General features: G+C 71.5%; 58 protein-coding genes and 1 tRNA gene (2 of these 59 cut by a window edge). 38 read left to right on the forward strand and 21 right to left on the reverse strand.

Annotated elements, in window-relative coordinates; all coding sequences use genetic code 11:
• Window positions 1-44: the start of a response regulator gene (locus tag MON03_RS01915; protein ID WP_022903756.1), read on the reverse strand. The gene continues 589 nt to the left of window position 1, outside the view; the window shows 44 of its 633 coding nt (coding positions 1-44); it begins with the start codon at window positions 42-44; its stop codon lies beyond the left edge, outside the window.
• Between the two features lie 56 nt (window positions 45-100).
• On the opposite strand from MON03_RS01915, the gene MON03_RS01920 reads away from it, so the two are divergent.
• Window positions 101-895, forward strand: coding sequence for a GntR family transcriptional regulator (locus tag MON03_RS01920; protein ID WP_229727995.1), 795 nt, complete (start codon window positions 101-103; stop codon window positions 893-895).
• A gap of 133 nt (window positions 896-1,028) precedes the next feature.
• Here MON03_RS01920 and MON03_RS01925 read toward each other — a convergent pair whose 3' ends face one another.
• A complete protein-coding gene (locus MON03_RS01925) occupies window positions 1,029-1,481 on the reverse strand; it encodes a PTS sugar transporter subunit IIA (protein WP_242090185.1) in 453 nt (150 codons plus the stop codon).
• Window positions 1,478-1,714, reverse strand: a complete 237-nt coding sequence (locus tag MON03_RS01930; protein ID WP_058741885.1) for a PTS sugar transporter subunit IIB — start codon at window positions 1,712-1,714, stop codon at window positions 1,478-1,480. The genes MON03_RS01925 and MON03_RS01930 overlap by 4 nt, the downstream gene beginning before the upstream one ends.
• A gap of 181 nt (window positions 1,715-1,895) precedes the next feature.
• Between MON03_RS01930 and MON03_RS01935 the strand changes: the two genes are divergently transcribed.
• The 12 genes from MON03_RS01935 to MON03_RS01990 all read left to right on the forward strand — a co-directional run bounded on the left by MON03_RS01935 (window position 1,896) and on the right by MON03_RS01990 (window position 12,549).
• Entirely contained in the window at window positions 1,896-3,164 is a 1,269-nt protein-coding gene (locus MON03_RS01935) for a PTS transporter subunit EIIC (protein ID WP_242090187.1), read from the forward strand.
• A 125-nt stretch (window positions 3,165-3,289) separates the two neighbouring features.
• Window positions 3,290-4,201: a metal ABC transporter solute-binding protein, Zn/Mn family gene (locus tag MON03_RS01940; RefSeq protein ID WP_242090189.1), complete on the forward strand. Its 912-nt coding sequence runs from the start codon at window positions 3,290-3,292 to the stop codon at window positions 4,199-4,201.
• The gene (locus tag MON03_RS01945) at window positions 4,198-5,073 is read left to right on the forward strand and encodes a metal ABC transporter ATP-binding protein (RefSeq protein ID WP_242090191.1); all 876 of its coding nucleotides are present in this window, start codon (window positions 4,198-4,200) and stop codon (window positions 5,071-5,073) included. The genes MON03_RS01940 and MON03_RS01945 overlap by 4 nt, the downstream gene beginning before the upstream one ends.
• Window positions 5,073-6,005, forward strand: a complete 933-nt coding sequence (locus tag MON03_RS01950) for a metal ABC transporter permease (protein ID WP_242090193.1) — start codon at window positions 5,073-5,075, stop codon at window positions 6,003-6,005. The genes MON03_RS01945 and MON03_RS01950 overlap by 1 nt, the downstream gene beginning before the upstream one ends.
• A complete protein-coding gene (locus MON03_RS01955; protein WP_175328857.1) occupies window positions 6,002-6,415 on the forward strand; it encodes a Fur family transcriptional regulator in 414 nt (137 codons plus the stop codon). The genes MON03_RS01950 and MON03_RS01955 overlap by 4 nt, the downstream gene beginning before the upstream one ends.
• 10 nt (window positions 6,416-6,425) lie before the next feature.
• The gene (locus tag MON03_RS01960) at window positions 6,426-7,121 is read left to right on the forward strand and encodes an alpha/beta fold hydrolase (protein WP_242090196.1); all 696 of its coding nucleotides are present in this window, start codon (window positions 6,426-6,428) and stop codon (window positions 7,119-7,121) included.
• Window positions 7,122-7,635: 514 nt separating this feature from the next.
• Window positions 7,636-7,872: a 50S ribosomal protein L28 gene (rpmB, locus tag MON03_RS01965; protein ID WP_022903747.1), complete on the forward strand. Its 237-nt coding sequence runs from the start codon at window positions 7,636-7,638 to the stop codon at window positions 7,870-7,872.
• The gene (gene rpmG, locus MON03_RS01970) at window positions 7,872-8,042 is read left to right on the forward strand and encodes a 50S ribosomal protein L33 (protein ID WP_022903746.1); all 171 of its coding nucleotides are present in this window, start codon (window positions 7,872-7,874) and stop codon (window positions 8,040-8,042) included. Before rpmB ends, rpmG begins: the two co-directional genes overlap by 1 nt.
• A 2-nt stretch (window positions 8,043-8,044) precedes the next feature.
• On the forward strand, window positions 8,045-8,350 hold the full coding sequence (gene rpsN, locus MON03_RS01975) for a 30S ribosomal protein S14 (protein ID WP_022903745.1): 306 nt from the start codon (window positions 8,045-8,047) through the stop codon (window positions 8,348-8,350).
• Window positions 8,351-8,583: 233 nt separating this feature from the next.
• Window positions 8,584-8,871 carry an HU family DNA-binding protein gene (locus MON03_RS01980; RefSeq protein WP_022903744.1) on the forward strand — a complete coding sequence of 96 codons (288 nt, stop codon included), beginning with the start codon at window positions 8,584-8,586 and terminating at the stop codon, window positions 8,869-8,871.
• A 178-nt stretch (window positions 8,872-9,049) separates the two neighbouring features.
• Window positions 9,050-11,245: a bifunctional copper resistance protein CopD/cytochrome c oxidase assembly protein gene (locus tag MON03_RS01985; RefSeq protein WP_242090198.1), complete on the forward strand. Its 2,196-nt coding sequence runs from the start codon at window positions 9,050-9,052 to the stop codon at window positions 11,243-11,245.
• Window positions 11,242-12,549, forward strand: a complete 1,308-nt coding sequence (locus MON03_RS01990) for an ATP-dependent DNA helicase (RefSeq protein ID WP_242090200.1) — start codon at window positions 11,242-11,244, stop codon at window positions 12,547-12,549. Before MON03_RS01985 ends, MON03_RS01990 begins: the two co-directional genes overlap by 4 nt.
• Window positions 12,550-12,688: 139 nt before the next feature.
• Here the strand turns inward: MON03_RS01990 and MON03_RS01995 are convergent, their stop codons facing one another.
• On the reverse strand, window positions 12,689-13,240 hold the full coding sequence (locus tag MON03_RS01995; RefSeq protein ID WP_022903741.1) for a DUF4383 domain-containing protein: 552 nt from the start codon (window positions 13,238-13,240) through the stop codon (window positions 12,689-12,691).
• Window positions 13,241-13,475: 235 nt separating this feature from the next.
• Between MON03_RS01995 and MON03_RS02000 the strand changes: the two genes are divergently transcribed.
• Both MON03_RS02000 and MON03_RS02005 read left to right on the forward strand, forming a co-directional pair.
• Window positions 13,476-14,270 (forward strand): phosphatase PAP2 family protein, encoded by a 795-nt coding sequence (locus MON03_RS02000; protein ID WP_022903740.1) that lies wholly within the window; start codon window positions 13,476-13,478, stop codon window positions 14,268-14,270.
• 191 nt (window positions 14,271-14,461) lie between these two features.
• A complete protein-coding gene (locus tag MON03_RS02005; RefSeq protein WP_242090202.1) occupies window positions 14,462-15,601 on the forward strand; it encodes a CE1758 family FMN-dependent luciferase-like monooxygenase in 1,140 nt (379 codons plus the stop codon).
• A 143-nt stretch (window positions 15,602-15,744) separates the two neighbouring features.
• Here MON03_RS02005 and MON03_RS02010 read toward each other — a convergent pair whose 3' ends face one another.
• Together MON03_RS02010 and MON03_RS02015 are read right to left on the reverse strand one after the other, a co-directional pair.
• Window positions 15,745-16,125 carry a DMT family transporter gene (locus tag MON03_RS02010; protein ID WP_350355072.1) on the reverse strand — a complete coding sequence of 127 codons (381 nt, stop codon included), beginning with the start codon at window positions 16,123-16,125 and terminating at the stop codon, window positions 15,745-15,747.
• A gap of 10 nt (window positions 16,126-16,135) precedes the next feature.
• Entirely contained in the window at window positions 16,136-16,450 is a 315-nt protein-coding gene (locus tag MON03_RS02015; RefSeq protein WP_242090205.1) for a DMT family transporter, read from the reverse strand.
• A gap of 73 nt (window positions 16,451-16,523) precedes the next feature.
• Between MON03_RS02015 and MON03_RS02020 the strand changes: the two genes are divergently transcribed.
• The 4 genes from MON03_RS02020 to MON03_RS02035 all read left to right on the forward strand — a co-directional run bounded on the left by MON03_RS02020 (window position 16,524) and on the right by MON03_RS02035 (window position 20,402).
• Entirely contained in the window at window positions 16,524-17,102 is a 579-nt protein-coding gene (locus MON03_RS02020) for a TetR/AcrR family transcriptional regulator (RefSeq protein WP_031273556.1), read from the forward strand.
• A gap of 100 nt (window positions 17,103-17,202) precedes the next feature.
• Window positions 17,203-18,219 carry a permease gene (locus MON03_RS02025; protein ID WP_242090207.1) on the forward strand — a complete coding sequence of 339 codons (1,017 nt, stop codon included), beginning with the start codon at window positions 17,203-17,205 and terminating at the stop codon, window positions 18,217-18,219.
• Window positions 18,206-19,003 carry a TIGR03943 family putative permease subunit gene (locus MON03_RS02030; RefSeq protein WP_242090209.1) on the forward strand — a complete coding sequence of 266 codons (798 nt, stop codon included), beginning with the start codon at window positions 18,206-18,208 and terminating at the stop codon, window positions 19,001-19,003. The genes MON03_RS02025 and MON03_RS02030 overlap by 14 nt, the downstream gene beginning before the upstream one ends.
• A 49-nt stretch (window positions 19,004-19,052) precedes the next feature.
• Complete coding sequence (locus MON03_RS02035) at window positions 19,053-20,402, forward strand: hypothetical protein (protein WP_242090211.1); 1,350 nt, start codon at window positions 19,053-19,055, stop codon at window positions 20,400-20,402.
• Here MON03_RS02035 and MON03_RS02040 read toward each other — a convergent pair.
• The 5 genes from MON03_RS02040 to MON03_RS02060 form a co-directional block, all read right to left on the reverse strand.
• A complete protein-coding gene (locus MON03_RS02040) occupies window positions 20,399-21,361 on the reverse strand; it encodes a helix-turn-helix transcriptional regulator (RefSeq protein WP_175328846.1) in 963 nt (320 codons plus the stop codon). The genes MON03_RS02035 and MON03_RS02040 overlap by 4 nt on opposite strands.
• A 193-nt stretch (window positions 21,362-21,554) precedes the next feature.
• A complete protein-coding gene (locus MON03_RS02045) occupies window positions 21,555-22,601 on the reverse strand; it encodes an NAD(P)-dependent alcohol dehydrogenase (RefSeq protein WP_175328845.1) in 1,047 nt (348 codons plus the stop codon).
• Between the two features lie 120 nt (window positions 22,602-22,721).
• Window positions 22,722-23,741: a glycerate kinase gene (locus tag MON03_RS02050; RefSeq protein WP_242090214.1), complete on the reverse strand. Its 1,020-nt coding sequence runs from the start codon at window positions 23,739-23,741 to the stop codon at window positions 22,722-22,724.
• A 29-nt stretch (window positions 23,742-23,770) separates the two neighbouring features.
• Window positions 23,771-24,886, reverse strand: coding sequence for an FAD-dependent oxidoreductase (locus MON03_RS02055; RefSeq protein ID WP_242090216.1), 1,116 nt, complete (start codon window positions 24,884-24,886; stop codon window positions 23,771-23,773).
• Between the two features lie 26 nt (window positions 24,887-24,912).
• Window positions 24,913-24,986, reverse strand: a tRNA-Gly gene (locus MON03_RS02060).
• 212 nt (window positions 24,987-25,198) lie between these two features.
• Here MON03_RS02060 and MON03_RS02065 point away from each other — a divergent pair.
• Together MON03_RS02065 and MON03_RS02070 are read left to right on the forward strand one after the other, a co-directional pair.
• Entirely contained in the window at window positions 25,199-26,290 is a 1,092-nt protein-coding gene (locus tag MON03_RS02065; protein ID WP_242090218.1) for a DUF6177 family protein, read from the forward strand.
• Window positions 26,280-26,627: a hypothetical protein gene (locus MON03_RS02070; protein WP_022903031.1), complete on the forward strand. Its 348-nt coding sequence runs from the start codon at window positions 26,280-26,282 to the stop codon at window positions 26,625-26,627. The genes MON03_RS02065 and MON03_RS02070 overlap by 11 nt, the downstream gene beginning before the upstream one ends.
• Before the next feature lie 187 nt (window positions 26,628-26,814).
• Here the strand turns inward: MON03_RS02070 and MON03_RS02075 are convergent, their stop codons facing one another.
• Window positions 26,815-28,860 (reverse strand): bifunctional copper resistance protein CopD/cytochrome c oxidase assembly protein, encoded by a 2,046-nt coding sequence (locus MON03_RS02075; protein ID WP_242090220.1) that lies wholly within the window; start codon window positions 28,858-28,860, stop codon window positions 26,815-26,817.
• A gap of 167 nt (window positions 28,861-29,027) precedes the next feature.
• Window positions 29,028-30,134: a GNAT family N-acetyltransferase gene (locus MON03_RS02080; protein ID WP_242090222.1), complete on the reverse strand. Its 1,107-nt coding sequence runs from the start codon at window positions 30,132-30,134 to the stop codon at window positions 29,028-29,030.
• 80 nt (window positions 30,135-30,214) lie between these two features.
• On the opposite strand from MON03_RS02080, the gene dcd reads away from it, so the two are divergent.
• The 3 genes from dcd to MON03_RS02095 all read left to right on the forward strand — a co-directional run bounded on the left by dcd (window position 30,215) and on the right by MON03_RS02095 (window position 31,826).
• On the forward strand, window positions 30,215-30,802 hold the full coding sequence (gene dcd / locus MON03_RS02085; RefSeq protein WP_022903028.1) for a dCTP deaminase: 588 nt from the start codon (window positions 30,215-30,217) through the stop codon (window positions 30,800-30,802).
• Window positions 30,803-30,969: 167 nt separating this feature from the next.
• Entirely contained in the window at window positions 30,970-31,485 is a 516-nt protein-coding gene (locus tag MON03_RS02090; protein ID WP_042726503.1) for a helix-turn-helix domain-containing protein, read from the forward strand.
• Window positions 31,482-31,826: a HepT-like ribonuclease domain-containing protein gene (locus MON03_RS02095; protein ID WP_242090225.1), complete on the forward strand. Its 345-nt coding sequence runs from the start codon at window positions 31,482-31,484 to the stop codon at window positions 31,824-31,826. Before MON03_RS02090 ends, MON03_RS02095 begins: the two co-directional genes overlap by 4 nt.
• 148 nt (window positions 31,827-31,974) lie before the next feature.
• Here the strand turns inward: MON03_RS02095 and MON03_RS02100 are convergent, their stop codons facing one another.
• The 4 genes from MON03_RS02100 to MON03_RS02115 all read right to left on the reverse strand — a co-directional run bounded on the left by MON03_RS02100 (window position 31,975) and on the right by MON03_RS02115 (window position 37,458).
• Window positions 31,975-33,078 carry a substrate-binding domain-containing protein gene (locus tag MON03_RS02100; RefSeq protein ID WP_242090227.1) on the reverse strand — a complete coding sequence of 368 codons (1,104 nt, stop codon included), beginning with the start codon at window positions 33,076-33,078 and terminating at the stop codon, window positions 31,975-31,977.
• 88 nt (window positions 33,079-33,166) lie between these two features.
• Window positions 33,167-34,459, reverse strand: a complete 1,293-nt coding sequence (gene mmsB / locus MON03_RS02105; RefSeq protein WP_242090229.1) for a multiple monosaccharide ABC transporter permease — start codon at window positions 34,457-34,459, stop codon at window positions 33,167-33,169.
• A complete protein-coding gene (gene mmsA / locus MON03_RS02110; RefSeq protein ID WP_242091493.1) occupies window positions 34,456-35,979 on the reverse strand; it encodes a multiple monosaccharide ABC transporter ATP-binding protein in 1,524 nt (507 codons plus the stop codon). The genes mmsB and mmsA overlap by 4 nt, the downstream gene beginning before the upstream one ends.
• A gap of 459 nt (window positions 35,980-36,438) precedes the next feature.
• Window positions 36,439-37,458 carry a LacI family DNA-binding transcriptional regulator gene (locus MON03_RS02115; protein ID WP_175328833.1) on the reverse strand — a complete coding sequence of 340 codons (1,020 nt, stop codon included), beginning with the start codon at window positions 37,456-37,458 and terminating at the stop codon, window positions 36,439-36,441.
• A 305-nt stretch (window positions 37,459-37,763) separates the two neighbouring features.
• Between MON03_RS02115 and MON03_RS02120 the strand changes: the two genes are divergently transcribed.
• The 4 genes from MON03_RS02120 (at window position 37,764) to MON03_RS02135 (ending at window position 42,942) form a co-directional block, all read left to right on the forward strand.
• Window positions 37,764-39,050, forward strand: coding sequence for an MFS transporter (locus tag MON03_RS02120; RefSeq protein ID WP_022902617.1), 1,287 nt, complete (start codon window positions 37,764-37,766; stop codon window positions 39,048-39,050).
• Window positions 39,051-39,076: 26 nt separating this feature from the next.
• Window positions 39,077-39,853: an SDR family oxidoreductase gene (locus tag MON03_RS02125; RefSeq protein ID WP_242090231.1), complete on the forward strand. Its 777-nt coding sequence runs from the start codon at window positions 39,077-39,079 to the stop codon at window positions 39,851-39,853.
• A gap of 153 nt (window positions 39,854-40,006) precedes the next feature.
• Complete coding sequence (locus tag MON03_RS02130) at window positions 40,007-41,524, forward strand: FAD-binding oxidoreductase (RefSeq protein WP_242090233.1); 1,518 nt, start codon at window positions 40,007-40,009, stop codon at window positions 41,522-41,524.
• Window positions 41,521-42,942 carry an FGGY-family carbohydrate kinase gene (locus tag MON03_RS02135; RefSeq protein WP_242090235.1) on the forward strand — a complete coding sequence of 474 codons (1,422 nt, stop codon included), beginning with the start codon at window positions 41,521-41,523 and terminating at the stop codon, window positions 42,940-42,942. Before MON03_RS02130 ends, MON03_RS02135 begins: the two co-directional genes overlap by 4 nt.
• A 296-nt stretch (window positions 42,943-43,238) precedes the next feature.
• Here MON03_RS02135 and MON03_RS02140 read toward each other — a convergent pair whose 3' ends face one another.
• From MON03_RS02140 to idi, 3 genes are all read right to left on the reverse strand, one after another.
• Window positions 43,239-44,288: a magnesium and cobalt transport protein CorA gene (locus MON03_RS02140; protein ID WP_022902561.1), complete on the reverse strand. Its 1,050-nt coding sequence runs from the start codon at window positions 44,286-44,288 to the stop codon at window positions 43,239-43,241.
• A 248-nt stretch (window positions 44,289-44,536) separates the two neighbouring features.
• Entirely contained in the window at window positions 44,537-45,133 is a 597-nt protein-coding gene (locus tag MON03_RS02145; RefSeq protein ID WP_204620623.1) for a glycerol-3-phosphate responsive antiterminator, read from the reverse strand.
• Window positions 45,134-45,322: 189 nt separating this feature from the next.
• A complete protein-coding gene (gene idi, locus MON03_RS02150; RefSeq protein ID WP_175328827.1) occupies window positions 45,323-45,865 on the reverse strand; it encodes an isopentenyl-diphosphate Delta-isomerase in 543 nt (180 codons plus the stop codon).
• A 21-nt stretch (window positions 45,866-45,886) separates the two neighbouring features.
• Between idi and MON03_RS02155 the strand changes: the two genes are divergently transcribed.
• The 10 genes from MON03_RS02155 to MON03_RS02200 all read left to right on the forward strand — a co-directional run bounded on the left by MON03_RS02155 (window position 45,887) and on the right by MON03_RS02200 (window position 55,146).
• Window positions 45,887-46,945, forward strand: a complete 1,059-nt coding sequence (locus tag MON03_RS02155) for a polyprenyl synthetase family protein (protein WP_175328826.1) — start codon at window positions 45,887-45,889, stop codon at window positions 46,943-46,945.
• Complete coding sequence (locus tag MON03_RS02160) at window positions 46,942-47,862, forward strand: phytoene/squalene synthase family protein (protein ID WP_242090237.1); 921 nt, start codon at window positions 46,942-46,944, stop codon at window positions 47,860-47,862. The genes MON03_RS02155 and MON03_RS02160 overlap by 4 nt, the downstream gene beginning before the upstream one ends.
• Window positions 47,859-49,487 (forward strand): phytoene desaturase family protein, encoded by a 1,629-nt coding sequence (gene crtI, locus MON03_RS02165; RefSeq protein WP_502798683.1) that lies wholly within the window; start codon window positions 47,859-47,861, stop codon window positions 49,485-49,487. The genes MON03_RS02160 and crtI overlap by 4 nt, the downstream gene beginning before the upstream one ends.
• Window positions 49,487-49,819: a lycopene cyclase domain-containing protein gene (locus MON03_RS02170; RefSeq protein ID WP_022903042.1), complete on the forward strand. Its 333-nt coding sequence runs from the start codon at window positions 49,487-49,489 to the stop codon at window positions 49,817-49,819. The genes crtI and MON03_RS02170 overlap by 1 nt, the downstream gene beginning before the upstream one ends.
• Window positions 49,816-50,322 (forward strand): lycopene cyclase domain-containing protein, encoded by a 507-nt coding sequence (locus MON03_RS02175; RefSeq protein ID WP_242090239.1) that lies wholly within the window; start codon window positions 49,816-49,818, stop codon window positions 50,320-50,322. The genes MON03_RS02170 and MON03_RS02175 overlap by 4 nt, the downstream gene beginning before the upstream one ends.
• Entirely contained in the window at window positions 50,319-51,236 is a 918-nt protein-coding gene (locus MON03_RS02180) for a prenyltransferase (RefSeq protein ID WP_242090241.1), read from the forward strand. Before MON03_RS02175 ends, MON03_RS02180 begins: the two co-directional genes overlap by 4 nt.
• A gap of 181 nt (window positions 51,237-51,417) precedes the next feature.
• Window positions 51,418-52,461, forward strand: a complete 1,044-nt coding sequence (locus tag MON03_RS02185) for a Gfo/Idh/MocA family protein (protein WP_242090243.1) — start codon at window positions 51,418-51,420, stop codon at window positions 52,459-52,461.
• Between the two features lie 291 nt (window positions 52,462-52,752).
• Window positions 52,753-53,277 (forward strand): hypothetical protein, encoded by a 525-nt coding sequence (locus MON03_RS02190; RefSeq protein WP_022903040.1) that lies wholly within the window; start codon window positions 52,753-52,755, stop codon window positions 53,275-53,277.
• A 6-nt stretch (window positions 53,278-53,283) separates the two neighbouring features.
• On the forward strand, window positions 53,284-54,315 hold the full coding sequence (locus MON03_RS02195; protein WP_242090245.1) for a YihY/virulence factor BrkB family protein: 1,032 nt from the start codon (window positions 53,284-53,286) through the stop codon (window positions 54,313-54,315).
• A 132-nt stretch (window positions 54,316-54,447) separates the two neighbouring features.
• Window positions 54,448-55,146, forward strand: coding sequence for an SDR family oxidoreductase (locus tag MON03_RS02200; protein ID WP_242090247.1), 699 nt, complete (start codon window positions 54,448-54,450; stop codon window positions 55,144-55,146).
• 3 nt (window positions 55,147-55,149) lie between these two features.
• Here MON03_RS02200 and MON03_RS02205 read toward each other — a convergent pair whose 3' ends face one another.
• A protein-coding gene (locus tag MON03_RS02205; RefSeq protein WP_242090249.1) for an ABC-F family ATP-binding cassette domain-containing protein crosses the window boundary here: on the reverse strand, window positions 55,150-55,628 show its 3' portion. It continues 1,099 nt past the right edge of the window; the window shows 479 of its 1,578 coding nt (coding positions 1,100-1,578); the start codon falls outside the window, past its right edge — the gene reads right to left on this strand; its stop codon occupies window positions 55,150-55,152.

The following is a 55,628-nucleotide window of genomic DNA, read 5'->3' on the forward strand; positions in this document are numbered from 1 at the left end:
AGCGTCTCGTCGTCGACGATCACCACCGAGGTCACGGGCGTCATCTTGTCACGGGCGTTGGTGTTCGGAGACGGACTCGCTACTGTGATGGGAACTGGTCATGTCCGCGCATGACCACCTCTCGTACCACCAGGACAGCAACGGAGCAGACCGAGCGATGACGACCCGCATCACCGAGGGTGCTGAACCCAAGCACCAGCAGCTGCGGCGGATCCTGCTCGACCTCGCCACCACGCGCCTGGCGCCCGGCGCCGCGATCCCGTCCGAGCGGCAGCTCATCCAGGAGTACGGGGTGTCCCGGATCACGGTGCGCGAGGCCCTCGGCCAGCTCGTCAACGAGGGCTACCTCGAACGGGTCCGCGGCAAGGGCACCTTCGTCGCACACCGCCCCGTGCAGTCGACGCTGCACCTGGCGTCCTTCACGGAGGAGATGCGGGCGCTCGGGCACGTCCCGACCACCGTCGTGCTCGTCCGCGAGGAACGCGTCCCGCCGTCGGACACCGTCGCGGCGCTCCGCCTCGGCGAGGGCGAGACGGCGTACCACCTCAAGCGTCTCCGGATGGCGGACGGGGCGCCGGTGTCGATCGACGACGCCTGGCTCTCGGCGTCGGCGTTCCCCGGCCTGCTCGACCAGGACCTGTCGGGGTCGGTGTACTCGCTCGCGGCGACGGAGTACCGGACGCCGATCGACCGGGCGCAGCAGACCGTGGCGGCGAAGCCCGCGGCCGACGAGGTGGCGACGCTGCTCGGCACGAAGACCGGGGCGCCGGTGCTCGAGTTCGACCGGGTGTCGTACTCGGGGGACCGGCCCGTCGAGCACTCGCGCTCGTGGTACCGGTCGGACCGCTACCGCGTGCAGATGGAGGTCACGGCGGCGCCGCAGGCGGTCGCGTAGGCGCGCGCGGCGCGCGACGCGCGGCCCGAGACTCGGGCTGAGCGACAGTTCTCGGGCTCCGGGCCGCGAGAACGGTCGCCCACGCCGAGACTCGGCGCGCGCGGCCCGAGACTCGGCGCGCGCGGCCCCGCGCCTACGCGTCGAAGAGCGCGTCGCCCTCGCGGACCGTGGTGCCGACCGTGCCCTGCGGCACCGAGTCCGGCGCGGAGCCGAGCACGACGACCGGGCAGATCGGCGAGTAGCCGGCGGCCGAGATGACCGACGGGGTGAACCGGACGACCGGGTCACCCGCCGAGACCGTGTCGCCCTCGGCAGCGAGGAGCTCGAAGCCCTCACCCCCGAGCTTCACGGTGTCGATGCCGACGTGCACGAGGACGTCGGCGCCCGCAGCACCCTGCAGCGCGAACGCGTGTGGGTGCAGCTTGACGATGGTCCCGTCGACCGGGGCCACGGCGGTCACCGCACCCTCGACGCCCGTCGGGTCGACCGCGACCCCCGCGCCGACGAGCTGCCCGGCGAACACCGGGTCGGGCACGTCGGCGAGCGCGACGACCGGACCGCCGAACGGCGTGCGGACCGCCGTCACAGCTCGTCCTGGATGTCCTGCGCGAGGTTGTCCGCGATCGGACCGACGATGACCTGCCACCCGGTGCCCCCGCCGACGACGGCCTGGGCGCCGGCGGCCTGGAGCGCGGCCTTGTCCACGAGGTCCCCGTCCTCGACCTCGACGCGGAGGCGCGTGATGCAGCCCTCGACCTCGTCGATGTTGTCGGCACCGCCGAGCGCGGCGATGATGTCGGCTGCCTTGATGTCGGCCATCGTTTCCTCCTCGTTAAGGGTGTTCGTACCAGGTTGACATGCGTTCGGTTGCGGTTCAGACTACGGAACTGGTCATGACCGGACAGGACCGGCTCGGCACTACGCCGAGGCTACCGGCGACACCCGCGCGACTCAACTCCCCGATACCCCGCAGCTCCACCCGACGACGAGAGGAACTCCGATGAGCGTCACCACCGCCACGGACGTGCCGGAGAAGAAGGCCCCGAAGAAGCAGTCACGTTTCTTCGCCAACGCGCAGCGCCTCGGACGGAGCCTGCTCCTGCCGATCGCGGTCATGCCCGCCGCGGGCATCCTGAACCGCCTCGGGCAGAGCGACATGCTCGGCGCCATCCCGGGGTTCGGTGACGGAGCGAACGTCATCGGCGCGGCGGGCAGCGCGATCTTCACCTGGCTGCCGCTCCTCTTCGCCGTCGGCATCGCGATCGGCTGGGCGAAGAAGTCGGACGGCACCACGGCGCTCGCCGCGGTCGTCGGCTACATGGTCATGTACCAGGTCTTCGCGGTCATGTCCCCGCTCGTCCTCAAGGGCGTCAAGGACGCGAACGGCGACCAGGCCACCATCAACTTCGGCGTCCTCGGCGGCATCGTGATGGGCCTCGTCGCAGCGGGTCTGTGGCAGCGGTTCCACCGGACGAAGATGCCCGACTTCCTCGGCTTCTTCTCGGGTCGCCGCCTCGTGCCGATCCTCACCGCGGCCGCCGGTCTCGTCATCGCCGTCCTGATGTCGCTCGTCTACCGCTACTTCGACATCGCCCTCACCGCGGCCGGCCAGGCCGTGGCGGACAACGCCGTCATCGGTGGTGGCCTCTTCGGGTTCGCCAACCGTCTGCTCATCCCGGTCGGCCTGCACCAGCTGCTGAACTTCTTCCCGTGGTTCCAGCTCGGCAGCTTCACCGACGCGGCCGGCACGATCGTCCACGGCGACATCCCGCGCTTCCTCGCGGGCGACCCGACCGCCGGCATCTTCCAGACCGGCTTCTTCCCGATCATGATGTTCGCGCTGCCGGCCGGCGCCCTCGCCATCTGGCGGAACGCCAAGCCGCAGAACCGCAAGCTGGTGGGTGGCATCATGCTCTCCGCGGCGCTCACCTCGTTCGTCACGGGCATCACCGAGCCGCTCGAGTACTCGTTCATGTTCGTGGCGTTCCCGCTCTACGTCATCCACGCGTTCCTCACGGGCACGTCCCTCGCCCTCGTCAACGCCCTGGGCATCCGCGACGGTTTCTCGTTCTCGGCCGGAGCGATCGACTACCTGCTCAACTTCGGCAAGGCGGACGGTGCGATCTGGCTCATCCCGATCGGCCTCGGCTACGCGGTCGTCTACTACTTCCTGTTCTCGTTCGTGATCAAGAAGTGGAACCTCCGCACGCCCGGCCGCGAGGAGGACACGATCGCCGAGAACACGATCGACGCGGCCACGAAGCCGTAGACGTCACCACCTGACGGACTGGAGGCGCGGTGCCAGCCGGTACCGCGCCTCCAGTCCGTCCACTGGCGCCTTCCTCACGCGACTGATTTTGACAACCGTTATCAACAAGCGCTAGCGTCGTCGACATGCAGCAGCGTCTCCTCGTCCTCCCGCTCGTCGCCGGCGCAGCCGCGCTCGCCCTGACCGGCTGCGCGGCCGGCTCCGGCTCCGGTGACGCCAGCTCGGACGGCACGATCCGGGTCGTCGCCTCCACCAACGTGTACGGCTCGCTCGTCGAGTCGATCGGTGGCGAGCACGTCTCGGTGACGAGCCTGCTCGACGACCCGTCGCAGGACCCGCACTCGTTCGAGGCGAGCGCGAAGACCCAGCTCGCGGTGTCGAAGGCCGACCTCCTCATCGAGAACGGCGGCGGCTACGACGACTTCATGACGACCCTCGCGGACGCCTCGAACACGAAGGCCGACACCATCAACGTCGTGCAGCTCTCCGGCCTCGACAAGGGTGGCGACACCGAGTTCAACGAGCACGTCTTCTACGACTACCCGACGATGGTGAAGCTCGTGGACGACGTCGCGACGCGGCTCGGCGACCTCGACGGTGCGGACAAGAGCACCTTCGAGGCGAACGCGAAGACCCTCTCCGGGAAGCTCGAGCAGCTCGAGTCGCAGACGGCCTCGCTCAAGACGAAGTACGACGGCGAGGAGGTGGCGTACACCGAGCCCGTGCCGGGGTACCTCTTCGACGCGATCGGGCTCGACAACGTCACGCCCGAGAAGTTCTCCGAGGCGATCGAGGAGGGCGACGACGTCCCGCCGGCCGCCCTCAACGACACGCTCGGGCTGTTCCGCCAGAAGTCCGTGAAGCTGCTCGCGTACAACGAGCAGACGTCCAGCCCGGAGACCGAGCAGGTCAAGAAGGCAGCCGACCAGGCCGGTGTCCCGGTCGTCGGTGTCACGGAGACGCTCCCGAAGGGGGAGGATTACGTCTCGTGGCAGCAGGCGAACATCGACGCGGTGACGGCGGCGCTGGCGAAGTGACGACCGTCCAGACCTCCTCGCGGACCGCCGCGGCCCCGGGCCGTGGCGGTTCCGCCGTGCTCGCCCTGCGTGACGCGGCGCTCTCCTACGGTGTGCGACCGCTGTGGTCCCACCTGGACCTCGACGTCGCGCCGGGGGAGTTCCTCGCGGTGCTCGGACCGAACGGCGCCGGCAAGACCTCGCTCCTGCGGACCGTGCTCGGCCAGCAGCGGCTGACGAGCGGCTCGATGTCGTTCCTCGGGCAGCCGGTGCGTCGCGGACACCGGCGGATCGGGTACATCCCGCAGCAACGCCTGATGGAGGCCGGGACGCCCCTCCGCGCCCGGGACATGGTCGCCCAGGGCGTCACCGGACACCGCTGGGGTGTCCGGCCGGTGTCCCGTGCGGACCGGGCCCGGATCGACCGCATCCTCGACGAGGTCGGTGCGACGGCGTTCGCGGACGCCCCGGTCGCCGAGCTCTCCGGCGGCGAGCAGCAGCGCACCCGCGTCGGGCAGGCCATCGCCGCCGATCCCGCGCTGCTCCTCTGCGACGAACCCCTCATCTCGCTCGACCTCCGGCACCAGCGCGGCGTGACCGAGCTCATCGACCGGCAGCGTCGACAGCGGGACGCGGCGGTGCTCTTCGTGACGCACGACGTCAACCCGATCCTCGACGTGGTCGACCGGGTGCTCTACATCGCCGGCGGGCGTTTCCGGATCGGTGCGCCCGACGAGGTCCTCCGCTCCGACGTGCTCAGCGACCTCTACGGCACGCCCGTGGACGTCGTGCGGACCATGGGGCGGATCGTCATCGTCGGGGCGAACGAGGCCGCCCACGACCACCACTGCGACCCGGACCCGCACGTCGTGCCGGACGAAGGGCGGATCTGATGGACGTGTGGTCGCAGGTGTTCTCCTTCCAGGACTACGGCGAGCTCCTGGTGCTCGTGCAGAACTCGATCTGGGCGGGCGCGGTGCTCGGCATCGTCGGCGGGCTCATCGGCCCGTTCGTCGTCGCCCGCAACATGCCGTTCGCCGTGCACGGCATCTCGGAGCTCTCGTTCGCGGGGGCCTCCGCGTCGCTGCTGCTGGGCGTCAACGTCGTGACCGGGTCGCTCGTCGGCTCGGTCATCGCGGCGCTGCTCATCGGGCTGCTCGGGTCACGGGCGCGGGAGCGCAACTCGATCATCGCCGTGCTCATGCCGTTCGGGCTCGGGCTCGGCATCCTCTGCCTCGCGCTCTACAAGGGGCGGGCGGCGAACAAGTTCGGCCTGTTGACCGGGCAGATCGTGTCGGTCGACAACCCGCAGCTGACCTTCCTCGTCGTGATCGCCGCGATCGTCGTCGCGACCCTGCTCGTCGTCTGGCGCCCGCTGATGTTCTCGTCCGTCGATCCCGACGTCGCCGCCGCGGCGGGCATCCCGGTGCGGACGCTCGCGATCGTGTTCATGCTCGTGCTCGGCCTCGCCACCGCGGTCTCGGTGCAGATCGTCGGCGCGCTCCTCGTGCTCTCGCTGCTCGTCACACCGGCCGCCGCGGCGCTCCGCCTGACCTCGCACCCGGTCGTGGTGCCGGTGCTGTCGACCGCGTTCGCCGTCACCTCGGTGGTCGGCGGCATCCTGCTCGCCCTCGGCGGCGGCTTGCCGATCAGCCCCTACGTCACCACGATCTCCTTCGCCATCTGGGTCGTGTGCCGCATCGTCGGAGCGCGGAAGGACCGCCGCGGACGCGACCGGGTCGCCGGGCGCGAGCGGGACGGCGGAGGCGATCCGGGCCTCCAGACCGGTGCCGGAGTGGACACGAAGATCGGAGCCAGCGCGTGAACGCCGTGCAGAAGCCCAAGCGGAACACCTGGCAGCGGGAGGCCGTCCGCGGCGCCCTCGGCTCGACCGAGGGGTTCGTGAGCGCGCAGGCACTCCACCAGCACCTCCGCGAGGGGGGCTCGACCATCGGACTCGCGACCGTCTACCGGGCGTTGGCCGACCTCGCCGCGGAGGGGGACGCCGACTCACTGCAGCAGGACGGCGAGTCCCTGTACCGCGCGTGCACGACCGATGCGCACCACCACCACCTCATCTGCCGGAACTGCGGTCGCACGGTCGAGATCGAGGCGGACCCCGTCGAGCGGTGGGCGCAGGAGGTCGCGGCGCAGCACGGCTTCACGAACGCGAGCCACGTCGTCGACATCTTCGGCGAGTGTGCGGCGTGCACCGCGGCGCGGGCGGGCGCGTAGCCTGCGGGACATGCACGTGATCCTGGTGCCAGGGTTCTGGCTCGACGCGAGTGCGTGGGACGACGTCGCTCCGGTGCTGGTCGCAGCCGGTCACTCGGTGCAGGCGGTCACCCGGACGGGCGACTCGCTCGACGCGCAGGTCGCCGCGCTCGTGGCACTGCTCGACGAGGTCGCGACGGCCGAGGAACAGGTCGTGCTCGCGGGACACTCCGGCGCTGGCCCCATCGCCTTCATGGCAGCCGACCAGCGGCCGTCGCTCGTGGCGCACCTGCTCTACGTCGACACGTTCCCCGGGCCCGAGGGCGGGTGCGTCAACGACGAGCTGCCCGTGGTGGACGGCGTCGTCCCGCTGCCGTCGTGGGACGTGTGGGAGGAGCCGACCGTCCGGGGCATGACGCCGGCGCTCCGCGAGGCGTTCGAGCGTCGTGCGGTCCCCGAGCCCGCGGCGCTGCCCTCGGACCCGTTCCACTACGCGGACCCGGCGCGGCACGCGATCCCGGCGACGGTGATCTCGTGCGAGATGCCGGCGTCGGACCTCGCCGCGATGGTGGCGGACCACCAGGCATGGGCGGCCGAGCTCGTGGCGACCGAGGACCTCACGATCGTGGGGCTCGACACCGGGCACTGGCCGATGTTCACGGCGCCGCGGGAGCTCGGCGAGCTCATGGTGCAGGCGCTCGCGCCGAAGTCGATCGACGGGCCGTAGCGGCCCGGTGGGTGCGGCCCGCTCGGGCGGTCGCGACGCCCCGCTGTACGGACGCCGACCGGTCACGAACCGTCGCACTGTCGTCGGCGAAGCGACCGTTGTTGACCTGCCAGCATCCACGAGCGGGGTGTCGTGACCTCACGAGCGCCGCGCCCGCACGAGCGCCGCGCTGCCACGCGAGTGGAACCGGCCCGCCGGACCCGCACCGTGCCTCCCGGCCGACGCAGGCACGCACGCGCTCACCCGCCCGGCTTGCGACACGCCCGAGGCTCGCGTAGAGTCTTCCCTTGGTCCTCCGCGCCTGCGCGGAGAACAGCTCGTTACCAAGCCCTCCGACCGTCGCGAACGCCGCGGTCGCGCGGTGCCCACGGTCCCTTCGACAGGGGCTGCGGGACTGGGCGGTGCGCACAACCCCCTCGCTCGACCGGCCCCTCGTGGGCAGTGACAGCGCGTGTGCACCAGGCAAGTGACCTTGGGTGCGGTCGTCCGACCGCACGGTACTCAGGAGGAAACCATGGCAGCAGTGTGCCAGGTGACCGGCGCCACCCCCGGCTTCGGTCACAACATCTCGCACTCGCACCGCCGGACGAAGCGCCGCTTCGACCCGAACGTGCAGAAGAAGACGTACTACGTGCCCTCGCTTCGTCGTAACGTCACGCTCACGCTCAGCGCGAAGGGCATCAAGGTGATCGACGCACGCGGCATCGAGTCCGTCGTCAAGGATCTCCTCGCCCGTGGGGAGAAGATCTGATGGCGAAAAAGGGTCAGGACATCCGTCCGATCATCAAGCTCCGCTCCACGGCGGGCACCGGGTTCACCTACGTGACCAAGAAGAACCGTCGCAACAACCCGGACCGTCTCGTGCTCAAGAAGTACGACCCGGTGGTCCGCAAGCACGTCGACTTCCGTGAGGAGCGCTAAGCATGGCGAAGAAGAGCAAGATCGCGAAGAACAACCAGCGCGCCGAGGTCATCGCGCGCTACGCCGAGCGTCGTCTCGAGCTGAAGAAGGCCCTCGTGGACCCGAACGGCACCGACGAGTCGCGTGAGGCCGCCCGCGTCGGCCTGCAGAAGCTCCCGCGCGACGCGTCGCCGGTCCGTTACCGCAACCGCGACGCCATCGACGGTCGCCCCCGTGGCCACCTCGGTGAGTACGGCATCAGCCGTGTCCGTTTCCGCGACATGGCCCACCGTGGCGAGCTGCCGGGCATCACGAAGAGCTCCTGGTAAGCGAACACCCCCGTCGGACGCCCCGTCACCTGCTGGTGGCGGGGCGTTCGCCGTGTCCGGGGTACATCGCTCGTCACATCGGCCACATCTGACCCGTTGAACCCGCGACAGGCCCGGAAATCCGGGCGAGTCGGACGGAAACGCCCCGGACGGCTGGTAGGTTCGACCCCGGTTCCACGGGCATCGCGCCTGATGGCCCGACACATACCGAAGAAGTCCGAGGAGGACATCCAATGGCTGACAAGTCCCTGAACCGTACCGAGCTCGTCGCTGCCGTCGCGCAGGAGTCCGGCCAGAGCCAGGCCACCGTGAACGGCGTCGTCGACGCTCTGTTCAGCGTCGTCTCGAGCTCGGTCGCCGACGGCACCAAGGTCACGATCCCCGGCTGGATCGCCTTCGAGAAGACCCACCGCGCCGCGCGCACCGGCCGCAACCCGCAGACGGGCGAGGCCATCGAGATCGCCGCGAGCGACTCGGTCAAGGTCAGCGCCGGCTCGAAGCTCAAGGCTGCTGTCAAGTAACACGGACCTGCTGGTGAGGGGGACGGCTGCGGCCGTCCCTTTCGCATGTCCGGGGACGGTCCCGCCGGTCCGTCCGTCCCGCGGCCGGTCCGTCCACCCCGCCGGGAGGCCCGGATCGCCGTCCACAGGTCGGCCCGCCGGGTTCTGTGGCCGGGTGGGCACCGCCTAGGCTTGTCGGGTGAACCGGATCGCGCGCACCATCGGCCCCGCCGTGCTGCTGCTCGCCGCGTTCTTCTCGCTGCTCATCGCCCTCGTGGTCGGTGGGGGAGCGAACCCCGCGCTCATCGCCGACCCCGGTGCCGCGGTCCGCTTCGGGCTGCCCATCGCGCGCATGATCGTCGACCTGGCCGCAGCCGCCACCATCGGCGGCCTCGCGCTGGCCACGATCGGGTTCTCGCGGACGGCCCGGGAGTGGGACCGCGCGATCGACGTCGCCGCCGGGGCGGCCGGCGTCTGGACCGTGGCGAGCGTCGTCGCGACGTTCTTCACCTTCCTCAGCGTCGCCGGGTCGCAGGTGTCGCTCGACGAGCAGTTCGGGCAGTCGATGGGGGTCTTCCTCACCGGCACCGACCTCGGGCTCGCCTGGCTCGTCACCGTGCTCGTCGCCGCTGCGGTCACGGTGCTCTGCTTCGCCGTCCGGTCCCGGGGCATGGTCGCCCTGACCGCCGGGGTCTCCATGGTCGGCCTGATCCCGCTCGCGCAGCAGGGGCACGCCGCCGGCACCGCGAGCCACGACGCCGCGGTCACCGCACTCGGCCTGCACCTGGTCGGCGCCGCGCTCTGGGTCGGCGGCCTCGTGATGCTCGTGCTCGTCCGCCCGGTGCTCGACGCGGACCGGCTCCCGCTCGTCGTCGGGCGTTACTCGAGCATCGCGCTGGGGTGCTTCGTGCTCGTCGCGGTCTCCGGGACGGCCTCCGCGCAGATCCGGGTCGGGACGTTCCCGAACCTCCTCACGCCGTACGGCATCCTCGTCCTCGTCAAGATCGGGGCGATCATCGCGATGGGGGTCCTCGGCGCCGTGCAGCGTCGTCGGGCGATCCGAGCGCTCTCCACCCGGCCGGAGGGCCGACGGACGTTCTGGGTGCTCGTCGTGACCGAGCTCGCGGTGATGGGCGTGGCGTCCGGGTTCGCGGCAGCGCTCGGGCGGACCGAGACGCCGACCGACCAGATCGCGCTGAGCAAGACCACCGACCCGACGCCGGCCGAGCTCCTCACCGACGACCCGCTGCCCCACGCGCCCGGCGCCTGGGGGTGGCTGACCGCGTGGAACGTCGACCTCTTCTGGCTCATGGCGGCCGTCCTGCTCGCCGCCACCTACACGGCCGGGGTCGTTCGACTGCGCCGCCGCGGTGCGACGTGGCCGGTCCGACGCTCGGTCGCAGCGGGCATCGCCGTCGTGTGCCTGGTCCTCGCGACCTCGAGCTCGCTCCACACGTACGACCGGTTCCTCGTGTCGGCGAACGTCGGTGCGCACGTGCTGCTCGGTCTGGTCGTCCCGGCGCTGGCGTGGGCGGCTGCGCCCGTCCGGCTCGTCCGGGCTGCGGTCCACCCGCGCGACGACGGCAGTACGGGGGTGCGCGAGTGGACCGGCGTGCTCGTGGACAACGCCGTCGTGCGCTACCTCGTGCAGCCGTTCCCGGCCTTCGTCCTGCTCGCCGCGGTGTGGTGGGTGTACTTCGACACCCAGGTGCTCCGTTGGTCGGTGAGCGACCCCACCGGGCGCACGGTGGTCGACGTCGTGTTCCTGCTCGTCGGGATCATCGCGCTGCCGGGGCTGCTCACACCCGTCGCTGCCGGAGCGGGTCGTGCCACCCGGTCGGCGGCGGTCGTGCGGATCGTCGGCGGAGTCGTCGCCGCCGCCGGGCTCGTCTCCCTCGGTGTCGCGATGCGCGGGCCGCTGGGGCTGCTGCAGGCGTCGTGGTTCGGTGCGATGGGCCGGACGTGGGGGCCGGACCCGCTCGTGGACCAGGCTCGCGGCGGCGCGGTGCTCGTGGTCGCGGGGGTCGCACTGCTGGTCCTGGTCGTCGTCGTGGTGCTCGTGCGGCTCCGTCGGGACGGAGCCGCGACGGCCGCGACGGTCGCCGGGGCCGGGGCCGGGGCGTCGCGGCCGGCGGTCCCGCGTTCCGTGCGCGACGAGGCTGCCGCACCGGACGACGGAACCGACGTCGAACACGGCGGTCGCGTGGTTCGAGGTCGGGATCATGGTTCGACGTCGAGCCACATCGCGGACCCGGACGACGACTTCGACGACGAGAGCCCCGACAGCGACGTCGCCCGGACGGAGTCGGCCGACCACGTCGACGCACCGGGCACCGAGGCGGAGGCGATCCGCGCCTCCCGACCGGGTCCCGACCACGGGGCGGGCGCACCGTGACGGTCGAGCTCAGTGCCGAGCAGCGGGCGGTCTTCGAGTACATCGAGCACACCCGTGACCACGTCTTCATCACCGGGCGCGCGGGTACCGGCAAGTCGACCCTGCTGAACCACCTGTCGTGGCACACCGAGAAGCAGGTGGTGATCTGCGCTCCGACCGGGGTCGCGGCCCTGAACGTCGGCGGACAGACGATCCACTCGCTGTTCCGGCTGCCGATCGGCCTCATCGCCGACGCCGAACTCCGGCAGGGCCCGGACACCCGCAAGCTCCTCAACACGATCGACACCCTCGTGATCGACGAGGTCTCGATGGTGAACGCCGACCTCCTCGACGCGATGGACCGATCGCTCCGCAAGGCCCGCGGCCGGCAGTTCGAGGCCTTCGGCGGCGTGCAGGTCGTCATGTTCGGCGACCCGTACCAGCTGCCACCGGTGCCGGGCGACGGGGACGAGCGCGCCTACTTCACCGACCACTACCGGTCGATGTGGTTCTTCGATGCGAAGGTCTGGCTCGAGGCCGAGCTGCACATCGTCGAGCTCGCGACCGTGCACCGGCAGCGGGATGACGCCTTCGCGGCGATGCTCACCGCCGTGCGGCACGGACGGGTGACCGCGGACATCGCCGGCCGGCTCAACGCCGCCGGCGCGCGGTCGGCACCCGACGACGCGATCACCCTCGCCACCCGGAACGACACGGTGGCCCGGATCAACAAGGCGGCCCTCGAGCGCCTGCCCGGCAAGGTCAAGACCGCACGTGCCGACGTCAACGGCGACTTCGGCGGGCGGAACTTCCCCGCGGACGAGGCCCTCGAGCTGAAGCCGGGCGCGCACGTGATGTTCCTCCGCAACGACCCCGACCAGCGCTGGGTGAACGGGACGCTCGGCGTCGTCACGACCATCCGCGACACCGTCTGGGTGGACGTCGACGGGGAGTCCTTCGAGGTCCAGCCCTCCGTGTGGGAGAAGTTCAAGTACTCCTACGACCCGGACAAGAAGGAACTGAAGAAGGACACCGTGGGGGAGTTCCAGCAGTTCCCGCTCCGCCTCGCGTGGGCGGTGACGATCCACAAGTCGCAGGGGAGCACCTACGACCGGGCCGTGGTCGACCTCGGCAACCGCGTGTTCAGCGCCGGGCAGACGTACGTCGCGCTGTCGCGGCTGACCTCCCTCGACGGCCTCTACCTGACGCGTCCGTTGCGGCCGCAGGACATCATCGTCGACCTCGACGTCCGGCGTTTCATGTCCGAGGCACCGCGTGTGGTCGCGACGGAGCTCGAGGCGGCGCCACGAGCGGACGGGGCCTGAGCGGCGCGGGCGGTGTGACGCCCGATCGGCCGACGGCCGACGGCTGGCGGCTGGAGGTTGGTGGCAGCGCGGACCAACCCGACGGCACGGTGCCCCGCCGACCACGGAGGTCGACGGGGCACGGTTCGGTCAGGGTTGGTCAGCTGTGCGCAGCCTCCGCGTGCAGCAGGTCGCGGTTGTCGCGGTCGGCTCGCAGGGCTCGCAGGTTCTCGCGGTCGGCACCGAGCGCGGTGACCAGCAGGATGAACCCGACGACGGCGTGGAACCCGTTGTCGACGCCGTTCAGCGCGAAGACGTTCGCCGAGGTGTTCGAGAAGAAGAAGCCGTACAGGGCGAGCACGATCAGCACGATGCCGGCGAGGAGGTTCAGGTTGCGCGACCCGATGGTCGTCCCGAGTCCGCCGATGAGCATCGCGGCAGCGAGGAGCGTCCAGACGAGGCACAGCGCGGGGTTCACGAGGAACACGCCCCACAGGAAGCCGCCGTCGTTGCCGAAGAAGGCGTGGCCGCCGTCACCGGCGAAGAAGAAGCCCAGGATGCCCCAGATCGCCAGGATCGCACCGACGGTCAGGGCCAGGCCCCGGTTCGGTGAAGCGGTGATGCCCGGTTCCTTGATGGCCACGTCGGTCTCCTCCTCGTCCACGCCCGGCGACCAGTACGCCGGGACGTTGCTCGCGGGCCGTGACGCCACGCGTTTCCCAGCGTCCGACCTGCTCGCCAACGGTATCGTGTCCGACCCCGACCGACCGAATCCTGCGGCCTGCCCGGACCCGTCCGACGGACGGCCACGGAGGCGGCCGACGAGCCGGACGACGACCCCTGTCAGCACGACCCCGAGGAGGACCAGACCGGTGACGCGGACACCAGTTCCAGGCCCCGTCGTCTCGCGGCGGGGACGGTGGGCGCTGCTGTCGGCTCTCGGGTTCGTGATCGTGCCTCTCGTGTACGCGGTCGCCGTGTTGACGCCGCTCGGTCAGCGGGCGGAGGACGCCGCGCTCGGCGGTGTCCGTGAGTCCGACCTGTTCGGGTCGGACACGGCACTCAACGTCATCTCGGTGCCGGTGATCCTGTTGCTCGTCGTCGTGATGGTCGCCGTGGCGTTCGCCCGACGACGTCTGGCGGTGGGGCTCGGAGCCGGTGTCGTCGTGCTCGCGTCGGCAGCGACCTCGACGCTCGTCAAACATATCGCCGTGCGCCCGGAGATCGCCCAGTCGACGACGCCGAACTCGTTCCCGTCCGGACACGCGACGATCGCCCTCGCCGCGCTGTTCGGTGTCCTCATGGTCACGCCCCGGCGGTGGCGACCACTCATCACCATCGTGGGGGCGGCCTACGCGGTCTTCGTGGCGAACCAGACCGTCGTCTACGGCTGGCACCGGGTGAGCGACATCGTGGGCGCCTCGGCGATCGCGCTGTTCTGGACCGGCCTGGTGCGGGCGGCGGGCCCCCGGGTCGACCGGGGTGAGCGCGGGGACCGTGACGGACGGCGAGGCCCCCGGCGCCTGGTCGGCATCGTGCTGCTCGTCGCGCTCGGCCTCGCGCTGGCGGTCGGGGTCGCTGCGCTGGCCGTCGGGTTCTCGGGCACGGCGCACGACCACGCGGCGCTCCTGCTGGCGGGCCGGCTCGCGTCGAGTGCGAGCATCCTCGCGGTGGTCGCCACGGTCTGGTTCGCGGACGGGATGCATCCGGCGCCCAGGGCGGACGCAGCGGCTCGCCCGTGACGGTCAGCGCGGTCGCGCAGCCGACGCGCGCAGCAGAGGCTGCGGCCCGCCCGGAGCGGGCAGTGCTGTCGCGCCGCCGACGCACACAGCGGGCGCGGTCCTCCGCTGCTCTGGCGGGAATGTCTCCGCGTGCGCTACGTTGTACCCGGCAAGTCGATGCAAACGCATTGAAAAGCGAAGGGCAGCACACCATGCAGTTCGGGATCTTCACGGTCAGCGACGTCACGACCGACCCCACCACCGGGACGACCCCGGACGACACCCAGCGCGTGAGGGACATCCTCACGATCGCCGAGCACGCCGACCAGGCGGGCCTGGACGTCTTCGCCACGGGTGAGCACCACAACCCGCCGTTCGTCGCGTCGAGCCCGACGACGATGCTCGGCTACCTCGCCGGACGCACGAAGCACATCACGCTGTCGACGTCGACGACGCTCATCACCACGAACGACCCGGTGCGCATCGCCGAGGAGTACGCGATGCTCCAGGTCATCTCCGACGGCCGCATGGACCTCATGATGGGCCGCGGCAACACCGGCCCGGTGTACCCGTGGTTCGGGCAGGACATCCGGCAGGGTGTCAACCTCGCGATCGAGAACTACGCGCTGGTCCGCCAGCTGTGGGAGAACGACGTCGTGAACTGGCAGGGGAAGTTCCGCACTCCGCTGCAGGGCTTCACCTCGACCCCGCGTCCCCTCGACGGCGTGCCTCCGTTCGTCTGGCACGGCTCGATCCGCACCCCGGAGATCGCCGAGCAGGCCGCCTACTACGGCGACGGGTTCCTCCACAACAACATCTTCTGGCCGATCCAGCACACCGAGCAGATGGTCGGCCTCTACCGCCAGCGCTTCGAGCACTACGGCCACGGTCGCGCCGACCAGGCGATCGTCGGGCTCGGCGGCCAGTTCTTCGCGCGCAAGAACTCGCAGGATGCGTGGGACGAGTTCCGCCCGTACTTCGACAACGCACCGGTCTACGGGCACGGCCCCTCGATGGAGGACTTCACCGCACAGACCCCGCTCACCGTGGGTTCCCCGCAGCAGGTCATCGACCGGTACGCGACCATGAAGGACCACGTCGGGCACTACCAGCGCCAGCTGTTCCTGGTGGACCACGCCGGCCTGCCGCTGAAGACGGTGCTCGAGCAGATCGACATCCTCGCCGAGGACATCGTCCCCGAGCTCCGCAAGATCAACGACGACGGCCGTCCGGCCGACGTGCCGTCCGACCCGCCGTCGCACGCGGACCGCGTGGCCGCGGCCATGGCAGCCGGCACGGTCGGCAGTGACCACGTCGCCGCCGAGGGCGAGTGGACGGGCGCGTCCGTCTGATCGCGTGACCGCACGACGGCCTGGAGGCGCGGTGCCAGCTGGCACCGCGCCTCCAGGCCGTTCATGGGTTGCGTCGCGGACCGGCGCTGCCGAGTCTCGTGCTGGGCGACACTGCTCGCGCCCCCGACCCCGAGAAGTGTCGCCTACGCCGAGTCTCGGGCACCGCCGGCCGAGACTCGGACAGCACCGGCCGAGTCTCGGGCACCGCCGGCCGGCCGCGCGGGCACGAGCTTCAGGCCGACCACGCACCCGACGATCCCCGCGATGAACAGCAGGCGCAGGGCCGTCACGGGCTCCGCGCCCGTCGCCATGCCCCAGAGCACGGTCAGTGCCGCGCCCGTCCCGGTCCACACCGCGTACGCCGTGCTGATCGGGATGTGCCGGAGGACGTACCCGAACGCGCCGAGGCTCACCGCGATCGTCGCGACGAAGACCAGGGTCGGCCCTGGGCGGGTGAAGCCGCGGCTCTCGCCGAGCGCCGTCGCCCAGACCGTCTCGAGTGCGGCGCTGACGAACAGGACCACCCACGCCACCTCAGCTCACCACCTTGAGGCCGACGACGCAGGCCACGAGCGCGAACACCAGGGCCAGGCGGGCGAGGGACGCAGCTTCCTGCCGGCGGAGCACCGCGACGACCACGGTCAGCGAGGCGCCGATGCCGACCCACACCGCGTACGCCGTCCCGACCGGGATGGCGGTCATCGCGTACGCCAGCCCGGCCATGCTCAGGGCCATGCCCGCGACGAACACGATCGTCGGCACGACCTTCTTGAACCCGTCAGACGCGCTCAGGGCGGAGGCCCACACGGCCTCGAGCACGCCGGACAGCACCAGCACGACCCACGTCATCGCTCTGCTCCTCCTGCATAGTCGCACAACTGTACGAGAAAGAAAGTAGCACGCTCGTGCGAACATGGCACCCGTGGCCAGGAGCATCGACGTCGGAGAACGTCGCCGGATCGTGTCCGACGCAGCGGCGCGGGTGCTCGCTCGGAACGGCCTCGGCGCGCTCAGCGTGCGCGGCGTCGCGGCCGAGGCCGGACTCCCGCCCTCGACCGTCCGGTACGTCTTCCCCACGCAGGCGAGCGTCCGGACGCACGCGCTCGAGACCGTCTTCGACGCCACCACCCGCCGCGTCGACGCCGTGCCCGAGACGCTGCCCGACCGGGAACGTGCCCGCCGCATCCTGCTCGAGCTGCTGCCCCTCGACGAGGAGCGGCTCATCGAGCTCGACGTCTACCTCGCGCTCGGCAACGCGGCGCTGACCGACCCGGCGCTCCGGCCGGCGCTCGACCGCGTGGTCTCCGACATGCAGCAGTGGACCGAGCAGATCGTCCGCCTGGTCGGCGTGCCCGAGGCCGAGCGTGTGTTCGAGGCGCAGCGGCTGCACGCCCTCATCGACGGTCTCGCGATGCACGTCTCGCGCCTCGCGCCGGGGGAGTCCGGCGACTGGGCGATCCGTGTGCTCGACCGGCACCTGGACGGCCTCGCCCCGCGCTGAGGCCCCGGGGCGGTGCCGGCGCCCGCGTCGCGGTCCCGCGCGACGGGCACGCCGACTCGTTGACACCGAGCGGCAGCCCCGGTCGCCTATCGTGGCCAAGGTGACGCGCGCGACCGCCACCGCCACGACCCCGTCCCGGAGCCGCACCGGCCCGGGTCTCGTGCTGGTCGCAGTCGTCGCGCTCCTCGGCGTCCGAGTCCTCTCGCCGACCGTCGGGTCCGCCGGACTGCCGGACGTCGTGCAGGACTTCCTGACGCTGGCGATCAGCGTCGTCGTGGAGTCCCTGCCCTTCGTCGTGCTCGGCATCCTGCTCTCGATCGTCGTCGAGGTGTGGGTCCCCGTGGGCGTACTCGAACGGGTGCTCCCGCAGCGCGCGGTCCCCCGTCGAGCCGTGATCTCGCTCATCGGGATGCTGTTCCCGGTCTGCGAGTGCGGCAACGTCCCGCTCGCCCGCGGTCTCATGCTGCGCGGGTTCACCCCGGCCGAGGCGGTGACCTTCCTCGTCGCCGCCCCGATCCTCAACCCCCTCGTGATCATCAGCACGGCGCAGGCGTTCGGCTGGTCCGGGTGGATCCTGCCCGTGCGCATCGTCGGCGGCTTCGTCGTCGCGAACCTCGTCGGCTGGATCGTGGCCGCGCACCGACGTCCGGCCGAGCTGCTGCTGCCCACGTTCGAGGCGCGCTGCCGCACAGCCGTCGGTGCCCCGCCGTCCCGAGACCGCTGGCGGGACAGTGCGGCGCAGTTCGGCGGCGAGACCGCGACCATGATGCCCGCCCTGTTCGTCGGCGCCGGGCTGGCCGCGGCCGTCCAGGTCGCCGTACCCCGTTCGACGCTCGTGGCGATCGGCGCGAACCCCGTGCTCTCGGTCGGCGCGATGATGCTCCTGGCCATGACGGTGTCGCTCTGCTCGAACGTCGACGCGTTCTTCGCGCTGTCGTTCGCCTCCACCTTCCTGCCCGGGTCGATCACCGCCTTCCTCATCATCGGACCGATCATCGACGTGAAGATGCTCGTCCTGCTCCGCACGACGTTCCGAGTGCGCTTCCTCGTGCTGCTCGCCGTCGTCTGCGTCCTGTTCGCCGCGACCGTCGGGTTGGTGATGAATGTCCTCGTCTGAGTCGACCGCGCCGGCGGCGCTGGGTCTCGGGTCCGTCCTCGCGGTGGCGCTGTGCACGCTCTGGCTGGCGGTCGTCGGTCACCTCGACCTCTACATCAACCCGCGGTACGCCGTCTTCACCGTCGTGCTCGCGGCCGTCGCGGTGCCGGCCGCGGTCGCCGGACTCGTCGTCGTCGCGCGCGGGCACGCCCACGCGCACGGTGACACCGAGGCCGACGCGCACGGCGTCCACGGCGGACGGCCGGGAGGCGCGGGTCGTCCCGTCCGCGTCGTCCTCGGCTGGGCCGCGGCGCTCGTGACGATCGGGGTGACGGTCGCCATGCTCGTGCTGCCGCCCGCGACGCTGTCCGCCCGGACCGCCCAGCAGCGCAGCGTCGATGCCGCGACGCTGTCGAACGCGACCGGAGCGCAGGGGGTCTCGCTCCTCGGCAGCGACGCGGTCGACACGTCCGACTACGGCGTCAAGGACTGGGCCGCCCTCATCCGCCAGTCCACCGACACGAGCGCCCTCGTCGGGAAGCGGGTGGAGCTCACGGGGTTCGTCGTCCCTGCCGGCGACGGATCGTTCACGCTGACCCGGTTCGTGATCAGCTGCTGCGCCGTCGACGCGCAACCGGTCGGCCTCGGCGTGACCACGACCGGGGCCGTCCCCGACGCGGACCGCTGGGTCACGGTGCGCGGCTCCCTCGTCGCCAACCCCGACCAGTCCGCCGCCGCCAGGATCGTCGTGAAGGCGTCCTCCGTTCGACAGATCGCGCAGCCGAGTGACCCCTACGAGTACTGACCACGCTCGACGCCCCCGTCGCGACCGCTTCCGGACGCGGTACCTCGCGGTGACCGTCGTCCTCATCGTCGTCGGTGCGCTCGCCGCGGTCGTCGGCGCGCAGCAGGGTCCTCGGCTCCGTGCCGTCTCGTACGACGCCGCCGGGTTGGTGGCGAAGCCGGCCCAGCGCGTGATCCTCACCGCGAACCAGGCCGTCCAAGCGGTGCACCCCGCGGACGTGGTGGTCCGACCGGCAGCGGCCCACACGGTCACGTCGAGCGGGAACACGATCGCCGTCGAGTTCGCCGGACCGCTCGACTACGACCGGTCGTACGAGATCGCGGTCACCGGTGTCCGTGCGCCCGGGCAGTCGTCGAGCGCGACGCTCCGCGCCACCGTGCGCACCGGGAGCACCGACGTCCTCGCGCTCGTCCCCGCTGGACCGGGCGGCGGGAAGGACCGGATCGTCCGACGCTCCCTCGACGCCGGCGGCGCCACGACGGTGTACGCGGACGACGGCATCACGGCGTACGCGCGCCTCGGACGGTCGCTGGTCGTCGTCCGCGACGTCGGCCGAGGTGCCTCGGCGATCGACGTCGTCGGGCTCGCCGGCGGCGTGCAGGACGACGACCTGCCCGTCGAACGGATCACGCTGCCGACCGCCGCAGGAAGGGTGACCGCGCTCCACGCTGCGGACGACGGAGCCTCCTTCGGCTTCCAGTACGCCGACACGTCGTCGGGGCGCTCGACCGACGTCGGCCTCTACGTCGTCGACATGACCGGCACCCACATGCCCGTGGCGATCGCGGCGGACGGCAGACCGACGACCGGCGCCGTCCCGATGACCGTCGCACAGTGGGCGTACGTCCCGCGGACCGAGAGCGCGCTCGTCCGCACCAGTGGCGACGACCTGGTCCTCGTCGACATGAGCGGCTCGGTCGCCGCGGTGCGGCTGGGGAGCGCCACGACCCTGCACGGCTTCGTCGCCTCCGGCACCACGGCCGTGGTCGAGACCGGCACCGGGATCGAGTACCTCGACCTGACCGACGGCCGACGGACGCCCATCGCGACGCCGGAGGGGAGCACGGACGCGCCCTACCTGGGCCGGATCGCGCCCTTGCCCAGCGGGACGTACCTCCGGCTGGTGGGCACTGTCCGCGCGGACGGCACGCTCGACCAACGGATCCTCCTCGTGCGGCCGGCCCGCGCCTCCCGGCTTGCCGTGACCATCCCGTCGGACGCCGGGATCACCGCGGTCTGTCCGTCGCCGAACGGGCAGTTCGCCGCGGTCGTCACCCGGTCCGCGACGAGCGGACTCGTGACGATCGTGGACGCGGCGTCGGGCGCCCTCGAGGCCAGCGTCGCCGCGTCCACCGTCGACTGGTGCGAGGCGCTCCCGACCGGCGACGAGGTGGCCTAGCGCCGCCGGAGCGTGTTCTTCGGGTACTCGCCGAAGCGCTGCAGGAACTCGCTCGAGAAGCGCCCCATGTGGCTGAACCCCCAGCGCCGTGCGACGTCGGCGACGCTGACCTCGCCGGGTTCCGAGCGCAGCAGGTCCTCGTGTGCCCGACGAAGGCGGACCTCGCGCAGGTACTGCATCGGCGTGCGGTCGAGCGCGCGCTGGAACGACTCCTGCAGCCCCCGCACGCTGAGGTCGGCTGCGCGCGCGATGTCGGACACCGTCAGCGGCATCGCGGCGTTCGCGTGGATGTGCTCCACCGCCGCTCGGACACGGCGGTTGCTCCGCGCACCGAAGCGGTCGGGGAGCGCTGGCGCCTGGAAGCGGTAGAGACCGAGGAGCGCACGGGCCACGGAGCGCTGGGACTCGTGCCACGCCAGGGAGCCCGTGCCGCCCTCGCGGTACGTCTGGACGGCACCCGCGACGCTCCGCTGCCACTGCTGGATCGCCGCCTGGCCCGGCTCCACCCCGCGGTGGAACGCGAGGGTGCCGTCGACGAGGTACTGCTCCGCTGCGACGTCGAGCACGAGGGCACGGCTCAGGTGCACGAGCCGCTGGTCCCAGTCGCGGTACTCCATCTCGAAGCGCTGCTCGATCGGGAAGAGCACCGGGACGCCGTGCCGCATGGGAGTCGCGTCGCGGTGGGTGTCGACGGTGGCCGTGCCGGAGTCGATCCACTGGACGACGACCTCGCCCTCGACGGCGACGTCACCGCGGAGGTAGCCGTGCATCTGGGACCGTCGGATGCTCATGTCGCTGTCGCCGATGCCGGCGTAGCGGTACCAGTAGTCGTCGTCGACGTGGGCGGAGTACCAGGCCTTGCCGGCGTACATCCCGGCGAGGTCGTGGATGGCCGAGTCCGTGTCGCTGCCGGCCACGGACACGAGTGCCGTGGTGGTGGGGGTGCAGGTGGTGGACATCCCCCCACTGTCCTCCCCGTTCGGGGGCCCGTCGACCGTCCTGCGCGCGCTGGACGAGCGCGTCGCGGTCTGCGGATGATCGCCCCCGGAGCGGCCCGCGGGGCGGCCCGCGGAGCGTCCTGCGGACGGTCCCGGAACGGACGGGAGGCACGTGGCGGATCCGCCACGTGCCTCCCGTCCCTTGCTGCTCGCGTCAGGCGAGCGTGGCCGCGTCGATCACGAAGCGGTAGCGGACGTCCGAGGACAGCACCCGCTCGTAGGCCTCGTTGATCTGGTCGGCGCTGATGAGCTCGGTCTCCGGCAGGATCCCCTTCTCGGCGCAGAAGTCGAGCATCTCCTGCGTCTCGCGGATGCCGCCGATCGCCGAACCCGCCCAGCTGAGCCGGCGCGGGATGAGCGCGAACGCGGGCACCTCGAGCGGCTCCGACGGCGCACCGACGTTGACGAGCGTGCCGTCGACCTTGAGGAGGCCGAGGTAGGCGCCCATCGGGATCTTCGCCGACACGGTGTTGATGATGAGCTCGAACGAGCCCGCGAGCTCCTCGAACGTCGCCGGGTCCTTGGTCGCGTAGTGGGCCTTCGCGCCGTAGCGGAGCGAGTCCTCCTGCTTCGAGGTGGTCTGCGACAGGACGGTGACCTCGGCGCCGAGCGCGACCGCGATCTTCACCGCCATGTGCCCGAGGCCGCCCATGCCGATCACGGCGACCTTGGAGCCGGGGCCGACGCCCCAGTGGTGCAGCGGCGAGTAGGTCGTGATGCCGGCGCAGAGCAGCGGCGCGACCTTCTCGATGTCGAGCGACTCGGGCACGCGGAGCACGAAGTCCTCGTTCACCACGATCGCCTGCGAGTAGCCGCCCTGGGTGATGCTGCCGTCGGCCGGGTCGACGCCGGCGTAGGTCTGGATGTTGCCCTTGAGGCAATACTGCTCCTCGCCCTTGACGCAGTTCTCGCACTCGCCGCAGGAGTTCACCATGCAGCCGACGCCGACGCGGTCGCCGACCTGGTGCTTGCTGACGTCGGAGCCGACGGCCGAGACGTGGCCGACGATCTCGTGACCGACGACCTGCGGGTACTGGATCTCGCCCCACTCGCCCCGGACGGTGTGGATGTCCGAGTGGCAGATGCCGGCGTAGGCGATGTCGATCTCGACATCGTTCGGACCGAGGTCGCGGCGGGTGATGGTGGTCTTGACGAGCGGCTCCGTGGCGGACGGGGCAGCGTAGGCGTTGACGGTGCGCAAAGGTCTCCTCGTGGGATGGGTCGTCAGCTGACGGAACCGGTTCCGGCTCCGACGGACCAGTGTGCTCCTGCGCGCTGCGGACAGCGTGGTACCGACGGGGTCCCCCTCCTGTGCGGTTCTTCAGGACATCCGGGCGAGTCGTGTCCCCGCGATCGCGGCGAAGCGCAGCGGATCGCGGAGCGCGTCGTCCGGTTCGCCCGTGGTCTGCGTGGCGATCACGGTCAGCGAGGCCGCGGCGGCGAAGGCGTCGAGCGGGGCCTCGATCGCGCCGGCCACGAGCACCGTCCGGGCGTCCGGGGCGTGTCGTCCGGCCAGTTCGCGCACGACCGACACGACCTTGCCCGCGGCACTCTGTCCGTCGAACCGTCCCTCGCCCGTGACGACCACGTCCGCACCGACCAGGAGCGTCGGCAGCCCGAGGACCTCCGCGATCCCGTCGGCACCGCGCACGAGGGTCGCACCCCACGTGAGCAGGCCGAACCCGACCCCGCCCGCGGCCCCCGCGCCCGGCGTCGAGGGGTCGACGTGCGGGAAGCGGGCGGCGAACGCGGACAGCCGGGCGTCGAACTCGGCCACCCGGTCGGGTGTGATGCCCTTCTGCGCCCCGAACACGGCTGCGGCGCCGGACGGGCCGACGAGCGGCGAGGTCACGTCGGTCAGGACGGTCACGCCGTCGCGGGGGAGCGTCCGACCGCCGATGACGTCGAGCACGGAGGCGCCGCCGTCCGTGGACGCGCTGCCCCCGATGCCGAGCACGAGCCCGGTCGCGCCCGCGTCGAGCGCCGCGGCGATCGCCTCCCCGAACCCACGGGAGGTCGCGGTGTCCGGCAGCAGGTGCCCGCCGAGCAGGGGGAGGCCGCTCGTCGCGGCGAGCTCGACCACGCCGCGTCCGTCCGGCAGGCGCAACCACGCGGCGTCGACCGGGTCGCCCGCGGGACCGGTCACCGTCAGCGGCTGCAGCACCGCGTCGGGGAACGCCGCGGCGAAGGCGTCCAGCGTGCCCTCGCCGCCGTCGGCCATCGGCACGACGACGAGGTCGTCGTCGGGACGCTCGGCGCGCCAGCCGTCGGCGATCGCCGCAGCCACGGACGCCGCGGTCGCGGTGCCCTTGAACGAGTCCGGAGCCACCACGATGCGCACCCGACCACCGTAGCGGGACGGGTCCGGCCTCAGCGAGCGAGCGCGAACCGTGGCAGTGGGGCGCCGCCGAGGGCGAGGTCCGCGACGAGCTCGCCGAGGAGGGGCGCGAACTTGAAGCCGTGGCCCGAGAACCCGGTCGCGACGGTGAGCGGACCGCGGCGGTCGATGACGAAGTCCTCGTCCGGCGTGGAGTCGTACAGGCAGCTGATGAACGTCGGCTTCGTCGCGTCCACGCCGGGCACGTACCGCGCCACGTAGGCCTGCAGCCGCTCCGCCTCCGCGGGCACCGGCGCGAAGTCGCGGTGGTCCGGGTCGACGACGGGACCGGTGCCGTGGAAGCCGACCTTCACGCCCTCACCGGGCGTCAGCAGGCCGTAGACCCCGTCGCCCTCGCCCCAGTGCACGAAGCTCGGCCACGCCGCGTCCGGCAGGTGGCTGGGGAAGTGGGCCGGCTGCTCCTGGGTGACGCGGACGGCCGGGAGGCCCGCCCCGCGTCCGGCGAGCAGGGCACCGACCAGCGTGGGGGCCCAGGACCCGACGGCGGCCACCACGGACGCGGTCCGGACCATCTCGACGTCGACGTCATCGCTGATGAACGACACCGTGGCGTCGTCGCCGTGGTCCTCGATGCCCGTGACGCGTGTGCCGAACCGGAGGTCGGCGAGCCCGGTCCGCTCCGCGAGCGTCAGGAAGACCTCGAGCGCCGCGGCGGACCGGATGCGTCCCGCCGTCGCATGCGCCAGGACGTGCCCTTCGAAGGCGATGCCGGGCCACCGGGCAGCGGCGTCCTCGGGCGAGAGCGTCTCGTGCGGGACACCCGCGTCGGTCAGCGCGGCGGCGATCGCGTCGACGGCATCGGGGCGACCGTGGTCCACGGCGCCGGTCCGGTCGATGAGCGTCGTGCCCGACCGCCGCTCGAGCGCTTCCCACAGGTCCAGTGCCCGCGTGGTGAGGTCCACGTACTCGGCGTCGGCGTACCCCTGCCGGAAGATGCGGCTCGCACCGTGCGAGGAACCGCGGTCGTGGCCGCGGTCGTGCTGCTCGAGGAGGAGGACGCGCTCGCCGCGGGCGGTCAGCGCGAACGCCGTCGCGGCGCCGACGATCCCGCCGCCGATGACGACGTGGGTCGTGGGGAGGGAAGCCATGGAGCGAGCGTAGTGCTCGGCGATCGTGGAGCGAGTGACGGGAATCGAACCCGCGCTACCAGCTTGGGAAGCTGGAGTTCTACCATTGAACTACACTCGCGCATCCCGCTCGGCGGGACGTCGACAACCCTACCGGATTCTCCGCTGGAAGCCAGCCGAACGCGCTCCGGGGGCTGCGGGGCGGCCGCGATCCGTGCCTCCAGGCCGGTGTCCGTGTAGGCGCTGTGAGCCGCCCGCCGTGACGGACAGGTGTCGTGCTCGTGTGTACCGTCCAGGGGGATCCGACCGAGTGACGACCCGAGGAGGAACCGGATGGTCAGGCATCCCCTCATCGACGACGTGGTCGGCCCGGCGCTCGTGGTGGACTCGGCATCGTCGGTGGTGTGGCTGACCGACGCGTTCGCCTCGCTGCTCCGCCGCGCCTCGGCCGCGGGCCGGACCGTGGTGCTGCGGACGGGCCCCGGCGCCGCGCTGACACCGGCACTCCGGCATGCCCTCGGTGCGCACGGTGCCGCCTGGGCCGTCGCCGACCACGACGGCACCCTCCGCGACGGCCGGACCGGCGCCGCGGCCTCCGGCATCGAGGACTTCGTGCACCGGGGTCCCGAACTGGTCGGGACCCCGTCGCCCGAGCACCCGGTGTCGTCGGACTCGGTCCGGCAGATCAGCATCGACCTCACCCTCCGGCACCACGAGGGCCGAGCGGTCGACATGGGCTCGGCGATCGAGGCCCTGTGCGACACGGTCGGCGCGTGCCCGACGCGGTGGGGGACCGCCGAGCCGTTGACGGTCCCGTGGGACCGGTGGGTGGTGACGCAGTACGCGAAGCACGAGGCGCCCGCGGTCTCCACGTCCTACGCGATCGGCGACGGCTTCTCGGCGACCATGACCGCGCACCTGCTGGACGGGGTCGTCATCGAGACGATGTCCGCCGTGCTCACGGTGCCGGAGGAGCACGCCGACCCCTCGCTCGCACCGCGCATGTTCGATGCCGTGCAGCGGGTCGCCGACCAGGTCGAGCCCGTCTTCGGCGTGGTGATGCAGCGCCGGGGCGACGCCGACCACCTCGTCCGCGCCGTGTCGCACGGGGAGCCGTCGCCGCTCGCCGTCGTCGTCGGTCCCGAGGCCGCCGAGTTCCTCGACCGTGACGGGGTGTGGCCGCCACCGCGGACCTCGACCACGACCTTCGGGACGCGTGGACGTCACGCGGACGACGACGCCGCCGACGGAACCGACGCGGGGCTCATCGTCCGCTTCGAGGACGGGTGGGAGGCGCTCGAGGCCTTCCTGGACCGCATCGACGAGGACCGCTTCCTGCAGCTGGTCGGCGGCGCACCGCTCGACCCCGCGCACGAGGACGGCCACGTGGGCGCTCCGGTCAGCGGAGGTCCCGGTGCCGCGTGACGTGACGCTCCTCTGCCGGCAGCCGGTGGAGATCCGCGACGTCGCCGAGGCGCTGCTCATGCACGACGAGACCTGGGGCGTCCGAGCCCTCGACGACGGCCCCGTGCTGCAGGTCTGCCGCGACGCGACCCACCCGGTGCTCACCGTGCTCGGGGTGCGGCGGGTGGACGCCTTCGACGAGGTCGAACGGATCCTGCCCGAGGCGCCGACGCTCGAGGTGCCGCTGTGGTGGGTCGACGTGGTGACCCCGGCGGGGCCGGACGGCGAGTCGGGGATCTCCGCGGCGCTCGAGGCCGCGATGGACCTCGATGCCGTCTGTCTCGTCCACGGCGACTGAGCCCGGGCCGTCGGGGCTCGCGTGGCCCGCGGCCGGAGTCGCGGTGCGGCGGTGTCGATCGTCTTCGCACAACCGAAAGCGAACCGAACCAGCGGGATCATCGGCGCGAAGTGACTTTGGTTGTGCGAACGCGAACGCGAACGCGGATCGCAACGCGAACGCGAACGCGAACCGGGCCGGGCGCCGCTCAGTCCCGGTCGTGCATCGCGGCGAGCCGCTCGTTGTACGCCCTGAGGTCGGCGTCGCCGTCGCGGTCGGCCTTCCGGTCGAGCCGCTTGGCGTCACGCGTGTCCGACCGCACCCAGTTCCGCACCACGAGCAGTGCGACGAAGACCATCGGGAGCTCGCCGGCACCCCAGGCGATCCCGCCGCCGGTGTGCTGGTCGGCCAGGAGCGCAGCGTCGTTCGTCTGCCCGAGCGCGTGGAACCAGTCGACCGCGAACACGGACTCGGACGTCATGACGGCCACGCCGAAGAACGCGTGGAACGCCAGCGTCGCGAGCAGCGCGATGATGAGGATGGGGTACTGCGGCCGGGCGGGGCCGGGGTCGACGCCGACGAACACCCAGAAGAACAGGTAGCCGCTCAGGACGAAGTGCACGACCATCACGACGTGCCACTCGTGCGACTGCATCGCGTACTCGAAGGCCGGCGTGAAGTAGAACACCACGAGGGAGCCGGCGAAGACCACCCCGGCGACCGCGGGCTTCGCCATGAACTGCATGTACCGCGAGTGCACGAACAGCATGAGCCACTCGCGGGCGCCGCGCGAGCCGTCGTTGCGCACCGGCAGGGTCCGCAGGGCGAGCAGCACCGGTCCGCCGAGCACGAGCGGCAGCGGCACGAACATCATGAGCAGCATGTGCTGCACCATGTGCGACGAGAAGTGGATCATGCCGTACACGGCCGGTCCGCCCGAGGTCGTCCAGATGAAGAGCGCGCAGCCGACGAGCCACGCGATCGTCCGGCCGACGGGCCAGGCGTCGCCGCGCTTCCGGAGCTTCCGCACCGCGAGCAGGTACCAGACGGCCCCGGTCACGGCGAGCGCGGCCCACACCCAGTCCCAGTGCCACTCGGTGAAGTACGTGTGCAGGGTCTGCGTCGGCGGGTACGGGTAGCCGATGAGCCCGGAGCGGGTGTCGTCGCCGGTCTCGGGAGTCTGGGGGATCGGCGGCTGCGAGCGGGACACCGCCACCGAGACGCCGATCGCCACGGCCATGAACACGATCTCGGCGAGCGCGAACCGGGTGAACGCCCGGCGGTCGAGCGGTGACCGGAGCAACGCCGGCACGAGCCGTCGGCGCTGCACGACCCCCGCGAGCCCGAGCAGCACGAGGATGACGGCCTTCGTCGTGATGAGCCAGCCGTACGGCGTGGTGACCAGGTCGAGCGGGCCGGTGAGACGCAGCGACGCGTTCACGATCCCGGAGAACGCGACGGCCCCGAAGGACCAGCCGGCCAGGGTCGAGTACCGCGACACGACACGACCGGTCGCACCCTTCGTGCGGGTGCGCAGGAGCAGCACTGCGACGAGGCCACCCGCCCAGACGCACACGCCGACGAGGTGCACCGCGAGCGAGTTCACGGCGTTCGCGTGCTCGAGCGACCCGGCGGCGTGGCCGGACAGTGCGAGGGGGAGCAGCGCGAAGAGCGCGAGGACGGTCGCGACGGCCAGGGTCGTCACCCGGGTCGCGAACGTGGCGACGACGGTCGCGAGCAGGACCGCCGCCGCGGAGACCACGAGCGCCTGCCCGATCTCGACCTGGAAGGCGAAGAGCAGGAAGTTGCGCGCGAACACCGGGGAGGTCAGCGGCACGCCGAGCGTGTTCGCCCCGGTGAGCACGATGCCGACGACCGCGGCCAGGAACCACACGCTCCCGGTCGCTGCCGCCCACCGGGTGGCCCGGTGCTGCACGCTCGAGACGGCCCCGTGGTCCTGCTTGCGTGCCGGCAGCGCGAACGCCGCGACGATGAGCAGGCCGATCGTCACCGCCGCCATCGTGTCGTGCACGGCGCGCGCGACGGGCAGGCCGTAGGTGACGAGGTCGCCGGCGGAGACGAGCTGCTGGTCGGAGCCGAACGCGCCGGTCAGCACCATGCCGAGGACGGCGAGGGCTGCGGCGAGGGGGACGGCGATCACCAGGACCGTCGCGACGGTGGACGTGCGCGCGGTGACGGGCGCCGATTCCGGCGCCGCGCCTCCGGACGGGGGTGCGGAGGACGTGACGGTCATGACCGTCCCATGGTAAGCGCCCCAGCCTGGGCCCACGCCGCCGGTTCCCGGGCGACGCGCCAGCGGTGCCCGGGCCGTGCCGGTGGGGAGGGGCGCGGTGTGCGTCCGCAACGCCGGCACAGTCCGGCACAGTCTGGGGCGGACGGGCTCGGCCGCCTCGGGCCGCCTCAGTCCCGGTGCTCCCAGATGCCCTCGCTGCCGACGCCGACGAACCCGACGGCCTCGTTCACGTCGAGCATCGGCCGGTTCTCCTCGGCGTTGAAGGTGATGATCGACGGGCGCCCGGGGAACGCCTGTTCGACGGACGCGATCCCCTCGACCTTGAGCAACCACCCGAGCCGGTGTCCCCGGTGCTCCCGGAGCACGAGCGTGTCCCACTGCATGACCGCCCGACCGGGGTCGTCCGGGACGGCGAGCTGCGAGAACCCGACGAGCGACCCGGAGGCGACGTCCTCCACGGCGACCGTCACCATCGTCCGCGGGGCCAGGTCGAACTCGGCCTCCTGCTCACGGAGGCGGTCGGCGTCCCAGACGTCCTCCGGCTCCTCCATGTCCCCCTCGGGTGCGTCGGTCGACATCCGCGTGCGCAGCAGGGCGACGCCGTCGAGCCAGCGCTCGGGAGTGCGCCCCGTCCACCGGTGCGTCCGGTACGCGTCCCCGGCGGCCGACACCGCTCGCGCCCGCGCCGCGCCGACCACCGCGACGTCCGCCGGCAGCGCGAGCCGACTGATCCGGTTCACCTGCCCGAACCGCCACCCGCGGCGGGTGAGGAAGCGGACCCCCGCCTCGTCGGCGGGGACCGCGCCGTGGCCCGTCGGCGCCTGCAGGAACCCGTCGCCCGACGCGGGGCCGACCTGCCGCGACACCGCGTACGTCTTCCACTGCGTCCGACCCTGCTCCCGTGCGATCCGCTCGACGTGGTCGGCCAGCAGGGTGCCCACGCCGCGGCCCTGGTGCGCCGGGTCGACGCCGACGGCGAGCCAGCAGTTCGTCGTCCCCGGCTCCTCCTTCGAGTCGTACGAGGCCGCGCCGACGACCGTGCCCGAGGCGTCCCGCGCGACGAAGAGCCGGCTCGGGGCGCCGGGTGTGTGGCACATCGGCAGGTACTCGTCGGCGGTCCAGGCCAGCTCGGGGAGCCCGTGCACGGCGGCCTCCGCGCGGTCGGACACCGCGAGCCATGCCCGGAAGGCCGCCACCCGGGCGGGGTCGTCGTGCATCGTGGTGGGGACGTCGAGCTCCTCGACGGTGTACGGCGGTCGGCCGGCGGTCGTCATCGTCCTGCTCCTGTTCGCTCCCCGACCCTGGGCAGCCTGACAGGATATCGATGCGGTCCCCCGGCCGCTAGGCTTCCAGCGTGCTGCTCTCCGACCGCGACATCACCGCCCAGCTCGCCGACGGACGCATCGGGCTCGACCCGTACGACGCGTCGCTCGTGCAGCCCTCGAGCATCGACGTCCGGCTCGACAAGTACTTCCGGCTGTTCGACAACCACAAGTACCCCCACATCGACCCGGCCGAGGACCAGCCCGAGCTCACCCGCCTGGTGGAGACCGACCCGGACGAGGCGTTCGTCCTGCACCCGGGGGAGTTCGTGCTCGGGTCGACGTTCGAGGTCGTCAGCCTGCCGGACGACATCGCGGCGCGCCTCGAGGGCAAGAGCTCGCTCGGACGCCTCGGTCTGCTGACGCACTCGACGGCCGGCTTCATCGACCCGGGCTTCTCGGGTCACGTGACGCTCGAGCTCTCGAACGTCGCGACGCTGCCGATCAAGCTCTGGCCGGGCATGAAGATCGGGCAGCTCTGCTTCTTCCAGCTCTCCAGCCCCGCCGAGAAGCCGTACGGCTCGGCCGAGTACCAGTCCCGCTACCAGGGGCAGCGGGGCCCGACGGCGTCCCGGTCGGCGCAGAACTTCCACCGGACGGACGTCTCCACGCGCGACTGACCGCAGGCGCATCGACTGACCGCAGGCGCATCGACTGACCGCAGGCGCATCGACTGACCGCAGGCGCATCGACGCTCCGCGATATAGCAGGAGCAATCCCAGCAGTGCATTGTGGCGAACCGCAGTGCATGGGTCGCAACATTTCGCATTCTGTGTATCGTGGCCGCATGTCCGCAGTCCTCCCCAGGCCCGCGCCGCCAGTGTCGGCGGCCGAGCTCATCCGTGGCGCCCGCGTCCGCGCGGAACTGACCCAGGTGCAGCTCGCCGTCCGGGCCGGCGTCACGCAGAGCGTCATCAGCACCTACGAGAACGGTCGTCGTGACCCGTCGCTGGCGGCGCTGCAGCGGCTGCTGCGCGCGGCCGGCTTCACGGCGACCATCGAACTCGAGCCGATCGAGGAGCCGCCGCCGCTGCGGGAACGGGTCGCCGCCGCCCGGTCCGAGCTCCGCGACATCGTGCACCGGTTCGGTGGCCGGAACCCGCGCCTCTTCGGGAGCGTCGCGCGGGGTCAGGACGGGCCGGAGAGCGACGTCGACCTCATGGTGGACCTCGGGACGGGTCTCGGGATCTTCGCGCTGATGCGGATGCAGGACGAGGCCGAACAGCTGCTGTGCGCCCGGGTCGACGTGGTCGACGCCGCTGGGATGGACCCGCGGGTCGTGCGGGAGGCGGTCCCACTGTGACCCGGGGGACGGGGGAGCGCCTGGACGACGTCGTCCGGGCGTGCGAGCTGATCCGCGGCTACGTCGGTGACGACGCGCTCCCGGAACTGCTCGTGTACGACGCCGTCCGGATGCGACTCGTCGAGATCGGCGAGGCGGTGCGCATGCTGCCGGACGAACTGACCGCCGCCGAGCCGAGCATCCCGTGGCGGAAGGTCTCGCTCCTCGCCGAGCGGCTCACCCGGCGTTCGTTCGACACCACGCCCGCGGTGGTCCTCGGCACCGCGCGGACCGACGTCCCGCACCTCTGCGCGGCGGCTCGGCGCCTGCGGGCGGCCCACGTCGACGACGTGGCCGTCTGACGGCCGGGAGGCGCGGGGCGGGCCGGCACCGTGCCTCCCGGGCGGTGCGCGGTCGCGCCGTGAGCAGTCGCGGTGTGGACGCGGGACGGCCCCGTCTCGCGGTGCGAGACGGGGCCGTCCGTGTGCTGTGTGTGCGGCAGTGCTGCGATCAGCCCTGCTTGGCGAGCTGCTCGAGCGTGTCGTTGCCCTTGTAGGCCTCGACCGCGTTGTCCTTCGTGACGAGGATCGGGGTGAGCTCGACCGTCGGGACGACCTTCACGCCGTTGTCGTTGTTCTTGTCGGAGACCGTCTTCGGGGTCTTGCCGTCAGCGAGGTCCGACACCAGGTCGATGGCGGCCTGGGCCTCCTCCGTGGTGTTCTTGTAGATCGTCGAGTACTGCGTGCCCTTCATGATGAGCGGGATCGACGCGGTCTCGGAGTCCTGACCGGTGATGACGGGGGTGTCCTTGCCGGCGGCCTTCGTCGCGGTCAGGATCGCCCGGGCGAGGGTGTCGTTCGGCGAGAGGACGCCGTCGAGCTTGGTGCTGCCCGAGTAGTACTGCGAGAGGAGGTCCGTCATGCGCGACTGGGCGTTCTGCGCGAGCCAGCCCTTGGTCTGGACCTTCTGGAAGGTCTCCTGGCCGGACACGACCTTGACCGTGCCGTCCTTGATCTTCGGCTCGAGCACGTCCATCGCACCGTTGAAGAAGACGGTCGCGTTGGCGTCGTCAGCCGAACCCGCGAAGAGCTCGATGTTGTAGGGGCCGTTGCCCTTCTTGGCCTTGAGGCCGTCGAGGAGCGCCTGCGCCTGGAGCTGGCCGACCTTGAAGTTGTTGAACGCCACGTAGTAGTCGACGTTCTTCGTGTTCAGGATGTTGCGGTCCCAGGCGATGACCGTGGCGCCCTGCGCCTTGGCCGCCTTGACCTGCGAGCCGAGCTGCGAGCCGTCGGCCGCACCGATGATGACGGCCTTGGCGCCCTTGGTGACCATGCTCGAGATCTGCGACTGCTGGTCGGGGACCGGGTTGCCGGCGTTGGCGTACTGGATGTCGGCCTTGAAGCCGGCGTCCTCGATCGACTTCTTGAACGCGGCGCCCGCGAGCACCCAGTTCTGCGAGGTCTTCGCCGGCAGCGCGACGCCGATGAGGTCGCCCTTCTTGATGGTCGCACCCGAGCTGCTGCCCGAGTCCGAGGTTCCGCGTGCGGAGCAGCCGCTGAGGGCGAGGCCCGCGACGAGGGCCAGACCGATGCCGGCGATGAGCTTCTTGCGCATGAGATTGCTTTCTCTTCGTTGAGGGGTTGGTGCTGTGGTGATGGGGATTCGTGCGCCGGGCGGACGGGTGCCCGCCCGGCGCCACGTGCTACTGGACGTTGACCTTCTCCGGCTGGTCCTCGATGGACCGCGGCTGCTGGGCAGCGACCGTGTTCTGCTCGGTGTCCTTGCGCTGGAACTGGCGCATCATGCCGCCGATCAGCGAGGGACGACCCTGGGACTTGGAGTAGACGTCGAATGCGACGGCGACGAGCAGGACGAGACCACGGATGATCTGGACCTTGTTCGACTCGATGCCCATGAGCTGGAGGCCGTTCGACAGGAGCGCCATGACGAGACCACCGATGATGGAGCCCGAGATGGTGCCGATGCCACCGGCGACCGCGGCGCCACCGACGAACACGGCGGCGATCGCGTCGAGCTCCCAGCCGGTGCCGTCCGCGGGGCCCGAGGCGTTCGAGTACCCGACGAAGACCATGCCGGCGATGGCGGCGAGGACCGACATGTTCGCCATGACGAAGAAGTTGACCTTGCGGGCGCTGACGCCGGAGAGGACGGCCGCGTTCGAGTTGCCGCCGACCGCGTAGACCTGGCGACCGAAGATCGTGTTCTTCGTGATGAAGCCGTAGAGGATCGTGAGGACGCCGAGGATGATCGCGACGATCGGGACCGAGGTGCCGACCGGGCCGGCGCCGAACAGGTAGGTCGCGATGAGCGTGACGACGACGAGCACACCGGTGCGGACCACGGAGACCCACAGCGGCGGGACCTCGGCCTGCATCTTGCGACGGCGGGCGCGGCCGCGGATCTCGATGACGATGAGCGCGATGATCGTCGCGAGGCCGATGAGCAGCGTGCCGTTCGAGTAGGTCGTGTTCGGTCCGAAGTCGGGGAGGAAGCCCGCGCCGATGCCGTTGTAGGAGTCCGGCGTCGGCACCGAGGTCGACTGGCCGATGATCTGGTTCGCACCGCGGAAGATGAGCTGACCGGCCAGCGTCACGATGAACGCGGGGACCCGGACGAACGCCACCCAGAAGCCCTGCCACGCGCCGACGAGCGCGCCGACGCCGAGGCCGAGCAGGATCGCCGCCCAAGCGGGCCACTGCCAGACGGACATCGACTGCGCGACGATGATGCCGACGAACGCCGCGACCGAACCGACCGAGAGGTCGATGTGGCCCGCGATGATCACCATCACCATGCCGAGCGCGAGGATGAGGATGTAGGAGTACTGCAGGAACAGGTTGATCACGTTGGTGGGCTCGAGGATGAGCCCGTTCGTGCGCCATGCGAAGAAGGCGACGATCACGATCAACGCGATGATCATGCCGTACTGGCCGATGCTGTTGCCCTTGCCGAAGAGCAGTCTGAGGTTCTTCATGAGACGAGTGCGCCCTTCCGCGCGGAGGTCATGCTGCGCATGAGGGTTTCGGGGTCTGCCTGGTCCGCGGGGACGTCGGCCGTGATCTGGCCCTCGAAGATCGTGTAGATCCGGTCCGAGAGGCCGAGGAGTTCGGGGAGCTCGGAGGAGATGAGGATGATGCCCTTCCCCTCCGCCGCGAGCTGCTGGATGATGCCGTAGATCTCGAACTTCGCGCCCACGTCGATGCCGCGGGTCGGCTCGTCGAGGATGAGCAGGTCGGGGTCGGTGAACATCCACTTCGACAGGACGACCTTCTGCTGGTTCCCGCCGGAGAGCTTGCCGACGTTCTCCTCGACCGTCGGCACCTTCGTGCGGAGCAGCTTCCGGTAGCGCTCGGCGACGCTGTACTCCTCGAGGGAGTCGACGACGCCGGCCTTCGAGATCTTCGGCAGGTCCGCCGAGACCGTCGACCGCTTCACCGTGTCGAGCAGGTTGAGACCGAGCGCCTTGCGGTCCTCGGAGACGTAGCCGATGCCGTTCTCGATCGCCTGCTGGACGTTCGCGACCTTGATCTCGCGGCCGTCCTTGATGATCTCGCCGCCGAGCCAGGTGCCGTACGACCGACCGAAGATGCTCATCGCGAGCTCGGTCCGACCGGCGCCCATGAGGCCGGCGAAGCCGACGATCTCGCCGCGCTTGACGTGGAAGTTCGAGCCCTTGCAGACCAGGCGCGACGGGTCGAGCGGGTGCTGCACGGTCCAGTTGCGGACCTCGAAGAAGGTCTCGCCGATCTTCGGGGTGCGGTCCGGGAAACGGCTCTCGAGCGAGCGGCCGACCATGCCGCGGATGATGCGGTCCTCGTTGACGCCGTCGCCCTTCACGTTGAGGGTCTCGATCGTCTTGCCGTCACGGATGATCGTGATCTCGTCCGCGATCTGCTCGATCTCGTTGAGCTTGTGGCTGATGATGATGCTCGCGATGCCCTTGGACTTCAGCCCGACGATGAGGTCGAGCAGGTGCTGCGAGTCGTTCTCGTTGAGCGCCGCGGTCGGCTCGTCGAGGATGAGGAGCTTGACGTCCTTGTGCAGGGCCTTGGCGATCTCGACGAGCTGCTGCTTGCCGACGCCGATGTTCTTGATCTGCGTGTCCGGGTCCTCGTCCAGGCCGACACGGGCGAGCAGGTCCTGGGCGCGGAGCTGGGCGCTCGTCCAGTCGATCACGCCGAACTTCGACGGCTCGTTCCCGAGGAAGAGGTTCTCGGTGATCGAGAGCTCCGGGATGAGCGCGAGCTCCTGGTGGATGATGACGATGCCGGCCTGCTCGGACTGCTTGATGTCCTTGAACCGGACCTCTTCGCCCTCGTAGACGATCTCGCCGTCGTAGGTGCCGTACGGGTACACGCCCGACAGCACCTTCATCAGGGTCGACTTGCCGGCACCGTTCTCGCCGCAGATCGCGTGGATCTCGCCGGCACGGACGGTGAGCGACACCTCGGAGAGGGCCTTCACGCCCGGGAACTCCTTGGTGATCGACCGCATCTCGAGGATGGTCTCGGCTGCGGTCACCGACCTCGTCGCGAGGGGGTCCTCGACCTGGTCGGGGCCCTGTGGGGTTGACGCCACGGTGCATCTCCTTCTGCCGCTCCAGCGCGGCAGTCATTCGGGTTGACACTGCGGCAGCGGGGGCGCAGTCACCTGCGTGGACCCCGTTGTCGCGTCCGGTGCCCCTGCCGTGTGACGGTCCATGTGAACGGTCACATCGGCTGGAACGGGGGCAATCCTACGCACAGGGGTCCCGATGCTGTCAATTCGTCTTTGTCGCGTTTGTGTAACGGCCCGCGTCGAGCGGCGGAACGCGCCGCGTCACGTCCCCCGGTGTGGGGTGGTGCGGCGCGCGGATGCGGACTTCCGCACGGTCCGGCCGGGAGGCGCGGGGCGGCCCCGGCATGCGCCTCCAGGCCGTCGCGTGGGCGCGTCGGCGACCGCTGCCAGGGCGCGTCAGCGTGAGCGCGGCGCGCTCGTCGAGCCGCGGACGACGAGCTGCGGCACGATGTCGATCGGCCGGAGCTGCTCGTCGTCGCGGGGGAGCAGGAGGTCCACGCAGCGCCGCCCGAGCTCGGCGAAGTCGACCTGCACGGTCGTCAGCGGCGGCCAGAAGTGCTTCGCCTCGGGGATGTCGTCGTAGCCCACCACCGAGAGGTCGCCGGGCACGTCCAACCCGTAGGAGCGCGCGGCGTGCATGAGCCCGAGCGCCATCTGGTCGTTCGAGCAGAACACCGCGGTGCAGTCCCGCCAACGGAGGAGCTCCCGGCCGGCGTGGTAGCCGAAGTCGGCGGTCCAGTCCCCGAGGATCGGCGCCACGACGGGCATGTCGCGGTCGGACATCTCCCGGAGGAAGCCCTGCATCCTCGCGTCCGCCTCGATCCAGTCCTGCGGCCCGGCGATGTGCCGGACGTACTCGTGTCCGAGGTCGAGCAGGTGCGCGGTGGCGAGCCGGGCGCCCTCCATCTGGTCCACCCAGAGCGCGGTGGGGTCCTCGCCGACGCTCGCGCGCATCGTGACGTAGGGCGTCCGGATGCCGAGCTCCTCGATGAGGTCGAACACCTTCTGCTGCGGGGCGATCACGACGATGCCCTCGACGTCGAGGTCGAGCAGACGCTGGATGCTCTCGCGCACCGCCTCGTCGGTCGTCTCGGTCAGGGTCGAGGTCGTGACGTTGTACCCGCGGGCGACCGCCGCGTCCTCGATCGCCTGCAACGCGACCGCGGGTCCGTAGTGGGCGCGGCGTGCGGTCAGGACCCCGATGGTGTGCGTCCGGCTCGTCACCAGCGCCCGCGCGGCCCGGTTCGGCCGGTACTGCAGTTGCTCCATCGCCGCGAGGACCCGGTCGCGCGTCTCGGCGCGGATGGCGTCGGAGTTGTTCAGGACCCGCGAGACCGTCTGGTGCGAGACCCCGGCGACCCGTGCGACGTCGCGGATGCTGGGCGCACGCGACTGCTGTGCTCGCGTCGACGCCATTGCTGCTCATTCCCGCCCGGTGTCGTGGCACGTCGATGTGCACGTTCACATTCCGGGCCTGATCATTATGCACGTCCGCGTGCCGAGCGCCACCCGGGAGCCGGGAGCAGGTTGTGCCGTCCGACCGACCTGGGGTAGCGTTCACCCCGTATCCGGCATATCGCGGATCACCACAACTGCAGATCGGCCGTCCGCCCGAGGACGGCAGTCGCTCCAGACCTCAGAGAACAGCGGCACCCGCAGCGCACCAGCGCTGGGGTGTCGCTGTTCTTTTTTTGTCCCCCGATCACCACGAAGGAGTGGTCTTGACCAAGTCCCGCAGACTGACGAGCTTCATCGTCCTGTCGATGACCGGTGGCGCGATCTTCCAGGTCGCCTACATCCGGTTCGTCTTCCTCGCCGACACGGCGCACGCCCTCGGTCTCTCGATCCAGCGCTACGGCGAGGTGACGAGCATCTTCGGCGCCGTCGCCGTGGTCATGTACTTCTGCGGCGGGTGGTTCGCCGACCGGTTCTCGCCGAAGGTCCTCATCGTGGTCGCACTGGCCGGCATGGGGGTCGTCGACCTCTGGCTGTCGACCGTGCCGGACGAGACCGGCGTCGTCGTGGCGCACGTGTTCATGGCGGTGCTCGGCATGGGCCTCTACTGGTCGTCGCTGGTCAAGCTCGTGTCGATGCTCGGCTCGGCGGACGAGCAGGGGTGGCTGTTCGGCTGGCTCGAGGGCATCCGCGGCATCACGTCGACGGTGGTCGGGTTCGTCGGCGCCGCCGTCGTGGCCGCGGCGATCGCCGAGTCCGCCGGCGTCCTCGCGGTGATGCGGATCTACGGCGTGCTCTGCCTCGTGTTCGCGGTGCTGGTCCTGCTCGTCGTGCGGGTCGACCGGGCCGCGCTCGACGGCGTCGGGAAGCAGGCCGTCTCGCTCCGCCAGCTCGTCGCGGCCGCGCGGAACAGGTACACCTGGCTGATCGGTGCCTCGATCATGCTGATGTACTGCTTCTACACGCTGCTCGGGTACCTGACGCCGCTGCTGCAGTACGGCTACGCGGTGCCCGTCGTGCTCCTCGGCGCGATCGGCGTCGTCCGCACCTACGTCTTCCAGATCCTCGGCGGACCGGCCGGCGGCGCGCTCGTCGCCCGCTGGACGAAGTCGTCGCCGGCGTTCCTGCGCTGGGCGTTCGTCGTCGCCGCCGCGAGCGCGCTCGGGTTCCTCCTCGTGCCCCAGCGGCCCGCGCTCGTCTGGGTCGCGGTCGTGCTCATGGTCGTGATGTGCCTCGCGGTGTTCACCGCGCGCGGCGTCTACTGGGCCCAGGTCGGCGAGGTCGAGGTCCCGCTCGCCCAGCGCGGCGGCGTGATCGGGCTGGCGTCCGGCATCGCCTACCTGCCGGACGCGTTCCTGCCCGCCCTGGCGGCCTGGTGGGTCGGCGACCCCGCGAACGACGTCCCGCAGCAGGGCGGCGGCTACACGACGATGTTCGCCGTCCTGCTCGGCGCGGCACTCCTCGGCGTCGTCACCACCACGGTCACGATGCGCCTCCGCGCCCGTGACCGTGCACGCCGCCCGCAGGACGACGCCGTCGTCGCCGCGGCCTGACCTCCACCACGAAAGGACCCCTCCCCATGGACATCCGCGACTTCTCGCTGGACCTCTTCTCCCTCGCGGGCAAGCGCGCCGTCGTCACCGGCGGGAACTCGGGCCTCGGCCAGGCGTTCACGCTCGCCCTCGCCAAGGCCGGCGCGGACGTCTTCGTGCCGAGCGTCGTCGACGACGACGGCACGACCCGCGAGCTCGTCGAGGCCGAGGGACGTCGGTACGCGTTCCTCCAGGTCGACCTCACCGCGCCCGACGCCCCGGAGCGCATCGTCGCCGAGTGCGAGCGTGCCCTCGGCGGCATCGACGTGCTGGTGAACTCGGCGGGCATCTGCCTGCTCGACGACGTCGAGGCGTTCGACCGCGCCAAGTGGGACCCGATGGTCGCGGTCAACCTCACCGCGCCGTTCGCCCTCGGCCACGCGGTCGCGAAGCGCTTCGTCGCGCAGGGCTCCGGGAAGATCATCAACATCGCGTCGCTGTTCGCGTTCCTCGGCGGCCAGTGGTCCCCGGCCTACGCGGCGACGAAGCACGGGATCGTCGGCTTCACGAAGGCGTACTGCGACGAGCTGGCGCAGCACGGCGTCCAGGTGAACGCGATCGCGCCCGGGTACTTCGCCACGAAGATCACCGAGCAGACCCGGTCGAACCCCGAGACGAACCGGCGCGTCCTCGACCACATCCCGGCCGGGCGCTGGGGCGACGTCGCCGACCTCATGGGCGCGACGGTCTTCCTGGCCTCCCGCGCCTCCGACTACGTCAACGGGCACACCCTGACCGTCGACGGGGGGTACCTGGTGCGCTAGCGCGACCACCCGGCGGACGCACGGCGCGCGACGACCCCGCCACGCGCCTCCCGTCCGACGGCACCCCAGCCACGCACCCAGCGCAACGAACCGCACCCAGCGCAACGAACCGCACCCAGCGCAACGAACCGCACCACCGGAAGGACCACCACCATGATCGAATCGATCGCCACCCTCGACCGGGCCGAGATCCTCGCCCACCTGGCCACCGTCGTCCGCCCCGAGCAGATCGACACCGACGAGCAGCACCTGCTCGACGCCAGTGTCGACCGCTTCAAGAAGTACCAGGCGGTGCACGGCATCCACGACGCCCCGACCCCCGTCGCCATCGTCAACGCGGAGTCCACCGAGGACGTCGCCGCCGTCCTCGCCTTCGCCGACGAGCACCTCGTCAACGTCGTCCCGCGGACCGGTCGCACCGGCACCGAGGGCGGCCTCGAGACGAGCGTGGTGGACACGATCGTGCTGGACTGCTCCCGCATGGACGCGGTGCTGCGCATCGACCCCGAGAACATGCAGGCCACCGTGCAGGCGGGGGTGCCGCTCCAGCGCCTCGAGGACGAGCTCCGACAGCAGGGCCTGACCACGGGCCACTCGCCCCAGTCCAAGCCGCTCGCGCAGTACGGCGGGCTCGTCGCGACCCGGTCGATCGGGCAGTTCTCGACGCTGTACGGCGCGATCGAGGACATGGTCGTCGGACTCGAGGCCGTGTTCCCCGGTGGCCGGGTGCGCCGGATCAAGGCCGTGCCGCGCCGGTCCGCCGGGCCGGACATCCGCCACGTCGTCATCGGCAACGAGGGCGCCCTCTGCGTCATCACCGAGGTCACGATCAAGGTGTTCCGGTACCAGCCGGAGAACAACGAGTTCCACGGCGCACTCGTCGACGACATGCGGACCGGCATCGCGATCCTCCGCGAGGTCATCGTGAACGGCTTCCACCCGTCGGTCGTCCGCCTCTACTCGCCGGAGGACGCGAACCAGCACTTCTCGCACTTCTCGAACGGCAAGTGCGTGGTCGTGTTCGTCGCCGAGGGCCCGGCCGGGATCGTCCGTGCGACCTCCGCGGAGATCCAGCGCGTCCTCGGCCAGCACCCGCACGAGCCGGTCGACCCGGCACTCATCGAGGCGTGGTTCGACCAGCTCAACTGGGGGCAGGACAAGATCGACGCCGAGAAGCGCACGATGCTCCAGGACCGCCACCTCGGCTACACCACCGAGATCTCGGCGGACTGGTCGGCCGTGTGCGACGTGTACGACGCCGTGATGCACCGCATCCGCACCGAGTACCCGCACGCCGACGACCTCACGATGCTCGGCGGCCACTCCTCGCACAGCTACCAGACCGGCACGAACATGTACTTCGTGTACGACTACCGGATCGACTGCTCCCCGGAGGAGGAGATCGAGAAGTACCACATCCCGCTCAACGCGATCATCGTGGAGGAAGCCCTGCGCCACGGCGGATCGATGGTCCACCACCACGGCGTCGGCAAGTACCGCACGCCGTGGGTCGAGGAGGAGCACGGTTCGGCCTTCGCGATCATGCGGGGGCTCAAGGAGCAGTTCGACCCGAAGGGCATCATGAACAAGGGCACGATCTTCCCGGCCCCCGGTGCGATCCAGCCGGCCGCGGCCGACCCGGACACGCGGTTCGGGAACGTCCGCGCATGACCCGGTACCTCGTCGGCATCGACAACGGCTCGCAGTCGTCGAAGGTCACGGTCTTCGACGAGCGGGGCGGGGTCGTCGCCGAGGGGCGGGTCCCGCTGCGGCCGAACCACACGCCGGAGCCGGGTGTGGTCGAGCACCCCGACGACGACCTCTGGGACTCGATCGCGGCGGCGTGCCGACTCGCGATGGCGGCCTTCCCGGGCGACCCGTCCGACATCGTCGGCGTCGGCCTCTGCACGATCCGGTTCTGCCGGGCCGTGCTGCGCGCCGACGGGTCCCTCGCGCAGCCCGTGATGAGCTGGATGGACGCCCGGGTCAGCGGCCCGTTCGTGGCGGAGCACGACGACGTGGCGTACGTCACGACGTCGTCCGGGTACGTCACCCACCGGCTGACCGGTGCCTTCCGGGACACCGCGGCGAACTACCAGGGCTCGTGGCCGATCGACACGGACACCTGGCGGTGGGCGGACGACCCGGCCCGGTACGCGGCGACGGGCCTGGACCGGTCGCAGCTCTTCGAGCTCGTCGACCCCGGCGCGGTCCTCGGCACCGTGACGGCGGACGCCGCGGCGGCGACCGGGCTCCCGGAAGGGCTGCCCGTGGTCGCGACGGCGAACGACAAGGCGGTCGAGGCCCTCGGGTGCGGACTCCTCGACCCGTCGACGCTGCTCGTCTCGCTCGGCACGTACATCGCCGGTATGTCGGTGGGGGAGCGGAACATCACGTCGGCCACCGACTTCTGGACGAACTTCGGCTCCGAGCCCGGCCGCTGGCTCTACGAGTCCGGCGGGATCCGTCGGGGGATGTGGACGGTCAGCTGGTTCCGGGACCTGCTCGGGCCCGGTGCTGTCGCCGCGGCCGGAGACGAGCGCGTCGAGGACGTCCTGAACCGCGAGGCCGCGCAGGTGCCGCCCGGGTCGGACGGCCTGCTGACGGTGCTCGACTGGCTCGCGCCGACGGACGCCCCGTTCCGCAAGGGCTCGATGCTCGGGTTCGACGGTCGGCAGGGGCGCGCCCACGTGTACCGGTCGATCCTCGAGGGCATCGCCATGACGATGCGCAACCGGGCCGACGCGATGGGCGTCGAGCTCGGCACGCGGTACGAGCGCGTCGTGGTCTCGGGTGGCGGCTCGTCCTCGGACCTCATGATGCAGGTCATGGCCGACGTGTTCCAGCGGCCCACGATCCGGGTGGTCGGGGACAGTGCCGCGGGCCGTGGTGCAGCCATCTGCGCCGCCGTCGCGACCGGCGTGCACCCGTCGTTCGACGCGGCGGCGGCCGCGATGGTCGTCGAGCGCGACCGGTTCGCGCCGCACCCGGAGCACGCCGCGGTGTACGACGCGCTGCGTGCGGTGCACGCGGACGTCACCGCGCACACCGACGCGGTCTACCGCCGGACGGCGGCCATCGTCGGCTGACGTGACGGTTCACGGGCCTGGAGGCGCGGTGTCGGCCGGCACCGCGCCTCCAGGCCGTCAGCGGTCGCGCCCGGGTCGGCGGTCGCGCCCGCGACCCGCGGTCGCGGTCCTGGTCCTGGTCCTGGTCCTGGTCCGCGACGCACGTCCGCGGTCCTGGTCGCGGAACCGGTCGCCTCGCGCGCCCGATCTCGACCGTTCGTGCGACCACGACAGCGCGCACGCGGCGCGTCCTGCGACCAGCACACGTGCGTCGTGGGCCAGCGAACAGGACACAGGCGCACCCGCGCCGGTTTCGCCTACAGCCAGTCGCGCTTGCGGAAGACCGCCCAGAGGAGTGCCATGAGGACGAGCATCGCGACGATCGCGATCGGGTAGCCGAACCGCCAGTGGAGCTCCGGCATGTCGTCGAAGTTCATGCCGTAGATGCCGGCGATGAGTCCGGGAGCGAAGAGGATCGCCGCCCACGAGGAGATCTTCTTGACCTCCTCGCCCTGCCGGTGGGCCGCGCGGGCGAGCTGCCGGCTCTCCTCGCCCTGGGCCAGGCTCGCGCTCGTCATGCGGCGCATGGCCTCGTTCTGCTCCTGGGTGACGAGCGTCGAGTGGAGCGTCAGGGCGTTCTCGAGCAGCGCGCGGAAGGAGTCCACGCGCTCGGTGATCCGGAGCGCGTGGTCGAGCACGTTCCGCAGGCGGTGCTGGACCTCTTCGTCGACGCCGTACTTGTCCGCACCGCGGAGGAGACCCTTGACCATCGACGGCACCGGGCTCGTCGCCCGCTGGAAGCCGAGCACCTCGCTGAGCAGCTGGTAGATGCGCTTCGACACGCCCGGGTCGACCTGTCCGGCGAAGAGCTGGTCCTCGATGGCGTCGATCTCCTCCTGCAGGATCTCGACGATCGGGGCGTAGCCGTCCACGACCTCGTCGAGCACCGCGGCGGTGACGGCCTCCGAGCCGCGCGCGAGGAAGTCCGGGTCGGCCTCGCACCGTGCCCGGAGCGCGGCGAGGTCGGGGCGCTCGGCGTGCCGGACGCTGACCACGAACCGGGCGCCGACGAAGAGGTGGACCTCGCCGAAGCGGACCTCCGCGGCCGAGCGGTCGTACCACGCGGGCCGGAGGACGAGGAAGAGGGTGTCGCCGTACCGCTCGAGCTTCGCGCGCTGGTGACCCTTGCGGGCGTCCTCCACCGCGTTCTCGTGCAGGCCGAACTCGGTCGCGACCGCGGCGAGCTCGGACGGGTCGGGACGGAGCAGGCCGATCCACGCGAGGTCGCCCCGGGTCGGGCGTGACGGGGTCGACGGTGAGTCGACGCGGCGTCCTCCGACGTAGACGGCGTTGTCGATCAGTGCCATGGCACGCTCCTCGTGATCGGGAGCAGGCCGGCGCGAACCGCCCGTGGGCGGTCGGGGATCAGCGGACGGGCGTGCAGATCCGCCGGGGCAGGATCCGTCGGCCCGATCGAGGATGGTCACCCGACATCGCGCCTCACCTGCCCTTCTGGTGGTCCGTGGGCTGCCTCGTGCAGCCGACGTCCGAGCCTACGCCCGCCCTCGCCGCGCGTCGACCCGTGCGGCGACCGTGGAGCGGAGTGTGAGTGCCTTCACATGTCCCAGACGTCACGGTCCGACGAGGCGACGGCGACCGCTCCGGCGCCGAGCGCGGCCATGACGTCGGCCTTGTCGCACACGAGTCCGCCGGCGATGATCGGGACGTCGGTGTCGGCGCGGAGCCAGGTGATCACGCGGGGCATGCAGCCGGGGAGGATCTCGATCGCGTCCGGCCGGGCCTGTTCGACGACGCGCGGGAGCTGGTGGTACGAGAACGAGTCGACGAGGAAGAACCGCTGCACCGCGACCAGCCCGGCTCGCCCGGCGGCGCGGACGAGGTTCGACTTGGTCGACAGGACACCGTCGGCCCGGGTGTGCGTGGCGAGCCAGGTCACCACGACGTCGCGTGTGGAGAACCCGTCGAGCAGGTCCACGTCGACGAGGACGGTCTTCCCGGCGTCCTTCGCCCGTGCCACGACGTCGGCGATGTCGAGCACGCTGCCGAAGAGCACGAACACCACGGCCCGGTCCGACGCGAGGACGTCGTCGAGCGCAGCGGCGTCCTTCACGCTCGCGATGACGGGGTCGTCGTGCAGGGCGTCGAGCACGGCCTGGGCGGCGCGGGCGGTGTCGCGGTCCGTCGTGGTCACGGTCACCATCCTCCCGCTCCGGCGCTGGGCGGCGGCTGGTCGGCGGCCCGAGTCTCGCGGGCCCTTGCCCGGGTCTCGGCGTGAGCGACCGTTCTCGTGCGCCGACGCCCGAACAGTGTCGCCGAGCGCGAGACTCGGCCTCCGCGCCGGCGGCGCGGCGCGGGCGGCGGGGGCGCGGGCGCGGGCGCGCTACGGGGTGATGCGCAGCCCGGCACGCTCGGTCTCCGCGAGCTGCCAGCCGAGCCAGGGGCTCCACGCGAAGGGCGCACCGGTCACCGACGCCCGGAGCTCGTCCTCCGAGACCCAGGCGTACTCCGCGACCTCGTCGTCCGCGGGCGCGGGCACGTCGTCGGTCACGGCACGGAACACCGGGCAGACCTCGTTCTCGACGATGCCCGAGGCATCGACCGCGCGGTACCGGAAGTCGGGCAGGACGGACTCGACGTCACGGACGGTGATGCCGAGTTCGCGGGACGCCCGCCGGGCGATGGCGTCCTCGAACGACTCGTCCGGCCCGGGATGACCGCAGAAGGTGTTCGTCCACACCCCCGGCCAGGTCTTCTTCGAGAGCGCGCGACGGGTCACGAGGACCTGCCCCGCGGTGTTCCGCACGTGGCACGAGAAGGCCAGGTGGAGGGGCGTGTGGTCGGTGTGCACCGTGAACTTGTCCGCCGTCCCGACCGGGGTACGGTCGTCGGCCAGCAGCACCACGGATTCAGGAAAAGTCGTCATCTGCACCGATAGGTTAGGCCAATGAGCGAGGAAGCGACCACCGTGGCGCAGAACGACCTCGAGCTCGTCGACCACTGCCTCGAGCGCTTCTTCTCCGTGTCGAGTGCCCGAGCGGAGCGCTACGGCGGGCCGAACCCGGAGCTGTGGCGCGTGCTGCGCAGGGCGAGCATGGGCGGCAAGCGGTTCCGTCCCCGCATGGTCCTCACGGCCTACACCGCCCTCGGCGGCACGGACACGGCGGCCGCGGTGCAGGTCGGCGCCGCCTACGAACTCCTGCACACCGCCCTCGTGGTGCACGACGACGTCATCGACCGCGACTGGTCACGCCGTGGTCAGCCGAACGTCGCCGGGTCCTTCCGCGACACCGGCACGACCGGCGGCCTCCCGCTGCCCACGGCCGAGCACCGGGGCACGAGCGCGGCCGTGATCGCCGGGGATCTCGCGCTCGCGGCAGCCCCGCGCTTCATCGAGGCCTCCGGGGTCACCGGGGAACGCCGGGCCCGCCTGCTCGACATCTTCGACGAGGCCGTGTTCGCGAGCGCCGCGGGCGAGATGGCCGACGTCGACCTCGCGCTCGGCCCGATGCCGACCGTGGACGAGGTCCTCGCCATGGAGCGCGCGAAGACGAGCGTCTACTCGTTCGAGGCGCCCCTGCAGTCCGGCGCCGTGCTCGCCGGTGCCCCGGAGCCGGTGATCGCGGCGCTCGGGGCCTTCGGCCGGGAGATCGGCATCGCGTACCAGGTCGTCGACGACCTCCTCGGGGTGTTCGGCGCCGAGGCCGAGACCGGCAAGACCGTGCTCGGCGACCTGCGCGAAGGCAAGCGGACGGTGCTCATCGCGCACGCCGCATCGACCGACTGCTGGCCGGAGCTCTCGCAGCACCTGGGCGACCCGGGCCTCACCGAGGAGCGGGCGGCCGAGTTGCGTGCCACCCTGGTGTCGTGCGGTGCGAAGTCCGCGGCGGAACAGCGCGTCGCCGAGCACACCGCCCTGGCCCGCGCCGAGCTCGCGGGCCTGCCGTACGACCTCGCCGACCGACTGGAGTGCATCGTGACCGAACTCGTGGAGCGCGCCCGGTGATCACCGAGCACCACCTGCACCGCGACCGCTCCGCCCGACTCCCGCTCTACGACGCGACCGCCGAGGCTGCGTCCGGCGTCGTCATCGACCGGTACTCGACCTCGTTCGGGCTGGCCTCGCGCCTGCTCCGGAAGGATGCCCGGGAGCACATCCGCAACGTCTACGCGCTGGTCCGGGTGGCCGACGAGGTCGTGGACGGCCCGGCGACCGAGGCCGGGCTCGACCGCGATCTGGCCCGGACCGTCCTGGACGAGCTCGAGCGCGACACCGAGCGCGCGATCGAGCTGGGGTTCTCGACCAATCCCGTCGTGCACGCCTTCGCCCGGTCGGCGCGGGTGACCGGCTTCGGCCCGGAGCTCACCCGTCCGTTCTTCGCGTCGATGCGGATGGACCTCGACCGCACGGTGCACGACGATGCCTCCTTCCGGGAGTACGTGTACGGCTCGGCCGAGGTCGTCGGCCTCATGTGCCTCCGGGCGTTCGTGTACCGCGCGGGACGCCCGACGTTCGACGCCGCCGTGCTCGTCGACGGTGCCAGGGCACTCGGTGCCGCGTTCCAGAAGGTGAACTTCCTCCGGGACCTGCACGCCGACTTCGAGGTGCTCGGCCGCTCGTACTTCCCCGGCGTCGACATCCGCACCTTCGACGAGGCCACGAAGGCCCGGCTCGTCGCCGACGTGCGCGCCGACCTCGACCGCGCCGCGATGACGATCCCGCTGCTGCCGCGCGACGCCCGACACGCGGTCGGCCTGGCGCACGCGTTGTTCCACGAACTCAACGAGCGCATCGACGGCACCCCCGCGGCGAAGCTCGTGGCGACGCGCGTGCGCGTCCCGAACCCCGTCAAGGCGCGGCTGGCCGCGCAGGTCCTGTCCGGCCGTGGGCCGGCCACCCGTCGGCCAGGAGGCTCGTCGTGACCCCGCCCCGTGCCTCCCGTCCGACCGGCTCCGCGTCCACCACCCGGCGCAAGGTGCCCGTCCGTCGCGCCGTCGTCATCGGCGGCGGCATCAGCGGACTCGCGTCCGCCGCGCTGCTCGCCCGTGACGGCTACGCCGTCACGCTGCTCGAGCAGCGCGCGCAGCTCGGCGGCCGAGCGGGGTCGTGGGAGCGGGACGGCTTCCGGTTCGACACCGGCCCGTCGTGGTACCTCATGCCCGAGGTGTTCGACCACTTCTTCCAGTTGCTGGGCACCACCGCCGCGGAGCAGCTCGACCTCGTGACGCTCGACCCCGGGTACCGGGTGTACTCGGAGGGGCACGACGAGCCGCTCGACCTCCGCGCGGACAAGGAACGGAACATCGCGCTCTTCGAGTCGGTCGAACCCGGCGCGGGCGAGCGCATCCGGAAGTACCTCGACTCCGCCGAGGAGACCTACGCCATGGCGGTGCGGCGGTTCCTCTACACGAGCTTCCAGGACCTCCGGAAGCTCGCCGCTCCCGACGTCCTCCGGCGCCTGCCGAAGCTCCTGCGCCTGCTCACCGAGCCCCTCGCCAAGTACGCCGAGACCGCCGTGCGCGACCGTCGGCTGTGGCAGGTGCTCGGCTACCCGGCCGTGTTCCTCGGCACGAGCCCGTACCAGGCGCCGAGCATGTACCACCTGATGAGCCACCTCGACCTGGCCGACGGCGTGCAGTACCCGAAGGGCGGCATCCACGAGATCATCACCGCGATCGGTCGGCTCGCCCGTGCCGAGGGCGCGCAGGTCATCGCCGGCGCGAAGGTGGAGCGGATCCTCGTCGAGGACGGCCACGTCACCGGTGTCGTGCACCGCGACCGGGACGGCGGCCAGCACGTCGCGCCCGCCGACCTCGTCGTGAGCGCCGCGGACCTCCGGCACACCGAGCTGCAGCTGCTCGGCCCCGAGCACCGCACCTACCCCGCGAAGCACTGGCAGAAGCGCGACCCCGGGCCGTCCGCCGTGCTCGTCTACCTCGGGGTCGACGGGCCCGTGCCGGGGCTCCTGCACCACACCCTCGTGTTCACCGCCGACTGGCACGCGAACTTCGGCGCGATCTTCGGCAAGGACCGTCACGTCCCCGACCCGGCGTCGATCTACGTGTGCGCGCCGAGCGAGACCGACGCGACGGTCGCCCCGCCCGGGTCGAGCAACCTCTTCGTCCTCGTGCCGCTGCCCGCGGACGTGTCGATCGGCAAGGGCGGGATCGACGGCGCCGGCGACTTCGAGGTCGAGCGCATCGCCGACCGGGCCATCGACGTCATCGCGGAACGCGCCGGCGTGCCCGACCTCCGCGACCGCATCCGGGTGCGCCGGACCATCGGCCCGCAGGACTTCGCGGACGACCTCAACGCGTGGAGCGGGTCGATGCTCGGGCCGGCGCACACCCTCCGGCAGAGCGCGTTCTTCCGCGAGCCGAACCGGTCGAGGAAGGTCGACGGGCTGTACTACGTCGGCGCCTCGACGACGCCGGGGATCGGTCTGCCGATGTGCTTGATCAGCGCCGAGGTCCTGCTCAAGCGCATCCACGGCGACACCAGCACGGAGCCGCTGCCGACGCCGCTGGTGCGGGACGCGGCGGTCTGATGCCGGGGCTGTACCTCGCCGGGCTGGTCGTGTCGCTCGTCGGCATGACCGTGCTCGACGCGCGCTTCCGGCTGTTCTTCTGGCGGGCGCCGTGGCGGGCGGCAGCGGTGACGGCGATCGGGATGGTGTTCTTCGTCGTGTGGGACGTCGCCGGGGTCGCCGCCGGCATCTTCTTCATCGGGCCGCAGCGGGTGTTGACCGGGCTCGTCGTCGCGCCGGAGGTCCCCGTCGAGGAGCTCTTCTTCCTCCTGCTCCTCTGCTACACGACGATGAACGCGTTCGGTGCGGTGCGGCCGCTCGTGACGCGGGCGCTCGATCGGCGGCGGACGTGACCTCGCACGCCGCCTACGCGCTGCTCGCCGTCCCGTTCCTCGCGGTCGCGGTCGTCGTGGCCGTCCTCGCCGGCGTCGTGTCCGCGCGCCGGGACCGGGCCGTCGGGCGCGCGTCGGGTCCCGGGCGCAGGGCAGCCGTCATCAGCGCGGTCGTCGCCGGGGTGGTGCTCCTCGTGATGACCATCGTCTTCGACAACGTCATCGTGACGCTGCGCGTGGTGGCGTACGACCCGTCGCTCATCAGCGGTGCGAAGATCGGGGCGATCCCCGTCGAGGACCTCGCGTACTCGATCGGCGCCGTCCTGCTGCTGCCCGCGCTGTGGGTGCTCCTCGACCGCTCCACGTCCTCCGCGCCGACCGCGCGACCGTCCCGCAGCGCGCCCGACGCGCGACTGACCCGCAGCGCGCCCGAGGCGCGACCGTCCCGCACCGCGCCCGACGCGCGACCGACCCGCAGCGCGCCCGAGGCGCGACCGTCCGCAGAAGGCGAGCCGACCCCATGACCGCGATCCGTGCCTCCAGGCCGTCGACCCTGCGCGCACTGTTCACGTCCTCGCGTCCGATCAGCTGGGTGAACACCGCCTACCCGTTCGGAGCCGCGTACCTGCTCGGCACCGACGTCTTCGGGTCGACGATCAGCATCGTGACCTTCGTCGTCGGCGTCGTGTACTTCCTCGTCCCGTACAACCTCGCGATGTACGGCATCAACGACGTCTTCGACTACGAGTCCGACCTCCGCAACCCGCGCAAGGGCGGGGTCGAGGGGGCGCTCCTCGACAAGAGCGTGCACCGCACGACGCTGTGGGCCGTCGTCGTCACGAACGTGCCGTTCCTCGTCGCGCTCGTCGTCCTCGGCGGGCTGAGCGGCAACGGCCCGTGGTCGTGGCTCGTCCTCGCGATCAGCGTGTTCGCGGTGATCGCGTACTCGGCACCTGGGCTGCGGTTCAAGGAGAAGCCGTTCCTGGACTCCCTGACGTCGTCGACGCACTTCGTGTCGCCCGCGGTGTACGGCCTCGCGCTCGCCGGGCCGCACTGGACCGGGCAGCTCGTGGCGGTGTGCGTCGCGTTCTTCCTGTGGGGTGTGGCGTCGCACGCGTTCGGCGCCGTGCAGGACGTCCTCGCGGACCGGGCGGGCGGGATCGGTTCGGTCGCGACCGTGATCGGCGCTCGGGCGACCGTGCGGCTCGCGTTCGTGGCGTACGTCGTCGCCGGTGTGGTCCTGCTCTTCTCAGCGTTCCCGGGGCCGGTCGCCGCGGTCGTGGTGGTGCCGTACGCGCTCAACGTGCTGCCGTGGTGGAACGTGACGGACGACGGGGCAGAGGCGGCCAACGCGGGCTGGAAGCGGTTCCTCTGGATCAACTACCTCGCGGGGTTCCTCGTGACGATGGCGCTCATCGCGTACGTGTTCGTGCGCTGACGCGGCCGTGTTCGTGCGCTGACGCGGCCGTGTTCGTGCGCTGACGCGGCCCTGTTCGTGCGCTGACGCGGGCGTGGGCGTCCTGCCCGCGGCGCGCGTCGCTCGCTGTCGGTGACGCCTGACAGACTGGACGGACGTGCGCCGTCGACGGTGCACGCGTCGAACACGAAGGAGTGCACGCATGCCGGTCCGCATCATCCACGTCGGTCTCGGAGGGTGGGGCGGCAACTGGGCCCGCACCGCCATCCCCGAGGTGTCGGAGGTCGAGGTGGTCGGCATCGTCGACCCGGTGGCCGCGACGCTCGACGCCGTGCGCACCGACCTGGGTCTGCCGGCGTCCGCCGCGTTCGCGTCCCTCACCGAGGCGCTCGCCGGGGTCGAGGCCGACGCCGTCGTCATCACCGCCCCCGCCGTCACGCACGTGCCGCTCGCGCTCGAGGCCCTCGACGCAGGCAAGCACGTCCTCGTCGAGAAGCCGTTCGCCAACACCGCGGAGGAGGCGGCGACCGCCGTCCGTCGCGCCGAGGAGCTCGGGCTCGTGCTCCAGGTCAGCCAGAACTACCGCTGGTACCCCGCTCCGCGGGTCGTCACCGAGCTGCTCGAGGCGGACGCCGTGGGCGAGGTCGCCATGATCGACGTCGACTTCCGGCAGTGGGACAACGACCTCCCGTTCGAGGAGCACCCGCACTACCGCTTCCCGCACGCGATGATCAACGACATGGCGATCCACCACTTCGACCTGATGCGGATGATCACCGGCCGGGAGCCCGTACGCGTCTACGCCCGCGCCTCCTCGCCGTCGTTCAGCAAGTACCAGGACGAGGCGATCGCGTCGATGCTCATCGAACTCGAGGGCGGGCTCGTCGTGAGCTACCGCGGCAGCTGGCTGTCGCGTGCGCCGCGCACGGCCTGGGCGGGGGAGTGGAGCATCCAGGGTTCGGACGGCGAGCTCTGGTTCACGAGCCGCTCGGGTGAGCCGAACGCCGTGGAGGGCGACCGCGTCACGATCCGTCGCACGCAGGACGACGAGGCCGAGCCGGTGGAGCTGCCGACGATGGAGCACACCGACCGCCAGGGCGGGCTGCAGGCCTTCGCGCGCTCGGTCACGGGCGGTGCGGAGCCGGAGACGAGCGGACGCGACAACCTCCGGAGCCTCGCGGTGATGGAGGCCGCGCAGCGTTCGGCGGAGTCCGGCGTCCCCGAGGACGTCGTCGTCCCGGAGTAGCCGCGTCGCGGTTGCGACCAAGAGCCGTCCTGGAGGCGCGTGGCGGCCGTGCCACGTGCCTCCAGGCCGTCGTGCGGTCACGACCACCCGCGCGACGGCCCCGTCGCTGGGAGGCGAGTCTCGTGCCAGCGGACATGTCTCGCGCCCGAGGGCGCGAGACATGTCGGTCAGCCCGAGTCTCGGGGCGCAGTACCTCCGCGGCGCGCGCCGCGCGCCGCGCGCCTGCGCCGTCGGCACCGGAGACGCCCTGAACTGTGGGCCGTCGCCGATCAGCCCTGGTAGGCACGACGTATGCCCAACGACAGCCTTCCCGAGCTCGAACTCGCGAACACCCGTGCTCGCGAGGGCATCACCGACACCGTCGCGGAGATCCGCCGCCGTGCCGACCTGCCCGCCCGCACCCGACTCGCGGTCGCGAAGACGCGGCAGCGGTGGCACCGCGACCCCACGCCGCTCGTCGCGATGGGGATCACCGCTGCCGCCGGCATCGCCGCGATCGTCCTCGGAGCGCGGATCGGCCGCACCGACGCCGGGCACCTCGCCCGGCCGCCGGCGTCCACGGCGTTCACGGCCCTGCTGCCGTTCGGCGCGCGCGGTGGCGACGGCCCGGGTGCCGCCGAACAGTCGCAGCCCGGGCGGAAGGGCCGGAAGGCGCGGAAGAAGGCGGCGGAGGAAGCGCTCGAACGCGACCCGATGCACCGCAACCGGGTGAAGCAGCGCGCGGGGATCGCCGCGGTGCAGCGCCGCGCGACCAAGAACCGGAAGCAGGCAGCGAAGCGGTCGAAGCAGGCTGCCAAGGCCGTGGCGAAGGGCTGACCGACGATGGCACGCGAACGCGACAAGCCGTCCGCTGACGACCCGCGGAAGCCCGACGGCCCGACGGACCTCGCGAAGCCGACGGTCTTCTACACGCTGAAGAAGACCCTCCGCGAGTTCTCGAGCGACCAGTGCACCGACCTGGCCGCGAGCCTGACGTACTACACCGTCCTCGCGCTCTTCCCCGGCATCCTGGCCGTGGTCTCGATCCTCGGGTTGGTGCACAACCCGAAGGACACGATCGACACGCTGCTGACGGTCGTCACGAACGTCGGTGGTGGTGACGTCGCGAAGCTGCTGCAGGGCCCGGTCGAAGGGCTCGTCCGCTCGCCCGCGGCGCCCATCACCTTCATCGTCGGTCTCCTCGGTGCGCTCTGGTCGGCATCCGGCTACGTCGGCGCGTTCGGCCGGGCGATGAACCGCATCTACAACGTCCGCGAGGGCCGGCCGATCTGGAAGCTCCGCCCGACGATGCTCGGCGTGACGCTGTTCACGGTCGTGCTGCTCGTGCTCGGCCTGGTCGTCCTCGTCAGCGGCCCGCTCGCGAAGACGATCGGCGACGTCATCGGCCTCGGCGACGTCGCCGCGACGGTGCTGCTCATCGTGCAGTGGCCGATCCTGCTCGTCATCGCCGTGATCGTGGTCGCGGTCCTCTACTACTGGGCGCCGAACGTCGAGCAGCCGAAGTTCCGCTGGGTGAGCGGTGGTTCGATCGTCGCCATCCTCATCTGGGTGATCGCGAGCGTCGGCTTCGGGTTCTACGTCGGGAACTTCTCGAACTACAACGCGACGTACGGCTCGCTCGGCGGTGTGATCGTCTTCCTGCTCTGGATCTGGATCACGAACAACGCCCTGCTGTTCGGAGCGGAGTTCGACGCCGAGCTCGAGCGCGGCCGTGAGCTGCAGGCCGGCATCCGCGCCGAGGAGGACATCCAGCTCCCCGAGCGCGACACCCGGCAGATCGAGAAGCAGAACGAGCAGCGCGCGAAGGACGTCCTCGAGGGCATCAGGATCCGGCAGGGCGCCGAGCGCGACTGAGCGCGACTGAGCGGGTCCGCGGCGCACCCGCACCGGGTCGCCTCCGCCTCGTGTCCGGCGGCGACTGCCGTCGCACGACCGGCCGGGAGGCACGGTGCGGCCCCGCCACGTCGCATCCGTAGGCTGGTGCGCATGACCGACACCGCGCCTCCCGTCAGCCTGCCCACCGCCCTCGTGACGGGCGCGACCCGTGGGATCGGCCGCGCGATCGCCCTCGACCTCGGCCGGACGCACCACGTGTTCGTCGGCGGCCGCAGCGCCGAGGCCGTCGACGCGCTCGTGGCCGAGCTGCCGCACGCGTCGACGTTCGTGGGCGACCTCGGCGCGGGGGACGCCCCCGCCCTGCCGGAGCGTCTCGACGTGCTCGTGCACAACGCCGGCGTCGAGGAGGGCACCACCGTCGCCGACACCGAGCGCGCCGTGTGGGAGCGGGTCTTCGCGACGAACGTGTTCGCCGTCGCCGAGCTCACCCGCCGAGCCCTCCCGGCCCTCCGCGCAGCCCGGGGCATCGTCGTGCCGATCAACAGCGGCTCCGGCTTCCACTCGGGCCCCGGCGGCGGGGTGTACGCGGCGTCGAAGTTCGCCCTCCGCGCGTTCGCCGACGCCCTCCGCGAGGAGGAGCGGGCGAACGGTGTCCGGGTGTCGAGCGTGCACCCGGGCCGGACGGACTCGGACATGCAGCGCGCCCTCACCGAGAAGCTCGGCGAGGAGTACGACACCGCCTACTACCTCGCACCGGAGGACGTCGCCGCCGCGGTCCGCACCGTCGTCGACCTGCCGGAGCGTGGCACGGTGGAGTCGCTCGCGATCCGTCCGACGAAGCGGCACTGACCGTCAGGACAGCTCGACCCTGGTCGTGAGGTCGAGCCGGTCGAGGAACGTCTCGTCGTGGCTCACCACCACGAGCGCGCCCCGGTACGCCCGGAGTGCGTCCACGAGCTGGTCGACGCTCGTCAGGTCGAGGTCGTTCGTCGGCTCGTCGAGCACCAGGAGCTGCGGCGGCGGGTCCGCGAGGACGAGCGCCGCCAACGCGACCCGGAACCGCTCGCCGCCGGACAGGTCGCCCGCCAGCCGCTCGACGGCGTCGCCGCGGACGAGGAACCGGGCCAGCCGGTTCTTCACCTCCGCGTCCGTCGCCGCCGGCGCACCCCGCCGGACGTTGTCGAACACCGTGGCCGCGTCGTCGAGCGAGTCCTTCCGCTGCGGCAGGTAGCCGACCCGGTCGACGTGCGCGGCCGCCCGCGTGTCGGGCAACGGGTGCTCGCGCGCCGCCGGCAGACCGACGAGCTGTTCGAGCAGGGTCGTCTTGCCGA

The organism is Curtobacterium sp. DN_7.5, assembly GCF_022655355.1.
GTDB lineage: Bacteria > Actinomycetota > Actinomycetes > Actinomycetales > Microbacteriaceae > Curtobacterium > Curtobacterium luteum.

What these genes read in the sequence shown, in the direction of transcription:
- MON03_RS02040 (WP_175328846.1), bottom strand. Translation starts at nt 21,361, where the DNA reads ATGTCCACCACCTGCACCCCCACCACCACGGCACTCGTGTCCGTGGCC.
- mmsB (WP_242090229.1), bottom strand. Translation starts at nt 34,459, where the DNA reads ATGAAGAACCTCAGACTGCTCTTCGGCAAGGGCAACAGCATCGGCCAG.
- MON03_RS02140 (WP_022902561.1), bottom strand. Translation starts at nt 44,288, where the DNA reads ATGGCACTGATCGACAACGCCGTCTACGTCGGAGGACGCCGCGTCGAC.
- rpmG (WP_022903746.1), top strand. Translation starts at nt 7,872, where the DNA reads ATGGCGAAAAAGGGTCAGGACATCCGTCCGATCATCAAGCTCCGCTCC.
- rpmB (WP_022903747.1), top strand. Translation starts at nt 7,636, where the DNA reads ATGGCAGCAGTGTGCCAGGTGACCGGCGCCACCCCCGGCTTCGGTCAC.
- MON03_RS02015 (WP_242090205.1), bottom strand. Translation starts at nt 16,450, where the DNA reads ATGACGTGGGTCGTGCTGGTGCTGTCCGGCGTGCTCGAGGCCGTGTGG.
- MON03_RS02155 (WP_175328826.1), top strand. Translation starts at nt 45,887, where the DNA reads ATGAGCGAGGAAGCGACCACCGTGGCGCAGAACGACCTCGAGCTCGTC.
- MON03_RS02065 (WP_242090218.1), top strand. Translation starts at nt 25,199, where the DNA reads ATGGTCAGGCATCCCCTCATCGACGACGTGGTCGGCCCGGCGCTCGTG.
- MON03_RS02115 (WP_175328833.1), bottom strand. Translation starts at nt 37,458, where the DNA reads ATGGCGTCGACGCGAGCACAGCAGTCGCGTGCGCCCAGCATCCGCGAC.
- MON03_RS02185 (WP_242090243.1), top strand. Translation starts at nt 51,418, where the DNA reads ATGCCGGTCCGCATCATCCACGTCGGTCTCGGAGGGTGGGGCGGCAAC.
- MON03_RS02080 (WP_242090222.1), bottom strand. Translation starts at nt 30,134, where the DNA reads ATGACGACCGCCGGCCGACCGCCGTACACCGTCGAGGAGCTCGACGTC.
- MON03_RS02090 (WP_042726503.1), top strand. Translation starts at nt 30,970, where the DNA reads ATGTCCGCAGTCCTCCCCAGGCCCGCGCCGCCAGTGTCGGCGGCCGAG.
- MON03_RS01960 (WP_242090196.1), top strand. Translation starts at nt 6,426, where the DNA reads ATGCACGTGATCCTGGTGCCAGGGTTCTGGCTCGACGCGAGTGCGTGG.
- MON03_RS02195 (WP_242090245.1), top strand. Translation starts at nt 53,284, where the DNA reads ATGGCACGCGAACGCGACAAGCCGTCCGCTGACGACCCGCGGAAGCCC.
- idi (WP_175328827.1), bottom strand. Translation starts at nt 45,865, where the DNA reads ATGACGACTTTTCCTGAATCCGTGGTGCTGCTGGCCGACGACCGTACC.
- MON03_RS02075 (WP_242090220.1), bottom strand. Translation starts at nt 28,860, where the DNA reads ATGACCGTCACGTCCTCCGCACCCCCGTCCGGAGGCGCGGCGCCGGAA.
- MON03_RS02180 (WP_242090241.1), top strand. Translation starts at nt 50,319, where the DNA reads ATGACCGCGATCCGTGCCTCCAGGCCGTCGACCCTGCGCGCACTGTTC.
- MON03_RS02100 (WP_242090227.1), bottom strand. Translation starts at nt 33,078, where the DNA reads ATGCGCAAGAAGCTCATCGCCGGCATCGGTCTGGCCCTCGTCGCGGGC.
- MON03_RS02125 (WP_242090231.1), top strand. Translation starts at nt 39,077, where the DNA reads ATGGACATCCGCGACTTCTCGCTGGACCTCTTCTCCCTCGCGGGCAAG.
- MON03_RS02190 (WP_022903040.1), top strand. Translation starts at nt 52,753, where the DNA reads ATGCCCAACGACAGCCTTCCCGAGCTCGAACTCGCGAACACCCGTGCT.
- MON03_RS02170 (WP_022903042.1), top strand. Translation starts at nt 49,487, where the DNA reads ATGCCGGGGCTGTACCTCGCCGGGCTGGTCGTGTCGCTCGTCGGCATG.
- MON03_RS01980 (WP_022903744.1), top strand. Translation starts at nt 8,584, where the DNA reads ATGGCTGACAAGTCCCTGAACCGTACCGAGCTCGTCGCTGCCGTCGCG.
- rpsN (WP_022903745.1), top strand. Translation starts at nt 8,045, where the DNA reads ATGGCGAAGAAGAGCAAGATCGCGAAGAACAACCAGCGCGCCGAGGTC.
- MON03_RS02005 (WP_242090202.1), top strand. Translation starts at nt 14,462, where the DNA reads ATGCAGTTCGGGATCTTCACGGTCAGCGACGTCACGACCGACCCCACC.
- MON03_RS02130 (WP_242090233.1), top strand. Translation starts at nt 40,007, where the DNA reads ATGATCGAATCGATCGCCACCCTCGACCGGGCCGAGATCCTCGCCCAC.
- MON03_RS02200 (WP_242090247.1), top strand. Translation starts at nt 54,448, where the DNA reads ATGACCGACACCGCGCCTCCCGTCAGCCTGCCCACCGCCCTCGTGACG.
- mmsA (WP_242091493.1), bottom strand. Translation starts at nt 35,979, where the DNA reads ATGCGGTCGATCACCAAGGAGTTCCCGGGCGTGAAGGCCCTCTCCGAG.
- MON03_RS02135 (WP_242090235.1), top strand. Translation starts at nt 41,521, where the DNA reads ATGACCCGGTACCTCGTCGGCATCGACAACGGCTCGCAGTCGTCGAAG.
- MON03_RS01950 (WP_242090193.1), top strand. Translation starts at nt 5,073, where the DNA reads ATGGACGTGTGGTCGCAGGTGTTCTCCTTCCAGGACTACGGCGAGCTC.
- MON03_RS01935 (WP_242090187.1), top strand. Translation starts at nt 1,896, where the DNA reads ATGAGCGTCACCACCGCCACGGACGTGCCGGAGAAGAAGGCCCCGAAG.
- MON03_RS02030 (WP_242090209.1), top strand. Translation starts at nt 18,206, where the DNA reads ATGTCCTCGTCTGAGTCGACCGCGCCGGCGGCGCTGGGTCTCGGGTCC.
- MON03_RS01920 (WP_229727995.1), top strand. Translation starts at nt 101, where the DNA reads ATGTCCGCGCATGACCACCTCTCGTACCACCAGGACAGCAACGGAGCA.
- MON03_RS01930 (WP_058741885.1), bottom strand. Translation starts at nt 1,714, where the DNA reads ATGGCCGACATCAAGGCAGCCGACATCATCGCCGCGCTCGGCGGTGCC.
- MON03_RS01940 (WP_242090189.1), top strand. Translation starts at nt 3,290, where the DNA reads ATGCAGCAGCGTCTCCTCGTCCTCCCGCTCGTCGCCGGCGCAGCCGCG.
- MON03_RS02055 (WP_242090216.1), bottom strand. Translation starts at nt 24,886, where the DNA reads ATGGCTTCCCTCCCCACGACCCACGTCGTCATCGGCGGCGGGATCGTC.